This is a genomic window from Algoriphagus sp. AGSA1, assembly GCF_021390545.1.
In the GTDB taxonomy this organism is placed as follows: Bacteria; Bacteroidota; Bacteroidia; order Cytophagales; family Cyclobacteriaceae; genus Algoriphagus.
On record NZ_JAJUWR010000010.1, the window covers coordinates 1 to 57,671 of the forward strand.

General features: G+C 42.1%; 51 protein-coding genes, 1 tRNA gene and 2 rRNA genes (1 of these 54 running past the window's edge). 34 read left to right on the top strand and 20 right to left on the bottom strand.

Annotated elements, in window-relative coordinates:
* From LZF95_RS09140 to LZF95_RS09185, 10 genes are all read left to right on the top strand, one after another.
* Positions 1-210, top strand: a 23S ribosomal RNA gene (locus tag LZF95_RS09140); the annotation flags it as partial.
* Between the two features lie 179 nt (positions 211-389).
* A 5S ribosomal RNA gene (rrf, locus tag LZF95_RS09145) occupies positions 390-501 on the top strand.
* A 638-nt stretch (positions 502-1,139) separates the two neighbouring features.
* Positions 1,140-3,566, top strand: coding sequence for a heavy metal translocating P-type ATPase metal-binding domain-containing protein (locus tag LZF95_RS09150; protein ID WP_262912233.1), 2,427 nt, complete (start codon positions 1,140-1,142; stop codon positions 3,564-3,566).
* A gap of 1 nt (position 3,567) precedes the next feature.
* The gene (gene ccoS / locus LZF95_RS09155) at positions 3,568-3,756 is read left to right on the top strand and encodes a cbb3-type cytochrome oxidase assembly protein CcoS (protein WP_233754685.1); all 189 of its coding nucleotides are present in this window, start codon (positions 3,568-3,570) and stop codon (positions 3,754-3,756) included.
* Complete coding sequence (ccoN, locus tag LZF95_RS09160; RefSeq protein WP_233754686.1) at positions 3,749-5,875, top strand: cytochrome-c oxidase, cbb3-type subunit I; 2,127 nt, start codon at positions 3,749-3,751, stop codon at positions 5,873-5,875. The genes ccoS and ccoN overlap by 8 nt, the downstream gene beginning before the upstream one ends.
* A gap of 9 nt (positions 5,876-5,884) precedes the next feature.
* Positions 5,885-6,070: a cbb3-type cytochrome c oxidase subunit 3 gene (locus tag LZF95_RS09165; RefSeq protein ID WP_233754687.1), complete on the top strand. Its 186-nt coding sequence runs from the start codon at positions 5,885-5,887 to the stop codon at positions 6,068-6,070.
* Positions 6,067-7,008: a cbb3-type cytochrome c oxidase N-terminal domain-containing protein gene (locus LZF95_RS09170; protein ID WP_233754688.1), complete on the top strand. Its 942-nt coding sequence runs from the start codon at positions 6,067-6,069 to the stop codon at positions 7,006-7,008. The genes LZF95_RS09165 and LZF95_RS09170 overlap by 4 nt, the downstream gene beginning before the upstream one ends.
* A gap of 47 nt (positions 7,009-7,055) precedes the next feature.
* The gene (ccoG, locus tag LZF95_RS09175; protein WP_233754689.1) at positions 7,056-8,468 is read left to right on the top strand and encodes a cytochrome c oxidase accessory protein CcoG; all 1,413 of its coding nucleotides are present in this window, start codon (positions 7,056-7,058) and stop codon (positions 8,466-8,468) included.
* 25 nt (positions 8,469-8,493) lie between these two features.
* Complete coding sequence (locus LZF95_RS09180) at positions 8,494-8,919, top strand: FixH family protein (protein ID WP_233754690.1); 426 nt, start codon at positions 8,494-8,496, stop codon at positions 8,917-8,919.
* The gene (locus LZF95_RS09185) at positions 8,920-9,621 is read left to right on the top strand and encodes a sulfite exporter TauE/SafE family protein (RefSeq protein ID WP_233754691.1); all 702 of its coding nucleotides are present in this window, start codon (positions 8,920-8,922) and stop codon (positions 9,619-9,621) included.
* Here the strand turns inward: LZF95_RS09185 and hemN are convergent.
* The 4 genes from hemN to LZF95_RS09205 all read right to left on the bottom strand — a co-directional run bounded on the left by hemN (position 9,618) and on the right by LZF95_RS09205 (position 13,874).
* A complete protein-coding gene (gene hemN / locus LZF95_RS09190; protein WP_233754692.1) occupies positions 9,618-10,976 on the bottom strand; it encodes an oxygen-independent coproporphyrinogen III oxidase in 1,359 nt (452 codons plus the stop codon). The two genes, LZF95_RS09185 and hemN, sit on opposite strands and share 4 nt — an antisense overlap.
* A 106-nt stretch (positions 10,977-11,082) precedes the next feature.
* Entirely contained in the window at positions 11,083-12,126 is a 1,044-nt protein-coding gene (locus tag LZF95_RS09195) for a VWA domain-containing protein (protein ID WP_233754693.1), read from the bottom strand.
* On the bottom strand, positions 12,107-13,003 hold the full coding sequence (locus LZF95_RS09200) for a hypothetical protein (protein ID WP_233754694.1): 897 nt from the start codon (positions 13,001-13,003) through the stop codon (positions 12,107-12,109). Before LZF95_RS09200 ends, LZF95_RS09195 begins: the two co-directional genes overlap by 20 nt.
* Positions 12,996-13,874: a DUF58 domain-containing protein gene (locus tag LZF95_RS09205; protein ID WP_233754695.1), complete on the bottom strand. Its 879-nt coding sequence runs from the start codon at positions 13,872-13,874 to the stop codon at positions 12,996-12,998. The genes LZF95_RS09200 and LZF95_RS09205 overlap by 8 nt, the downstream gene beginning before the upstream one ends.
* A gap of 106 nt (positions 13,875-13,980) precedes the next feature.
* On the opposite strand from LZF95_RS09205, the gene LZF95_RS09210 reads away from it, so the two are divergent.
* Positions 13,981-14,331, top strand: coding sequence for a DUF4296 domain-containing protein (locus tag LZF95_RS09210; RefSeq protein WP_233754696.1), 351 nt, complete (start codon positions 13,981-13,983; stop codon positions 14,329-14,331).
* Complete coding sequence (locus LZF95_RS09215) at positions 14,331-16,718, top strand: endonuclease MutS2 (protein ID WP_233754697.1); 2,388 nt, start codon at positions 14,331-14,333, stop codon at positions 16,716-16,718. The genes LZF95_RS09210 and LZF95_RS09215 overlap by 1 nt, the downstream gene beginning before the upstream one ends.
* A gap of 52 nt (positions 16,719-16,770) precedes the next feature.
* Here the strand turns inward: LZF95_RS09215 and LZF95_RS09220 are convergent, their stop codons facing one another.
* The 6 genes from LZF95_RS09220 to LZF95_RS09245 all read right to left on the bottom strand — a co-directional run bounded on the left by LZF95_RS09220 (position 16,771) and on the right by LZF95_RS09245 (position 22,589).
* Positions 16,771-17,256: a hypothetical protein gene (locus LZF95_RS09220; RefSeq protein ID WP_233754698.1), complete on the bottom strand. Its 486-nt coding sequence runs from the start codon at positions 17,254-17,256 to the stop codon at positions 16,771-16,773.
* A 227-nt stretch (positions 17,257-17,483) separates the two neighbouring features.
* Positions 17,484-18,104: an ATP-binding cassette domain-containing protein gene (locus LZF95_RS09225; RefSeq protein WP_233754699.1), complete on the bottom strand. Its 621-nt coding sequence runs from the start codon at positions 18,102-18,104 to the stop codon at positions 17,484-17,486.
* Positions 18,105-18,106: 2 nt separating this feature from the next.
* Positions 18,107-18,886: an acyl-ACP--UDP-N-acetylglucosamine O-acyltransferase gene (gene lpxA / locus LZF95_RS09230; RefSeq protein WP_233754700.1), complete on the bottom strand. Its 780-nt coding sequence runs from the start codon at positions 18,884-18,886 to the stop codon at positions 18,107-18,109.
* A complete protein-coding gene (locus LZF95_RS09235) occupies positions 18,883-20,277 on the bottom strand; it encodes a bifunctional UDP-3-O-[3-hydroxymyristoyl] N-acetylglucosamine deacetylase/3-hydroxyacyl-ACP dehydratase (protein WP_233754701.1) in 1,395 nt (464 codons plus the stop codon). The genes lpxA and LZF95_RS09235 overlap by 4 nt, the downstream gene beginning before the upstream one ends.
* A 39-nt stretch (positions 20,278-20,316) precedes the next feature.
* A complete protein-coding gene (gene lpxD / locus LZF95_RS09240) occupies positions 20,317-21,339 on the bottom strand; it encodes a UDP-3-O-(3-hydroxymyristoyl)glucosamine N-acyltransferase (RefSeq protein ID WP_233754702.1) in 1,023 nt (340 codons plus the stop codon).
* A gap of 17 nt (positions 21,340-21,356) precedes the next feature.
* The gene (locus LZF95_RS09245) at positions 21,357-22,589 is read right to left on the bottom strand and encodes an HD domain-containing protein (protein WP_233754703.1); all 1,233 of its coding nucleotides are present in this window, start codon (positions 22,587-22,589) and stop codon (positions 21,357-21,359) included.
* 59 nt (positions 22,590-22,648) lie between these two features.
* Here LZF95_RS09245 and LZF95_RS09250 point away from each other — a divergent pair, with 59 nt between their 5' ends.
* From LZF95_RS09250 to LZF95_RS09260, 3 genes are read left to right on the top strand one after another with little or no spacing between them, the layout of a single operon-like run.
* Entirely contained in the window at positions 22,649-24,205 is a 1,557-nt protein-coding gene (locus LZF95_RS09250; protein WP_233754704.1) for a bifunctional response regulator/alkaline phosphatase family protein, read from the top strand.
* Positions 24,206-24,213: 8 nt separating this feature from the next.
* Positions 24,214-24,645: a tRNA (adenosine(37)-N6)-threonylcarbamoyltransferase complex ATPase subunit type 1 TsaE gene (tsaE, locus tag LZF95_RS09255; protein ID WP_233754705.1), complete on the top strand. Its 432-nt coding sequence runs from the start codon at positions 24,214-24,216 to the stop codon at positions 24,643-24,645.
* On the top strand, positions 24,635-25,846 hold the full coding sequence (locus tag LZF95_RS09260) for an alanine dehydrogenase (protein WP_233754706.1): 1,212 nt from the start codon (positions 24,635-24,637) through the stop codon (positions 25,844-25,846). Before tsaE ends, LZF95_RS09260 begins: the two co-directional genes overlap by 11 nt.
* A gap of 4 nt (positions 25,847-25,850) precedes the next feature.
* Here LZF95_RS09260 and LZF95_RS09265 read toward each other — a convergent pair whose 3' ends face one another.
* Positions 25,851-26,324, bottom strand: a complete 474-nt coding sequence (locus LZF95_RS09265; RefSeq protein WP_233754707.1) for a response regulator — start codon at positions 26,322-26,324, stop codon at positions 25,851-25,853.
* Between the two features lie 369 nt (positions 26,325-26,693).
* On the opposite strand from LZF95_RS09265, the gene LZF95_RS09270 reads away from it, so the two are divergent.
* From LZF95_RS09270 to LZF95_RS09290, 5 genes are all read left to right on the top strand, one after another.
* The gene (locus tag LZF95_RS09270) at positions 26,694-27,797 is read left to right on the top strand and encodes a ThiF family adenylyltransferase (RefSeq protein WP_233754708.1); all 1,104 of its coding nucleotides are present in this window, start codon (positions 26,694-26,696) and stop codon (positions 27,795-27,797) included.
* On the top strand, positions 27,787-28,482 hold the full coding sequence (locus LZF95_RS09275) for a hypothetical protein (RefSeq protein WP_233754709.1): 696 nt from the start codon (positions 27,787-27,789) through the stop codon (positions 28,480-28,482). The genes LZF95_RS09270 and LZF95_RS09275 overlap by 11 nt, the downstream gene beginning before the upstream one ends.
* Positions 28,483-28,487: 5 nt before the next feature.
* Positions 28,488-30,626, top strand: coding sequence for a 7TM diverse intracellular signaling domain-containing protein (locus LZF95_RS09280; RefSeq protein ID WP_233754710.1), 2,139 nt, complete (start codon positions 28,488-28,490; stop codon positions 30,624-30,626).
* Complete coding sequence (locus tag LZF95_RS09285) at positions 30,619-31,704, top strand: hybrid sensor histidine kinase/response regulator (RefSeq protein WP_233754711.1); 1,086 nt, start codon at positions 30,619-30,621, stop codon at positions 31,702-31,704. The genes LZF95_RS09280 and LZF95_RS09285 overlap by 8 nt, the downstream gene beginning before the upstream one ends.
* Before the next feature lie 89 nt (positions 31,705-31,793).
* The gene (locus LZF95_RS09290; RefSeq protein ID WP_233754712.1) at positions 31,794-32,333 is read left to right on the top strand and encodes an inorganic diphosphatase; all 540 of its coding nucleotides are present in this window, start codon (positions 31,794-31,796) and stop codon (positions 32,331-32,333) included.
* Positions 32,334-32,599: 266 nt separating this feature from the next.
* Here LZF95_RS09290 and LZF95_RS09295 read toward each other — a convergent pair whose 3' ends face one another.
* Together LZF95_RS09295 and LZF95_RS09300 are read right to left on the bottom strand one after the other, a co-directional pair.
* Positions 32,600-33,055, bottom strand: a complete 456-nt coding sequence (locus tag LZF95_RS09295) for a hypothetical protein (RefSeq protein ID WP_233754713.1) — start codon at positions 33,053-33,055, stop codon at positions 32,600-32,602.
* A complete protein-coding gene (locus LZF95_RS09300) occupies positions 33,042-33,647 on the bottom strand; it encodes an ACP phosphodiesterase (RefSeq protein WP_233754714.1) in 606 nt (201 codons plus the stop codon). The genes LZF95_RS09295 and LZF95_RS09300 overlap by 14 nt, the downstream gene beginning before the upstream one ends.
* Positions 33,648-33,709: 62 nt before the next feature.
* Between LZF95_RS09300 and LZF95_RS09305 the strand changes: the two genes are divergently transcribed.
* The 3 genes from LZF95_RS09305 (at position 33,710) to LZF95_RS09315 (ending at position 37,290) form a co-directional block, all read left to right on the top strand.
* Positions 33,710-35,638, top strand: a complete 1,929-nt coding sequence (locus LZF95_RS09305) for an AAA domain-containing protein (RefSeq protein WP_233754715.1) — start codon at positions 33,710-33,712, stop codon at positions 35,636-35,638.
* A gap of 141 nt (positions 35,639-35,779) precedes the next feature.
* On the top strand, positions 35,780-35,992 hold the full coding sequence (locus LZF95_RS09310; protein WP_233754716.1) for a hypothetical protein: 213 nt from the start codon (positions 35,780-35,782) through the stop codon (positions 35,990-35,992).
* Between the two features lie 98 nt (positions 35,993-36,090).
* Entirely contained in the window at positions 36,091-37,290 is a 1,200-nt protein-coding gene (locus tag LZF95_RS09315) for a 6-bladed beta-propeller (RefSeq protein WP_233754717.1), read from the top strand.
* A gap of 120 nt (positions 37,291-37,410) precedes the next feature.
* On the opposite strand, the gene LZF95_RS09320 is transcribed toward LZF95_RS09315, so the two are convergent.
* Positions 37,411-37,950: a DUF4924 family protein gene (locus LZF95_RS09320; RefSeq protein ID WP_233754718.1), complete on the bottom strand. Its 540-nt coding sequence runs from the start codon at positions 37,948-37,950 to the stop codon at positions 37,411-37,413.
* 215 nt (positions 37,951-38,165) lie between these two features.
* Between LZF95_RS09320 and lepA the strand changes: the two genes are divergently transcribed.
* The 6 genes from lepA (at position 38,166) to LZF95_RS09350 (ending at position 45,032) form a co-directional block, all read left to right on the top strand.
* Positions 38,166-39,959 (top strand): translation elongation factor 4, encoded by a 1,794-nt coding sequence (gene lepA / locus LZF95_RS09325; RefSeq protein WP_233754839.1) that lies wholly within the window; start codon positions 38,166-38,168, stop codon positions 39,957-39,959.
* Positions 39,960-40,237: 278 nt separating this feature from the next.
* Positions 40,238-40,549, top strand: coding sequence for a four helix bundle protein (locus tag LZF95_RS09330; RefSeq protein ID WP_233754719.1), 312 nt, complete (start codon positions 40,238-40,240; stop codon positions 40,547-40,549).
* Positions 40,550-40,659: 110 nt separating this feature from the next.
* Positions 40,660-41,544 carry a bifunctional 5,10-methylenetetrahydrofolate dehydrogenase/5,10-methenyltetrahydrofolate cyclohydrolase gene (locus tag LZF95_RS09335; protein WP_233754720.1) on the top strand — a complete coding sequence of 295 codons (885 nt, stop codon included), beginning with the start codon at positions 40,660-40,662 and terminating at the stop codon, positions 41,542-41,544.
* A 128-nt stretch (positions 41,545-41,672) separates the two neighbouring features.
* Positions 41,673-41,756 (top strand) — tRNA-Leu (locus tag LZF95_RS09340).
* Between the two features lie 177 nt (positions 41,757-41,933).
* Entirely contained in the window at positions 41,934-42,476 is a 543-nt protein-coding gene (locus LZF95_RS09345) for a DsrE family protein (protein WP_233754721.1), read from the top strand.
* 45 nt (positions 42,477-42,521) lie between these two features.
* On the top strand, positions 42,522-45,032 hold the full coding sequence (locus tag LZF95_RS09350; protein WP_233754722.1) for an ATP-binding protein: 2,511 nt from the start codon (positions 42,522-42,524) through the stop codon (positions 45,030-45,032).
* Between the two features lie 2 nt (positions 45,033-45,034).
* Here LZF95_RS09350 and LZF95_RS09355 read toward each other — a convergent pair whose 3' ends face one another.
* The gene (locus LZF95_RS09355; protein WP_233754723.1) at positions 45,035-46,441 is read right to left on the bottom strand and encodes a sigma-54 dependent transcriptional regulator; all 1,407 of its coding nucleotides are present in this window, start codon (positions 46,439-46,441) and stop codon (positions 45,035-45,037) included.
* A gap of 386 nt (positions 46,442-46,827) precedes the next feature.
* Here LZF95_RS09355 and LZF95_RS09360 point away from each other — a divergent pair, with 386 nt between their 5' ends.
* The 5 genes from LZF95_RS09360 (at position 46,828) to LZF95_RS09380 (ending at position 52,754) form a co-directional block, all read left to right on the top strand.
* Positions 46,828-48,711 (top strand): amidophosphoribosyltransferase, encoded by a 1,884-nt coding sequence (locus tag LZF95_RS09360; protein ID WP_233754724.1) that lies wholly within the window; start codon positions 46,828-46,830, stop codon positions 48,709-48,711.
* Positions 48,712-48,842: 131 nt separating this feature from the next.
* Positions 48,843-49,895 carry a M42 family metallopeptidase gene (locus LZF95_RS09365; protein WP_233754725.1) on the top strand — a complete coding sequence of 351 codons (1,053 nt, stop codon included), beginning with the start codon at positions 48,843-48,845 and terminating at the stop codon, positions 49,893-49,895.
* Positions 49,896-49,999: 104 nt separating this feature from the next.
* Positions 50,000-50,962 carry a phosphatase domain-containing protein gene (locus LZF95_RS09370; RefSeq protein ID WP_233754726.1) on the top strand — a complete coding sequence of 321 codons (963 nt, stop codon included), beginning with the start codon at positions 50,000-50,002 and terminating at the stop codon, positions 50,960-50,962.
* Positions 50,963-50,967: 5 nt separating this feature from the next.
* Positions 50,968-51,864: a diacylglycerol kinase family protein gene (locus LZF95_RS09375; protein WP_233754727.1), complete on the top strand. Its 897-nt coding sequence runs from the start codon at positions 50,968-50,970 to the stop codon at positions 51,862-51,864.
* 86 nt (positions 51,865-51,950) lie between these two features.
* Positions 51,951-52,754: a DUF1080 domain-containing protein gene (locus LZF95_RS09380; protein WP_233754728.1), complete on the top strand. Its 804-nt coding sequence runs from the start codon at positions 51,951-51,953 to the stop codon at positions 52,752-52,754.
* A 759-nt stretch (positions 52,755-53,513) separates the two neighbouring features.
* Here the strand turns inward: LZF95_RS09380 and LZF95_RS09385 are convergent.
* The 5 genes from LZF95_RS09385 to LZF95_RS09405 all read right to left on the bottom strand — a co-directional run.
* On the bottom strand, positions 53,514-54,617 hold the full coding sequence (locus LZF95_RS09385; RefSeq protein WP_233754729.1) for a Gfo/Idh/MocA family protein: 1,104 nt from the start codon (positions 54,615-54,617) through the stop codon (positions 53,514-53,516).
* Positions 54,618-54,760: 143 nt separating this feature from the next.
* Entirely contained in the window at positions 54,761-54,982 is a 222-nt protein-coding gene (locus LZF95_RS09390; protein WP_233754730.1) for a DUF433 domain-containing protein, read from the bottom strand.
* Between the two features lie 75 nt (positions 54,983-55,057).
* Positions 55,058-55,828, bottom strand: coding sequence for a 3-ketoacyl-ACP reductase (locus LZF95_RS09395; protein WP_233754731.1), 771 nt, complete (start codon positions 55,826-55,828; stop codon positions 55,058-55,060).
* Positions 55,825-57,270, bottom strand: a complete 1,446-nt coding sequence (locus LZF95_RS09400) for an NADH:flavin oxidoreductase (RefSeq protein WP_233754732.1) — start codon at positions 57,268-57,270, stop codon at positions 55,825-55,827. The genes LZF95_RS09395 and LZF95_RS09400 overlap by 4 nt, the downstream gene beginning before the upstream one ends.
* A protein-coding gene (locus tag LZF95_RS09405; RefSeq protein ID WP_233754733.1) for a glycosyl hydrolase crosses the window boundary here: on the bottom strand, positions 57,267-57,671 show its 3' portion. 975 nt of this gene lie beyond the right edge of the window; the window shows 405 of its 1,380 coding nt (coding positions 976-1,380); the start codon falls outside the window, past its right edge; the stop codon is at positions 57,267-57,269. The genes LZF95_RS09400 and LZF95_RS09405 overlap by 4 nt, the downstream gene beginning before the upstream one ends.

Consider the following 57,671-nt stretch of genomic DNA (forward strand, 5'->3'; position numbering starts at 1 on the left):
CCGACCGCTGGTGTACCGGTTGTGATGCCAATTGCATTGCCGGGTAGCTACGTCGGGAAGAGATAAGCGCTGAAAGCATCTAAGTGCGAAACTCCCCTCAAGATGAGACTTCCAACTAGGGCCGTCAAAGACGATGACGTCGATAGGCTACAGGTGTAAAGGCAGCGATGTCATAGCCGAGTAGTACTAATTGCCCAAAAGCTTACGCTGGGTTTGTTACAGTTTCTGCGAAGACATGTTGTTTTCTTGTGTACAAAGTATCAAGTACCAAGTACCAAGAAGAACTTAAGATATTTACCTACTATGTAGGGTAGAATCAAGGCCACAGAGACGGGAACCAAGAATATTCCTCTTGTATCTGGCATCTGGCAATCTTGGCTCTATAAGATTTAGGCGGCCTAGCGCAGGGGTCCCACCTCTTCCCATCCCGAACAGAGAAGTTAAGCCCTGCAGCGCCGATGGTACTGGGGTTACACCCGGGAGAGTAGGTCGCCGCCTCATTTATTCAAGGCCTTCCGTGAAAACGGAAGGCTTTTTTGCGTTCGGGGCTTTTCATTCTTTTATTTTTAACTTAAAAGGGCAGCAGTGCCCTTCTTTGAAGGGATAACTGACTTTTATAATTAGTAATAGTGGTTTATCCTGTTTTTCCTATTTGCCATTTTCATTTGTGATTTTCCTGCAGTCCGGCTTATATTCGTTTTTTTATATCGGAATTATAAGAATAGAAAAGCCAGAGGCTAGCCAGCTATAAAATCCAGTTCTTTACGAGAAATTTTTCTTTATATAGACTAACAGTTTTCTCTAATGAAATGCGCATAATCATGGCCCGTTCAGTCTAATTTATAGTCCCTTTCCGTATTGGCTACTCCCTCTACCTATAACAAAAGTTGAACTTTACTGCATTATGAAGTATATTAAACATATGTTTTCTCCTTACTAAGCCGCTTAGAGACTGAAAAGGGAAGATTATGACTTTTGTCATGTTTTGTTACGCTTTAACTCAGTTTGTGCTCGGCATGTGGACTGTACTTTCGTGGCATAGTTAGGCTGCAGACCATTTATGGTTTTGACTATATTTAATCAAGGTTACTCACTGGGTTAAATTATTTTGCATCAATGGTTTATCTGATTTATTGAGTATGACGCCAAAATTATCATCTGTAAAAAGTGTCTCATGCTTTCATTGCGGGGAAGAATGCAAGGAATCCAGCCTTTTAATGGATGATAGAAACTTCTGTTGTCAAGGATGTAAATTGGTTTATCAGGTTCTTTCTGATAATGATATGTGTGCGTATTATGATATTGCAGCGTATCCTGGCGAAAGCCAAAAGGGCAGTAAGTCGGTGCCCAACAGGTTTGATTACCTTAAAGACGAGCTGACAGCAAGTAGCTTGCTAGACTTTCAAAATGACCGTGAAGGTCACCTTACTTTTCATGTTCCTTCTATCCATTGTGCATCGTGTATTTGGCTTTTGGAAAATCTGTTTCAGATCCACTCTGGTGTTTTTTTCAGCCGTGTAGATTTCATAAAAAAGAAAGTCCAGATTAAGTACCTTAAGGAGAAGATAGAATTACATGAAGTGGTCAGCTTGCTGGCAGCAATTGGGTATGAACCTCAACTTAATCTTTCAAATCTTTCAGAAAAAAAATCAGTAGGACTTGATAAACGCTTAATCCAAAGGTTGGCAGTTGCAGGGTTCTGCTTCGGTAATATGATGATGTTCAGTATTCCCGAATATTTATCTGAAGCGGAATTAATGGACGTTTCGTTTCGAGGTCTGTTTAGTTATCTGAATGTGATATTGGCCATTCCTGTAGTAGGATATTCAGCCAATGACTATTATAAATCAGCCTGGAATTCTATCAGACAAAGGCGGATTAATATGGACGTTCCTATTGTATTGGGAATAATTGCCTTGTTTTTGTATTCCTTGTGGGAGATTTTTATGTTTCAGCGTTCAGGCTACATGGACAGCCTGGGTGGACTCTTGTTTTTCTTACTTCTGGGAAAGCTCTATCAGACAAAGACTTTTTCTACACTCGAGTTTGACAGGGATTATAAAGCTTATTTTCCCATTGCGGTCACAAGGATTGTAAGTCAGCAAGAAGAGGTTATTCCCCTCTCTAAGCTTCAAATTGAGGATGAGATTTTGGTAAGAGATGAAGAATTGATACCGGCTGATTGCATCCTCGTGAATGGGCAAGCAAACATCGATTATAGTTTTGTGACAGGAGAGGAAATACCAGTAATCAAATATACAGGAGATTTGATCTATGCAGGCGGAAGACAAAAAGGGGAAGGTATATCACTGAAAGTACAGAAATCGCCTTCTCAGGGATATCTTACTGACTTATGGAACAATGAGGCTTTTGAGAAAAGCAAGGAACAATTGATGGAACCACTGGCTACAAAGGTGAGCTCTGTTTTCACATGGGCTGTTTTACTGATTGCTGTATCAGGTTTTGCTTACTGGTCTTTTATCGATTTTTCTACCGCAGTGAAAGTATTTGCCTCTGTGCTCATTGTGGCCTGCCCTTGTGCCTTGGCAATGTCCACACCCTTTACTTTGGGGAATACGCTTAGGATTTTTGGAAAAAGTAAGTTATACCTGAAAAATGCTAATGTGATTGAGAGGCTAGCTCTTGTTGATTGTGTGGTTTTTGACAAAACAGGAACTCTCACGGATATTACAAATGCTAAAATACGCTATGTAGGAGAGCTGCTGTCCGAAGAGAGTAAAAATATACTCAAAGCAATGGTAGCTAGATCCACGCATCCATTAAGTGCCAGAATCAACCAATGGCTTGGCAATAGATCGGGTTTTTCATTAGATTCTTGTGAAGAAGTAAAAGGGGGTGGGCTCCTAGGTATATACAAAGGGCAAGAGTTTAGACTCGGATCAATGGACTTCACTGGATTTACTGAAAAGATAGAAAACCCAAATGGAAATGTAGTCTGTTTATCAGTTGAAGGAGTAGGTTTAGGATATTTTCATATTGAGTCCGGACTTAGGGAGAGCGCTTCAGATGTTGTACAAAAGCTCAGTGCGGATTTTAAACTTCATGTTTTATCTGGAGACTTTGCACATGAAGAGACATTTTTGAAAGAAAAGCTTGGGGATGGAATCGCGTTTAATTTCAAGCAAAGTCCTTCAGATAAGCTTGCTTATTTAAAGAAATTGAATCAATCCTGTAACACACTGATGATAGGGGATGGGCTGAATGATGCAGGAGCTCTTCAGGAAAGTCAAGTCGGAATAGCTATTTCTGATAGGGTAAGCCATTTCTCTCCTGCCAGTGATGCTATCATGGACTCTGAAGTGTTTGGGAGAATACCCGAGTTTTTAAGTTTTGCTAAATCAAGCAGGTATATTATAAAAGCCAGCTTCGTATTAAGTGTGCTTTACAACTTAGTCGGATTAGGTTTGGCAGTTCAAGGCCTTTTGAGCCCTGTAATATGTGCTATCCTAATGCCCTTAAGTAGTATTTCTGTGGTGGTTTTTACTACGTTTGCCACGAATTATTTAGCTTGGAGAAAGGGGTTTTTGACACCAAAACTATTTTAATATGGAGGTGATTTTTGTCTTAATCGGAATCAGTTTGCTTTTAGCAGGCACCTTCCTTTTCCTTTTTTTTAAGGCTATGAAGCAAGGCCAGTTTGATGATAATCATACGCCTTCGATCCGCATCCTTTTCGAAAGTAACCCAAAAAAATATAAAAAAGATCAACCATCAAAACCAAAATCCCATGAATGATTCTATACTGGAGAGGTTCGAATACGACAATAAAATTGTCAAGTATTTCAGCGCCGCGACCATTATTTGGGGCATAATAGGCATGCTAGTCGGTGTACTTGCCGCAACTCAGTTGTTTCTGCCAGAAGCTAATCTAGGCAATCCCTACACCACTTTTGGTAGAATAAGGCCTCTTCACACCAATGCGGTAATCTTTGCGTTTGTGGGCAACGCAATCTTTGCAGGAGTGTATTATTCCATGCCCAGGCTGTTGAAAGCTCCCATGTGGAGAAAATCACTTAGTTGGTTTCACTTTTACGGCTGGCAATTAATTATTCTTTCCGCTGTATTGACCTTGCCTTTAGGCCTTACTTCTTCTAAGGAATATGCGGAGTTGGAATGGCCGATTGATATTGCAATTGCTGTGGTTTGGGTGGCTTTCGGCGTAAATATGATAGGAACAATCCTTACTCGTAGAGAGCGACACATGTATGTGGCGATTTGGTTTTATCTGGCTTCATTTATTACCGTCGCTGTCCTGCACGTAGTAAATTCCTTTGCTTTGCCTGTATCATTCATGAAAAGCTATTCTGCTTATGCCGGTGTTCAGGATGCGTTGGTACAGTGGTGGTATGGACATAATGCGGTGGCATTTTTCCTTACTACTCCATTCTTGGGATTAATGTATTATTTCCTGCCAAAGGCTGCTAATAGACCTGTATATTCCTATAAGCTATCCATAATCCATTTTTGGTCTCTTATTTTCCTCTACATGTGGGCTGGCCCCCACCACTTGCTTTACACATCTCTTCCAGAATGGGCTCAGGTGTTAGGCACAGTGTTTTCGGTTATGCTGCTTGCTCCCTCGTGGGGAGGTATGGTGAATGGGCTGCTGACACTTCGTGGAGCGTGGGACAAGGTGACTACCGATCCGGTTCTGAAGTTTATGGTGGTAGCGATTACCGCATACGGAATGGCCACGTTTGAGGGGCCAATGCTATCTTTCAAAAATGTAAACGCTATTGCCCATTACACCGATTGGATAGTAGCACATGTTCACATAGGCGGCTTAGGCTGGAATGGTTTTTTGACCTTCGGAATGTTGTATTGGATGTGGCCTAGGCTGTTCAAAACCACCCTTTTCTCAACCAAGTTGGCAAATGTACACTTTTGGTTAGGGGTGATGGGGATTATTTTTTATGCTCTTCCTATGTATGTTGCTGCATTGACCCAGTTTTTAATGCTGAGAGAGTTTGACGAAATGGGCAAACTAGCGTACGGTAACTTCTTGCAGACTGTTATCGAATTAGTACCAATGTATATGCTAAGGGCATTTGGTGGACTCCTCTACTTGAGTGGAGCGATACTTATGATGTACAATATGCTCAAGACCGCACAGAAAGGAAGGTTTGTTGAAATAGAAGAAGATTCAGCTCCTGCATTGGCCAGAAACTATAATCCAAAAGGTGAATTCTGGCACAGGGCATGGGAAAGAAAGCCGGTTTTCTTCTCTGTTTTGGCTACAGTAGCTATACTGATCGGAGGAGTAGTGGAGATTATTCCTACCATTCTGGTAAAGTCCAATGTTCCTACGATCAGCTCAGTGAAGCCTTATACAGCACTGGAATTGGAAGGCAGGGATATTTATATTCAAAACGGCTGTGTGGGTTGCCATTCTCAGATGGTCAGGCCGTTTAGATTTGAAACTGAACGTTATGGTGAATATTCCAAGGCAGGGGAGTTTGTCTATGATAGACCGTTTCTCTGGGGATCAAAAAGGACAGGTCCGGATCTACATCGTGTAGGGAAGAAATACCCTGACAGCTGGCATTATTTCCATATGGAGGATCCCCGAAGCATGTCCCCCGGTTCTTTGATGCCTCCTTATCCTTGGCTGATCACTAATGAACTCGATTATTCTGATTTGCCTTCGAAAATCAGAACGATGCAAAAACTAGGAGTGCCTTACCCTGAAGGATATGATGCCCAGGCGGTTGTGGATCTGGAAACACAGGCAACAGAGATTTCGACCAACTTAAAAGACGCGGGTATAGAGGTGATGCCGACGACTGAAATTGTGGCATTGATCGCATATTTACAACGCTTGGGTACTGATATCAAGGTCTCTTCATCTAAGTAATCAGAAATCATGTACAAAGAAGTATTAAGATCAATTGAAAATATAGAGATATTCCCCATTATCTCCCTTGTCATTTTTGTCCTTTTTTTTACTGGAATTGCCATTTGGGCACTGAAGGTACCAAAGGAATACATCGAGCATATGAGCTCACTACCTATGGATGATGAGCATGAATTAACCGACAAGAAGCCATGAAAAAGTATCTGACCGTTTTGACATTATGTAGTTTAATGTTTTCCAATCCATTGCTAGCGCAGGATGAATCTATCTCAAGCGTGGTACAAGGAATGGGAGCCACAGAACTAACAATATTTATTATCATAGGTGTAATACTTGGAGTGATACTTCTGCTCCTTGTTTTGCTGCTGTATATGTTATCCTTTATTTCAGAGGTTTTCCGAAAAGAGAATCCACAGCTGGCTGAACAACCAGGATGGTGGGAATCCTTCAAAAAGCGTTTTGTCACGGGAGATGTGAAGGAAGAGCTATCTCAGGATAAATTGATGGATGATCACTCTTATGACGGTATCCAGGAACTTGACAATTTTATGCCCCCTTGGTTACAATATGTGTTTTCAGGAACCATTGTGCTGGCAATTGTTTATTTTGGCTATTATACGGTATTAGGCTATGGTAAAACAGGTGTTGAGGAATATGAAGAAGAAATCCGTATAGCTGCTATAGAGGCTGAAGCAAGAGGAGCGAGTGCTTTGGCATCCGTGGATGAAACTAACGTAGAAGTGGATTATTCTGATGTGGCATTAAGTTCAGGCAAGACGATATTCGATACAAATTGTGCCGCCTGTCATGCTTCAGATGGAGGTGGCGGGGTAGGCCCAAACTTAGTAGATCAATATTGGATTCATGGAGGGGATGTCAAGGATTTATTCAAAGTCATCAAATATGGTGTGATCGAGAAGGGAATGGTACCGTGGGAGGATCAACTGAATCCTCAGCAAATCCAAGCAGTGTCCAGCTACATTCTCTCTCTGCAGGGCACCACACCTGCAGCCCCTAAAGCGCCTCAAGGTGAACTTTACGAAAGCAAAGAAAATAGTGACTTGCCTGATGAGTCTATATCCCCTGCGGTTGATGAGGGGGTGTCTTCTGATACTACGGTTCTTTCCGATTAAATCCGCTCAGCCGATATTATTGGGCTGTGGCAATGAATAGCATTTGTATGGCAAAGAAGAATCCACATTTAAGTCCTGAGAATTTTAGGGATGCCCTGGCTACCGTTCAAGATGACGGGAAGAGGAACTGGGTTTATCCTAAGAAAGTAAAAGGATATTTCTATGCGTATAGAACTTACCTTTCGTGGGTACTTTTGGGGATTTTATTTGCTGGCCCATTCATTAAAATAGACGGAAGGCCTTGGATTCTATTCAATATTTTTGAACGAAAGTTCATCATATTTGGCGCAGTATTCTGGCCTCAGGATACGTATTTACTGATTTTTTTACTGCTTATCTTCTTCGTCTTTATCATTCTATTTACTGTGGTGTTCGGGAGGGTATGGTGTGGCTGGGCATGTCCACAAACCTTGTTTATGGAGATGGTGTTCCGCAAGATTGAGTACCTAATAGAAGGTGATGCGAATCAACAGCGTGCGTTGAATGATCAGCCATGGAACAAGGAGAAAATTGCTAAAAAGGGATTGAAAATAACAGTTTTTGCAATCATCTCCTTATTAATCGGTCATCTAGTGATGGCATACCTGATTGGAGTAGATGAAGTAATTAACATAGTATCATCTCCGCCTTCTGCACATCTGGCAGGATTTATTGGTCTTTTGGCTTTTTCAGGGATTTTCATGTTCGTATTTACATGGTTCCGTGAGCAAGCTTGTTTAGTGGTATGCCCTTATGGGCGGCTTCAGGGAGTGATGCTGGATAATAATTCCATCAATGTGATGTATGATTACATCCGTGGAGAACCTAGAGCTCCCATACGTAAGAGTACGGAAAAAGCTTCCCCAAGCGGTGATTGTGTAGATTGTAACCTTTGCGTACAGGTATGTCCTACAGGAATAGATATCCGCAATGGCATACAGATGGAGTGTGTTAATTGTACCGCTTGTATAGATGCCTGCGATGAGGTGATGGTGAAAGTTGACCGGCCTAAGGGGCTCATCCGATACGCTTCAGAGAATAGTATCAAACAAGGTTTCCAAAAGTTATTGACCGGTAAAGTGAAAATTTACATCGGAATTCTCTTCCTTTTGCTCATTGCTTTTGTGACTTTGCTGACAACCCGAAAAGACATCACCGCTACTGTGACAAGGTTTCCTGGCATGACTTATCAGGAAAGGGAAGATGGAACGGTTACCAATCTCTATCAGATTACGCTGATAAACAAAACGTATGAAACCCAGGAGCTTTCACTTAGGTCTTTGACTAATGGGGTAGCGGTAGAGATAGTAGGTGATCAGCATTTGGTGTTGGAGCCCCAATCTAAGTTGGAGAGGCGTTTCTTTCTGGTGAAGAGCCAACAGGACGTCAAAGTAAATCAAGAACAAATAGAGTTGTCAGTACTTCATCTAGGGGAGGAGATAGGTTATGTTAAAACTAATTTCACTGCGCCTATCAAGTAAAAGACGGAACGAAAAATTGTGAATTATGAATTGGGGAAAAGGGATCTTTCTAACAATACTTGCCTTCGTGGCGTTGATTATGGCTATGGTGATTTTCTCCGTGCGTATGGAGGGAATAGAACTGGTGACTGAAAATTACTATGAGGAAGAGATCAACTATCAGGATCGTATTGATAACTCTACTTCAGCAAACGCCCTGGATAGGACGGTGATTTCGTATGATTCCCAGTTAAATGTTTTAATTCTAGATCTTCCCATAGGCACAAGAGGTGAGCTGCAGTTTTTCAGACCCTCTGATTCCTCATTGGATCAAGAAATCAAGCTGGAAGTCAATCAATCCGGTATGACAAAAGTATCCTTAAAAGATCTGAAACCAGGATACTGGAAGATTCAGCTGAAATGGGAAGAGAATGGGGTAGATTATTATCAAGAGAAGAAAATCAACTTATAGATGTTGTGGACAGCTTTTTTGTTGGGTTTTTTAGGAGCATTTCATTGTGTGGGAATGTGTGGGCCTATAGCCTTGGCAGTAAGCAGTTCTAAGCGGAATGTTTATTTTTACCATAAAATCCTCTATAATCTTGGAAGAAGTACCACCTATGCGGCATTGGGTCTATTGGTAGGAAGTATAGGATTTACCCTGTCCCTGGCAGGAGTCCAGCAGATATTCTCTATAGCTATGGGCGTGTTGATCTTGATCGTGGCACTTTTTTACAATAAAGCAGACCTGTTTTTATCCGTTCCTGCATTGTCAGGGATAATTCTCTGGGTGAAAAAACAACTGGGTAGGTTCATAAAAGCAGGGGGATCTTTTGCTTTTTTTGCCACCGGTCTTGCAAATGGCTTATTGCCATGTGGGATGGTGTATATGGCATTGATTGCAGCTTTAGCTTTTCAAAGCCCAATTTTAGGAGCTGCTTACATGTTTGTTTTTGGCCTTGGTACTATTCCTTTGCTTCTAGTGATGATGTATTCTGGAAGGGTGTTTTCAGTCCAGGTCAGACAGAAATTCCAGAAAGCCATCCCTTATCTAGGAGTAGTCATAGGTATCCTCTTTATCTTTCGCGGATTAGGGTTTGGAATGTTTTACAGTCCGGATTTAGTGGTTTTTGACTATGGGGCTCAGCAGTTTGAAGTTACCCTTTGCCGTTAAACTACCTTACTGAATAGCTCTTTTTTTGATCTGTCAGCTGCAAGTCTTAGATCTATTTGGGTACAAATATTTCGTACAAAATGCATTCCTTCCTCTCTTACCGTCAGCAGAGTAGAAGCAATGCTTATGAGCTGATCGCATTCCATTTCTCTTAAACTATTAAACTGTCTTTCGGTAAGTGAATTCCAGATTTCCTGGGGGATTTCCGCTTGGTTTTTACAGATTAGATCGAGAATGATATTCCTTACCTGTATGTCTTTGTCAGTAAGTATATGTCCTTTCTGTAAAGCCCAGCTTCCACTTATAGCCTCGGATTGATAGCTTTCTATTCCTTTTGTATTCTGTGCATACGCAAAGTAAACATCACTAATGCTGCTTGATCCTAGACCGATCAGTACTTTGGAAGGCAATGTCGTGTAGCCCATGAAATTCCTATGAAGCTGACCTGTGGATTTTGCAGAGACTAATGGGTCGCCTGGTAACGCAAAATGATCCATGCCGATTTCTTCATACCCGGTATTTTTAAGAAGTGCCCTCCCTGTTTCATACAATTCTTTCTTTTGTGTTTCAGAAGGCAGAAATTGTTCGAAACTTTTCTGTGCAGGGAAAGCACTTGGCAAATGTGCATAGGAATAAAAAGCAATCCGATCAGGTTTCAGAGATTGGACTTTTGCGATGGTGTCAGTCATGCTCTCCAGCGTCTGATGCGGTAGTCCATAGATCAGGTCAAAATTGATAGAGGTATAGCCCAAAATTTTGGCAGAATCGGTTACGTTCTTAACTTTTTCAAAGGGTTGAATTCTATGGATGGCAGTTTGCACCTGCTCATCAAAATCCTGGATACCGAAACTCACACGGTCAAACCCAAGCTCTTTCAGTGTCATTAAATGTGCGAAACTTGTGTTGTTTGGATGTCCTTCAAAGCTAAATTCGGCATTTGACATCCGTTCAGAACTCCCCAAAATTTGGGATATCAGCTCGTGTAAACACTCCGGATCAAAGAACGTAGGTGTACCTCCTCCCAAATGGATGCCGGCAATTTTAGGTTTTTCATTGAAAAGGTCAGTGTATTTTCTCCACTCAGCTAATAGAGCCTGAATATAGGGGGCTTTTACAGCTTTATTCTTGGTAATCCGCTTGTTACAGCCGCAGTAGGTGCATAGGCTTTCGCAGAAGGGAAGGTGTATATATAAAGAGATCCCTTCCTTTTTTCCAAATTGTAGAAAAGCCTTTTTTACCAGTTCTTCCCATACTTCAGATTTGAGACTGTTTTCCCAAAGGGGAAGCGTAGGATAGGAAGTGTACCTTGGGCTAGGTTGATTATATTTTTTTACCAGTTCGGATGATGGCGTCATGAGTTATCGTTTGGCACGAATTACGGTAACTCATGAATTACATTTATTGATTTTCACCGGTACAAATAACTGATTTTGATCAGTTATTACTTTTAACAAAAGAAGGTCAATCGAGTAGGAAGTTGTTGAGAAATGAACTTTTAAGTCCTAACCAAGTGAAAAAGAATAACAATCCCCAAAAAAGATAGATGCGATAGTAATCAGCGGTTTCTTTATATCTGTTCTCGGTGATTTCAGTTTTTTCCAATGTATCGATTCTTTCAAAAATGGCAGCTAATGTGCCGCCGTCCGCAGCTCTAAAAAACTCACCATCCCCCACTTTTGCTATTTCCCGAAGGGTGGTTTCGTCTAGGTAGCTTTCTACCATTTGAGGCCGCCCGAAGAAGTCAGTTCCATAAGGAACCAGCCCATCTTTACCCATGGCTATGGTATAAAGCTTGATATTTAACGCAGCTGCGAGATTCGCCGCAAAAAGCGGATCAACATTTCCGGCATTGCTCTCCCCATCACTCAATAGAATCATTACTTTGGACGCGGATTCTGATTCTTTCATACGATTGGTTCCTGCGGCCAATGCAGAACCGATGGCAGTTCCCTTGGCCTCCATCATGTTGAAGGAGATCTCTTTTATCAGATCAGTGAGCAACTTATAATCATTAGTCAAAGGAGCTAGCGAATAGGCCTCTCCGGCAAATACGACCACGCCAATCCTGTCACCGACTCTACCATTTATGAAATCTATGGCGGTGGCTTTGGCTGCCTCCAGACGGTTCGGGGTGAAATCCTGAAGATCCATGGATTCAGAAATATCCAAAACTATCATAATGTCAATTCCTTCAGTGAATTGCTCGACCCGTTCATTGCTTCGCTGAGGTCTGGCTAAGGCAATAACCAACATGATTAAGAATAAATAGAAGAAGCCCGCTGGAATCAGTCTTAAATACGTCCAAGGGTTGTTATTTGCTATTCGTTTAGGCAATGAAAGTTCTAGGACAGGGTTTTTCAGGAATTTCACGAATGTCCTGAAAAGTATAAAGACCGGAATAATCCAGATCAGATTAAGTAAAAGAGGGTTTTCCCACTCGTAGGTTTTCAAAGTCTCAGTCTGAAACCAAGACCAGCTAAAGAATTCAGACAGCTGCTCCCTCATGCTTGATTTTGGTTTGTTTTTCCTGAAATTTTTCTCTTGCTACCTGTAGCAAATAGGAGGTGGCTTCCTCACTTTTTGATGAGTCCCCAGCGTAAATTATTAAATCGATCGTCCTAAGTGCTTTGAATATCTCCTTGTTGCCCATTCTTTTCCCTATCTCACTTGATGTCCACTCTTTCACGGGAAGTTTAGTGATACTTTCCATATAGCCTTTCCACAAGCCTATTACCTCATCTGCGGATTCAATGGACGGATTTTCAGAAAGTAAAGTGGTCTGGGCTTTCCATCTTTTTTCAAATCGTGCCCAGCGCATTTTCTCCCTTTTTTCCTTCCAATATTCCCGGATTCGCTTTGCAAAAAGCAAATAGAAAACACCTAAAAGGATTAAAACCCCACCTGCAATAGCCCCAAAGATGATCCAGTTGAAGGATTTATCCAGAGGCTGGTAAATGTTGTTTTGCTGAAAGACCAATTGCTCAGGAATACTGTCCAGAGTAAGTTTTAGTTTAAGTTCTGCTTCCATGGGATAGTGGACAATACTGTCATACCTGGCCAATTCATATACTGGAAGCGTGAGGTAGGAGCTTGGGTCCAAGGAGAAATTGGACAGATAGTACACGGTACTGTCTTGGGTGATTCCGTCTAGGGTACTGGAGATAAATGTCTTTTTTTCCAATAAAACCAAAGGAGTGAAATCGAAAGTGGAATCAGGAAAAATTAACTGGGCTGATTCTGGATAGGTTGCTTTTAACACATATCCCACCCGCTCACCAAGTTTGGCAGAATCCTGCATAAAGTAACCCTCTATGTTGATCTGCTGTGCACCGCCCAGAAATGGTATAAATAGAAAGAATATGATTTTGAGCGCTTTAACCACGTTTCATGCTTTTATTTCGGTACTTGAACAGCTCAATAAGTGGGCCTACTATATCTTGGGTTGTATCTATAGCAAGGTAATTGATTTGGTTCTTTTTGCAGATATCTTTGAGATGCTCCCGTTCGGAAGTAAAGGTATCAGCTATTTTTTTAGAAAAACTTCCAAAGGCGGTATTCACCCACGTTGTTTTTCCTTTTTCTTTATCATAAACGGGAATTATACCTAAAGCGGGCAAGGCAGACTCCCGTGGATCGGTGAGCTGAACAGCTACCACATCATGTCGCTCAGCAAGTGCCCTGAAAGACCGCTCGTATCCTTCATCTATGAAATCTGATATAATCACGATCACCGCTCTTTTTTTGATCAGGTTCAGTGCAAAGGTAAACATGGAATTAAGATCTGTTTTCAGGGATATGTTTTCATGGTCAAAAATCCCACGGATCATTTTTACACCTTGTTTACTCCCTTTAGATGGAAGGATGAGCTTTTCCTTTTGATCGGAATAACTGATCAGCCCTATCTGGCTTCCTTCGAATATCGCTGCCAAAGTAAGTACTCCGGCTATGGTTTTACCTTGGTCGATTTTCTTATTGCCGGCCTGCCCGATATCTTGACTTCCGCTAATATCCAACAGAAAAAAAACAGATTGTTCTTTGTCTTCACGAAACGTTTTCACAAATGTGCCGTGTCCTTTGGCGGATACTTTCCATTCAATAGTACGAATGTCATCCCCATATTGGTAGGGACGGAGGTCATCAAACTCTAACCCTGATCCTTTGAAGAGGGATTGGTACTCTCCTTGTAGGTGATTGTTGGCCACCTTTCGGATCATGATTTCGTATTTTCTGAGCTTATTGAATAATTCGTTCATGAATGGTGATTTGAACGGCCTAAGTTATGCTTCTAAGCTGAATTATAAAATTTCACTTACATGAAGGGTGGGGAGTTTTATCGTTAAAAAAACCTAATTTTGACCTGTGAAAAGTTTTCTAATACTAAGTTTTTGCATTCTAACGCTAGCTGCCTGCAATTCAGGCAACAGACCCAAAGGGTTGCTCTCTCAAGATGAAATGGTGGAGATTCTGATAGATATCCATGTTACTGAGGGGCTTGCGAGTGCGATGCCTGTTTCATATGACTCCTCAAGGGTCTTGTACAAGCTACTGGAAAAGGATGTTTTCATCGAACATGAGGTAAGTGATTCTCTCTTTACCCAAAGTATGATTTATTACCTCCGCGATCCTGCTGAAATGGAACGAATCTATTCGCGTGTAGTGGATTCGCTCATGGTAAGGGATTCTGTGGAAGGAGATTTAGATAAGTTGTAATGCTATACCCTCGCAATCTAGAACAAAAAGTAAATTTTCTAAAAGTCAAAGAACTGATAAAAGCGGAATGCACATCTCCGCTAGGAATGCAGTATGTAGATCGCTTGGCTTTTACATCAGACTATAATCTGGTTTCCAAATTACTTGATCAGACGGAAGAATTCCGTCTGATTTTGATTTCAGGAGAGTTGTTTCCTTCCTCTAATTTCACAAACCTCAATCCTTACCTGGAAAAGGCAAAACTTGAAAATTCCTTTCTGGACGTAGAGGACTTTTATGAGATTAAGCTCTCCTTGGATACACTTAGAGGTTGTATTTCATTTTTCAAGAAGAGAGAAGAGGATTATCCAGTTTTGAGTCAACTCTTGGGGCTACTAATAGATCTGGATATGAGCTTACTCAAAGCAATCGAGCTGATCATCGATGAGAAAGGTAAGATGCGCAGTAATGCCAGTAAAGATCTGCAGCTCATAAGAAGTCAGATTATCTATGAGGAATCCCGCCTCCGCAAAGTTATGGATCGGGTATTCAAAGAAGCACGGGCAAAAGGATTGACCCCGGAGGATTCTGCGATCACGGTTAGGTCTGGCAGATTGGTGATCCCTGTGGCCACGGAAAATAAGCGGAAGCTGAGGGGTTTTATCCATGATGAATCCGCGACTGGTCAGACAGTCTATATGGAACCAGAGGAGGCTCTGGATATCAATAATGAGATCCGGGATCTGGAGTATATGGAGCGGAGGGAGATTATCAAGATTCTCACTCAGCTTACTGATAAAATCCGTCCGGCAATTCCAGCTTTGAGGAAGGCTACAAATTTTCTTGGCCTGATGGATTTCATTCGTGCCAAAGCAAAATTTGCGCAGAAAACAGACAGCTGCAGGCCTGAGATTACCAAAGAAAGGCAATTGGCCTGGACAAGGGCGAGGCATCCGATCCTGGAAATGGCACTGAAGACCCAGGGCAAAAACATCGTGCCGCTTGACATCACTCTGAGCGGTCATGAGCGCTTACTGGTGATTTCCGGTCCCAATGCAGGAGGAAAGTCAGTTACATTGAAAACAGTGGCACTCCTTCAGTACATGTTGCAGTGTGGGGTGTTGATACCCGTTCATCCAGACTCAAAAAGTTCTCTTTTTGACAACTTCTTCATAGATATAGGTGATGAGCAAAATCTGGAAAATGATCTGAGTACCTACAGTTCGCACCTGATGAGTATGAAGCACTTCTCGCTTTTTGCCAATAAGAAAACCATACTCTTCATAGATGAATTTGGCACCGGCACAGAGCCTCAGTTTGGTGGAGCAATAGCGGAGTCCATCCTTCTAGCCCTCAACAAACTGGGAGCTTATGGGGTGATTACGACCCACTATGGTAACCTAAAGCAGATCGCTAACAAAAACCAAGGAATGGTGAATGGGGCTATGCGTTATGATGTGGATAAGTTGGAGCCTCTGTACCAGCTTGAAATTGGTAAGCCGGGATCGTCCTTTGCCCTGGAAATCGCTTCTAAAATCGGGATTCCTAAGGAGATACTGAAATACGCCAAAGACCAGATAGGAGAGGAGAGAGTTCGGTATGATAGGCTGCTCACCCAGGTGGAAAATGAGAAGAATCAGTATACAACCTTGCTGGCAGATGTAAAAGCGAAGGAAAGACTACTTAAAACCCGGCTTCAGGAATACAATGAGCTGAAGGAAACCATGGAGGGTACTAAGAAACGCTACCTTCAGGAAGCAAAACAAGAAGCAAAACAGTTACTTGACCAAGCAAATAAGAAGATTGAAGCTACCATTAGGGAAATCAAGGAAGGAAAGGCTGAAAAAGAGGCTACCAAGCAGATCCGTAAGGATTTGGAAGAATTCAAAGAAAAGGTAAAGCCTGAGAAGAATGTTGTCAAAAGCCCTGAAATCAAAGTGATCGGGGGTGAAATTATCACTGGAGATTGGGTGAGGGTAAAAGATAACGGTGCTATTGCGGAAGTACTTCAGGTCAAAGGCAATGAAGTAGAAGTCTCAATAGGTGAATTGAAATCAAAAGTAAAGCTTTCCAGACTGGAGAAGATTTCCCAAGGGGTGGTCAAAAAAGAAAAGAAAGCGGCCGTTTCGCGAAGCGGCTACAATACGAATGAGAAAATGATGGATTATTCTCCTAATCTGGATATACGGGGCAGGCGGGGTGAAGAAGTTCTTTCGTTAATTCAAACCTTTGTGGATGAAGGTCACATGCTGGGATTGAAAGATCTTAGAATCGTACATGGTAAAGGAAATGGAATCCTTCGGGATTTGACCAGAAATTTTCTGAGAGACATGACTCAGGTCAAACACATAGAGGATGAGCATGCCGATCGTGGGGGAGCTGGTGTTACCTTGGTGACATTGAAATAAAACGACAAAGGAGAGCAACGAGCTCTCCTTCGTTATAATAGACTTTTATACTTTATTGTTTCAGTAAGTTGAACGTGTAGCTTCCGGCTACAGCCATCACCCCGTTGATCCTGGCACCAGGTGCCGAAATGGTAAAGGTAAGTTTTAAGGTATTGTTGGTTTGAGTAAAAGAAATCTCTCTATCCGAAGCCGGTTTGGATCCAGACAATACGAATTTGTCAAAATTTGCTCCTGCAAATGACCATGTGCCGGAATTGTCGAAAAGGTCATTATTGTTTGTGGAAGAATAGGTCTTCGAGTTGGCGGATGCTAGCATAAGTTCAAAATCTGAGTAAAGATCTGTAACCGTAGTACCGTCGCGTTCTACAGAACCTCCTCCAGCAATCCCCCATGTCTGCGAACCTGTTCCTGTCAAAGCCTCTGTTGCGATTTGCTCTGGAGTTTTCACCGGATCTGGTTTAGGGTCATCTCCACCACAACTTTGAAGTACAAGTAGTACAAATGCCGATAGGAGTAGTTTGAGAATTGATGGTTTCATGTGTTTATTTTTGATTTTTATAGGTCACATGGAATCTCGCATAGTAGATAATCATCTCTCTGTGTGTCGCCTGCGACATGCTCGATTTCATATAATTATTTTCTATAGGCTGTTCTAACCACAGCTGGCATGCGCACGATAATCCACTATTTATCCGTTGCCTGCCACATTCTTCCTGCTTTACGTCTGTAAAACTAAAGGTATTAATTAAAGTTCAAAATTGAGTTTTACTTGTAGTCTTCCAGCGTGATTTTTTGCTCACAGAATTCATATTCCCGTGGTTCGTTGGAGCAGATCACTAAAATCCTATCATTCGCATAGTTTGCCATCATTTCTTGGTACCAAGCTATACCTTTGCGATCAAGATTGGATGTGGGCTCGTCCAAAAAAATAACAGGAACCTGAGAAAAAAGAGCCAAGCCAAGTTTCAGCCTTTGCTTCATGCCAGAGGAAAATTGCCCCACAGGTTTAGAGCCATGTGGAGTCAGGTACAGTAGGTCGATTATTTCTTTTGGAGAGATTCCATTGAGCGGTTTTTTAAATTTAAAATGAAAGGTCAGTAATTCCTTCAGGCTGAATTCCTCCGGGAGTTCCATGTAAGGGGCTGAAATGCTAAGATGCGAAAACCAATCGGTTTCGGGGATTAGTTTTCCATCCTGGGCATATACTATTTTCCCAGAGCTGACTGGGATGGAACCGCTCAGGCATTTTAAAAGTGTGGATTTACCCGAGCCGTTACTTCCTGTTATGGCTAGAGAATTGCCCTGGGTTAATCGGAGACTTAGATTTTTAAAAATCCATTCGTATTGGAAGCGTTTTGAAGCTTCTTCAAGTTGGATTTTCAGCATAGTTAATTGATATAGCCTTTCATCACACCACGCTCGGAAGAGCGGATGAAATTCAGGATTTCATCTCTTTCCTTGGTGGCAGGAAGGTTTACTTCGATTTCTTCAAGCGCACGGCTGTTATTCATACTATTGAGAAAAAGATAACGATAAACCTCCTGGATATGGGAAATGGATTCGCTAGAAAAGCCTCTTCTCCTTAGTCCTAGTGAGTTGACACCCGCATAAGACAAAGGCTCCCGGGCAGCTTTAGTAAATGGGGGGACATCTTTTCTGACCAATGAACCTCCTGAGACCATAGCATGCATGCCTATTTTCACAAATTGATGGACAGCGCTCGACCCTCCCACTATAGCCCAATCATCAATGGATACATGACCCGCAATCTGTACGGAATTGGCAATGATGACATGGCTTCCAATGACGCAATCATGTGCTACGTGTACATAAGCCATCAACAGGCAGTGGCTTCCTATCACCGTGGTTTGCTTTTCAATAGTGCCCCTGCTGATAGTCACGCATTCACGTATGGTGGTATTGTCACCTATTAAGACCGTGGATTCTTCTCCTTGAAACTTTAAGTCCTGGGGTATTCCCGCAATCACTGCACCGGGAAAGATTTTACAGTTTTTGCCAATGGTGGCTCCTGAAAAAATCGTGACGTTAGGGCCGATCCAGGTATTGTCTCCGATGTTCACATTTTTGCCAATTGTAGTGAATGGTTCAATATGGACATTTTCACCGATTGTCGCCTGTGGGTCAATATATGCTAAAGGGCTGATCATGATTCTTTTCGGGTTATGCTTGCGGTCATTACGGCCTCACATACTAGCGTATTTCCGACATAAGCTTCACCACGCATTTTTGCTATTCCTCGTCTTATCGGGGCCAAAAGCTCACATTTAAAAATTAGAGTATCACCAGGGAGTACCATTTTCCTAAACTTACAGTTTTCTATTCCCAGAAAATAAGTCCAATAATTTTCCGGGTCATCTACCGTGCTCAATACTAATATTCCGCCTGTCTGGGCCATCGCCTCTACCTGCAATACCCCTGGCATTACAGGATTGGCTGGGAAGTGTCCCATGAAAAACGGCTCGTTGATAGTGACATTCTTTACTCCCGCTACGACCGTGTTATCAAGATAGATGATCTTATCCAGTAGTTGAAATGGATATCTGTGCGGCAAAATATTGCTTATCTGATTGATGTCCATAACTGGAGGCAGCTTAGGGTCATAATAGGGTATATGGGAAGCGCTTGACTTCTCCATCGCACGTTTTATTTTCTTTGCAAATGCTACGTTGGCGGCATGTCCTGGCCTAGCGGCCATTATTTGTGCTTTAAGTGGCCTTCCTACGAGCGCAAGATCACCTACTACATCCAGCAACTTATGGCGAGCTGGTTCATTTCGGTAGCGAAGATCGACATTGTTTAAAATGCCTTCCTTCTTCACCTCAACTTTAGGTTTGTTGAACATCTTGGCGAGGTGAACCAGTTCTTTTTCTTCTACAATCCGATCTACCACGACTATGGCGTTGTTCAGGTCGCCGCCTTTGATGAGATTTGAATTGTACAGCATTTCCAGTTCATGCAGAAAACAAAAAGTGCGGCATGAGGCAATTTCCGTTTTAAACTGGCTTATATCAGTAATCGATGCATGTTGGCTGCCTAGGACAGGGGAATTGTAATCTACCATCACTGTCACACGGTAGTTGTCAGTAGGCAATGCTACCATTTCAACTTCACGGGCTGAATCTTTGTATTGTATGCTTTCTTGTACTTCAAAGAACCTTCTTAGGGCATTTTGCTCTTCAAGTCCTGCGTTTTCCAGGATTTCAATGAATTGTATAGATGATCCATCCATAATGGGAGGCTCGGGACCATCAAGTTGTATGAGCACATTGTCAATCTCCAGGCCCACCAGAGCAGCCAAGACATGCTCCACCGTATATACGCGAGCACCGTTTTGTTCCAAAGTAGTACCTCTGGATACATCCACTACCAGGTCGCAATCTGCATCTATCGTAGGACGGCCTTCTAGATCTATCCGTTGGAACTTATATCCATGATTCGGAGGGGCAGGTAGAAAAGTCATATTCGAAATGACACCAGTGTGAAGTCCTACCCCGGATAATTCCACCTGTTTTTTTATCGTGTGTTGTTTTACTTTCATCTGATTATTGAACCGTTCAGCAAGCTAAAGGCTGCAAATTTACTGCTTTTTTTCTAGTTCTTTTAAGCGATGCAGGATCCCTTCCAGGTTTTTGAAGATAGAATAGGATTTGAGGAAGTTTTTCATGTCCATCCCTATGTATCCGAAAAGCGTTGTTCCTGATTTGGTAACGCTCTTAGTGATGCCAGTATTAGCACCTACGGTGGTGTTGTCCGCGATTTTAAGATGTCCTATAATTCCGGCCTTTCCGGCGATTATGCAGTTTTTGCCTATCTCCGTAGAACCCGAGATACCGGACTGCGATGCAATCACAGTGTTTTCCCCTATGATCACATTATGGGCTATCTGTACCAGATTGTCGATTTTAGCACCTTTTTTTATTATTGTAGAACCCATTGTAGCACAATCTATGGTGCTATTTGACCCTACGCTCACGTTGTCTTCAATGATTACATTGCCTATTTGAGGAATAGCTTTATAGCTTCCATCTGATTGGGGGGCAAACCCAAACCCATCAGAGCCGATGACTGCCCCGGGATGGATCTCGCAATTGCTGCCTATGACAGTATCTGCACAGATTTTTGCTCCCGCATGAATGATCGTATTGTCTCCTATACGCACCCGGTCCCCTATATGCACGTGACTATGGATTTTCACCGAATCTCCTATGGCGCAGTTTTTTCCAATATAGGAAAAAGCACCCCTGTATGCTTGGCCACCCATTTTGGAACTGGCGTCCATGTAGGAGGGATCCTCTATCCCCACCACACTGTTTTTCATCAGCATAGCATAAGCCTCCAGTAACTGGGTAAAGCCGTTATAAGCATCTTCTACCCTGATCAGGTTGGTTTTTAAAGGTTTAGTGGGGGTAAAGTTTTTAGAGACAATTACTGCAGTGGCATCTGTTTCATAGATAAATTGGGTGTATTTATCATTTGCCAAAAAACTGATACCACCTTTCTTGCCCTCTTGGATTTTGTCCAGCCGGGATACTTTTTGGGTTTCATCGCCTTCTACGTTTCCCCGCAGGATTGAAGCAACTTGTCCGAGGGTCAATTCCATATACTTGATTGAGGGAGTTAATAGGTTAAATTTAGGCTTTTGGCCTTACATACATAATGTTTCTCCACGATTTTACTCATGATCTTTATATTTGGTAGATCCGCAGCTTGGGCTACATCAATTACCTTTCCTTTTTTCGTAAGAATATTGATTCTGTCCTTTGCCAGATATCCGTAGTTGCTAACAGCACCACTGGAGAAGAAATAATCCAGATCTTCCCGGGGTATCTGCAGTTTGAATATGGTCTTTTCTTTTAATTCATTGATTTCCGCAAGAGAAAAGGGGTCATTGGACAGGTTGATTTTGAAAAGATTTCTTGTCAAAAACATTTGGGAAATATTTCTAAGCACATAATCCGGGTGGTTTTTCCACAGCTTCACTGCTCCCCAAATGTCCAGATCATCCATTTCGAGAAACAATCGCAAAAGATCCGGATTAGTTCGGAAATCTGACAAGGTTGACCCATTGTTCAAAAAGTAGTCAAATTCCTGGGTAATGGTGAAACTAAGCCCCGATTGCCGAAGAAATTTAGCACGCTCGATCAGCTTGATCATCATTTTCTCCGCACTCACAGTTGTTTTGTGAAGATAAACCTGCCAGTACATTAACCGGCGCGCGCTCAGGAAATTCTCAATAGAATAGATTCCTTTCTCTTCGATGACCACCTGGTCATTTTTCACATCCATCATTTTTATGATGCGGTCTGCGCCGATAGTCCCCTCAGAGACTCCCGTGAAGAAGCAGTCTCGCTGCAGATAGTCCAATCGGTCTATGTCCAACTGGCTGGAAACCAGTTGATGAAAGAATTTTCGCTCATATTGGTTCTTAAATATTCTTAAAGTAAGGGCTAGTTTGCCACCAAATTCCTGATTTAAGAGTTCTATTATAAGAAGAGAGAGCTGCTCATGGGGAACGTCCTTGAGTAAGCTGTACTCTAGGGCATGTGAAAAAGGCCCATGTCCAATATCATGTAAAAGAATGGCAATTAGCGCGGCTTCATATTCTTCATCTGTAATTTCAGTGCCTTTTATTCGTAGATTGTCTAGCGTAATGCTCATGAGGTGCATAGCCCCAATCGCATGATGAAAACGGGTATGAAGCGCGCCGGGATAGACGAAGTCGGTCAGGCCCAGTTGTTTTATTCTCCGCAATCGTTGGAAATAAGGATGGTCTATAATCGTAAAAATCAACTCGCTAGGGATCGTGATGAATCCGTAAACCGGGTCGTTTAATATCTTCTGGCTTTTCAAGGAGGCCTTTTTTGTTTGCCTCAAAAGTAATTATAATTTTAAAAGAAACGGAATCTGAAATGTCTCAAAAATTCAATATACTCTGGGCGGACGATGAAATCGACTTGCTTAAGCCGCATATCCTTTTTCTCGAACAAAAAGGATATGCCATCACCACCGTCAACTCTGGCGTGGACGCTATCGAGGAGGTGGAGCAAAAAAACTTTGATGTAATATTTCTGGACGAAATGATGCCTGGAATGACAGGGCTGGAAACCTTGCAGCAAATCAAGCAGATCAAACCTCAGGTGCCAGTGGTAATGATCACCAAAAGTGAGGAGGAGCATATCATGGACGATGCGATCGGGGGTAAAATCGCTGACTATCTCATCAAGCCTATTAATCCCAATCAGATTTTGCTTTCTGTCAAGAAATTGCTCCAAAACAAGCAGTTGATCGATGAACGCACCACACAGAGTTATCAGCAGGATTTCATGAACATCAGCATGGCCTTTGGCGATGCAGAGGATCATCAGGATTGGGCTGATATCTATCGAAAACTGACTTACTGGGAAATGCAGATCGATGATACTGAAAACAAAAACATGCTTCCAGTATTGGAATCCCAGAAAATTGAAGCTAATTCTAACTTTGCGAAATTCATTAAAGAAAATTATCTGGGCTGGATGGAAGAGAAAAACCCAGTAAAGCCCCTGCTCTCACATCAGGTGATGAAAAAGAAGGTTTTTCCGCAGCTTAAACAGAAAAATCCCTTATTCTTCATAGTGATTGATAATTTTAGATTAGATCAGTGGGAGGATATTGAATCTATTATTGCTCCCTATTTCAATATAAAAGACAAAGACACCTATTATAGCATTTTGCCTACCACAACGGCATTTGCTCGAAATGCCCTGTTCAGCGGCATGATGCCAATGGATATGGCGAGATTTTATCCGCAGTTTTGGGAGGATGAAGATTCTGATGAGGGCAAGAATAATTTTGAAGAAGAGTGGTTGAAAATCAATCTTGACAAGAACAGGCTGCCAATCAAAACAACTTATAACAAAATCATCCAGGCTCATCAGGGAAGAACGGTACTCGAACAATTTCACTCTTTCTTACAAAATGACCTAAATGTCCTGGTTTATAATTTCGTAGATATGGTGTCGCATGCCCGGACTGATATGAAAATGATCCGTGAACTGGCCCCAAATGAGTCTGCTTATCGGTCTCTCACGACCAGTTGGTTTGAGCATTCGTCCCTTTTTGAGTTGCTGAAGAAAATACATGACGCTGGTGCTGAGGTTATCATAACTACTGATCATGGTACGAAACGAGTGAACAAACCTTATCGGATCATCGGCGATAAAAACGTGACTACAAACCTGCGTTATAAGCAGGGTAAAAACCTGAATTTCGAGCAGGGGAAAGTGTTTGAGATCAAAAAACCCGAAGATGCCAAATTGCCTAGATTGAATGTTTCTTCCACTTATGTTTTTGCTGTGGAGGATTATTTCTTTGCATACCCGAATAATTACAATTATTATGTGAACTTCTATAAGGACACCTTTCAGCACGGAGGTGTATCTTTGGAGGAAATGATCATTCCGATCGTTCATCTTTCACCAAAATAATTGAACATTTGACACGCTTTACGTACGAGCTGGATGAGATAGACAAGGCTGCAAGGAATGTAATAGAAGCCGCTGACGGGGAGAAAATATGGGTGTTTCAAGGAGAAATGGGGGCCGGCAAGACCACGCTGATCAAGACACTTGCCGATTCCTTGGGAATAACAGACTCCGTGAGCAGTCCTACATTTGGGATAGTCAATCATTATGACAATCGAAGTGGTGAGGTTATTTATCACTTCGATTTTTATAGATTGGAAGATCCGACAGAAGCTTTGGATATCGGAATAGAAGAGTATTTTTATAGTGGAAACTATTGCTGGCTAGAATGGGCTGAGAAAATTGTTGCATTTTTGCCTGAGAGATTTTTCCTGATCCAGATCACTACGGATTCCGAAACCCAACGAACGCTGAACTTACAACATATCCAAAATGCCATCTGAAATTGATCAATTGACAGCTGTGGGACTTATTCCGAAGGAATCACCGGCCAAGGTGAGGAAGTGGGACCACTCTTTGGTGATAGGGCTGCCGAAGGAAGCCTCCTCCCAAGAAAAACGTATAGTGATCACGCCTGAGTCTGTGGGGTTGCTGACCAACAACGGTATAAGTGTAGTCGTAGAGGCAGGAGCTGGTCTTCACTCCAAATTCTCTGATCAGGATTTTTCGGACGCGGGTGCGAAGGTAACAAATTCTAAAAAGGAGGTGTTTGAATCACAGGTGGTGTTAAAAATAGACCCACCCACGGAAGAAGAGTTGGGTTATATGGGTACGGGGAGCTGTTTGATATCTGCCCTACAACTGGAAAGGCAGAGCCAGGATTTCATCCAAACTTTAAATCAAAAGAAAATAACGGCTGTTGCATTTGAATACCTGGAAGATAAGGTAGGGGGAATGCCTGTCGTGAGAGCCATGTCGGAGATCGCCGGAAGTACCGTAATGCTGATAGCCGCGGAATACCTTTCCAGCGAAAACAACGGCAAGGGATTGATCATGGGTGGAGTCACTGGGGTGCCGCCCACGCAGGTTGTCATTATAGGAGCAGGGACGGTGGCTGAGTATGCCGCGCGTACAGCTTTGGGTTTAGGTGCCAATATTAAAGTTTTTGACAATCATATTTACAAGCTCCGCCGTCTGAAACAATTACTGGGGCAGCAGATTTACACTTCCACGATAGATAATTTTAGTTTGACGCAAGCGCTTTCAGAAGCAGATGTTGTGATTGGGGCTTTACGGGCTGAAAAAGGCAGGAATAAAATAGTGGTTTCAGAAGAGATGGTAGCCAATATGATACACGGCAGCATTATTATAGATGTGGCGATCGATCAGGGGGGGTGCATAGAGACAGGGCGGGTGACCACGCATGATGATCCTGTTTTTCGGACACATGACATTATTCATTATTGTGTGCCCAACATAGCTTCTCGGGTCGCCAGGACTGCCTCCTATTCTTTGAGCAATATTTTTACCCCAATCATCCTGCAAATGGCTGATTTGGGTGGTGCCGAGGAAATGATTTTCAACTATAAATGGTTCTTGAGAGGCGTCTATACTTATAGAGGGAGTTTGACAAATGCATATTTGGGCAGGAAGTTTGGCATAAGCCATAAGGAACTGCAACTTCTATTAGCAGCCCGGTATTAGAGGATTAAGAAAGCAAATTTTGTCTTAACAGAAATTCCAGCTGTTCATTGGACTTGATCAATGCTTGAGTGAGTTTTTCGTTTTCGCGGCGAAGCTGATAAATCTCAAAAGCGTTTCTGATTACTGTACGTAGATAATCTTCTTCCCAAGGCTTGGTCAGGTAGTGGTAAACCTGTCCTTTGTTGATCGCATCAATTACAGCCTGGATGTCAGTATATCCAGTCAGAAGTATCCTTATGGGCCCAGGATAGGTAGGAATAATGGATTCCAGGAATTCCACGCCGGTTTCTTCTGGCATCCTCTGGTCAGTGATGATGATGTCTATCTCTTCTTGATCCAGAATGGCTCTGCCATCCTGGGCATTAATTGCTAGAAAAATCTTATATTCTCTTCTGAAAGTCGCTTTAAATGCCTGAAGATTGTTGTCCTCATCATCCACATATAAGATTTTTATTTTTTCTTGAGGCTTCTCTTCCATGATGCAAAAATCTAAAAAAAAACTGCAATTCTATGTGTTTTTGGTTTCAATTTCAAATTAGTTAAATTTTCTTGGTTGAACCAGTGTAAACCCAAATTATATTCTGGTAAGTTTGGGGGCTGGATGATGGATAGTTGATTTTCCCGGTTTTCCATTTTTGTATTGAAATTTTCTCCTGTTTAGGCTTAGTTTTGCGGCGGGTCTTTATGCTACATGGTGTTTCTTTCATTTGAGATGCAAAATAATGTAAGTTGTAGGTAGAAGATCAATGGAAAAATAAAAGCGAAATTATTATATAAGATTAACTGAATTATTGCATTTTAGTGAATTATTACTCACCCCATAATTAAACCTTTCAGGTTAATTTCCATGTCTATACAAGTGGATTCTTCCAGTAAGGAAGTATATGAGCCGTTGATATTTAGTGGCATAGATAGTGCTTCAGACAGTGATTTCCAGGAACTTCAGAGCGATCCTACTCTATTGGTCTATGATGAAATCGCTTCTCAGGTAAGAGATTTGATCAAGCTACGAAATCCTCAAAAAAAGTTTAGTACTGAGGATTTGGACCTTGCCGTCCATGATTATTTTGAAGGGGTTTCCCCTTCACTTTTCGGAAACTGGGTATATTATCCCTGGCGTCACTGCCTAGTCCATTTGCTTCCTGAGGAAGATTATGTAACTGTGCGTACGATAAGGAACAGATATGTGATCACAGAGGAGGAGCAAAGGGTATTGGCAAAGAAGAAAATCGGTATAATAGGTCTCTCAGTTGGGCAAAGCGTCGCACTGACTTTGGCTTTGGAAAGAGGCTGTGGAGAGCTTAGACTTGCGGACTTCGATACATTGGAATTGAGTAATTTGAACAGGATCAGAACAGGTGTCCAAAATTTGGGTGTGAAAAAGTCCGTAATTGCGGCCAGGGAAATAGCAGAAATTGATCCCTATCTCAAAGTAGTGTTATTCAGTGAAGGTGTTCATGATGAAAATATTGATCAATTCTTCTGCCAGGATGGCCAACTTGATCTTTTGATCGAAGAATGTGATAGTTTGGAGGTTAAGCTAAAGAGCAGAATCAAAGCCAAGGAATTAGGGGTCCCTGTTTTGATGGATACTAGTGATAGAGGTATGATAGATGTTGAGCGGTTTGATTTGGAACCGGATAGGCCAATATTGCATGGGCTTTTGGAGAAGTTTGGCGCGGAAGCAGAAATTTTGCGGAATCTTCCCCAACAAAGAACGGAGATTCTTATGTCACTGTTGAATTTTGAAAACCTGTCCTCCCGTGCCCAGATAAGCATTGGGGAAATCGGGAAAAGTATATCATCTTGGCCCCAGTTGGCATCTTCGGTGATATTAGGCGGCGGAGCATGTGGCTATTTTTCTAGAATGGTTCTTCTTGGGAGTCCATTGAATTCAGGCAGGTTTTATGTTGACCTAGAGCAGATAGCAAAGGAAAATCATGGAAGTTAGGGTTAGGGTAATCAGGGTAGTGGAAGATGCTGAGGCTACGGAAAAATATATTGCAGGCCATCTTAAGGTTCTTGAATCCTATGGAGTAACCAAAGTGACCTCTGCCGATAGGTCATGGGTAAACAATCCACATACCTATCTGATTCTTTTTGAATCCATGGATGACTTCAGAGTCCTGGGTGGAGGAAGAGTACAGCTGAAAAGCAAGGGGTATCCGTTACCTTTAGAAGAAGCCATTTCAGAAGTGGATCCCGGTATTATGTCATACATGAGCCAGTTTGGAGAATTGGAAGTTGCTGAGTATTGTGGGTTATGGAACAGTAAAGAGGTGGCAGGCTATGGTATAGGTAGTATATATCTGGTTAAAGTAGGCGTAGCTATCGCTGCCCAATTTGGTCTAAAAAAACTAATGGCCTTATGTTCTCCCGCTACAGTTCGAATTTCAAAGAAAGTGGGCTATGAGGTAATTGACAGTTTAGGCGATAATGGGACTTTTTTGTATCCTAAGGAAGGATTGATTGCAACTGTCTTGGCTATTGATGATATTGAAAACTTACCGTTTGCGGATAGCAATGAACGTGAGTTTATATTTCAACTAAGAGACAATGTGGTTCATCAGAAATTGGAGACAGGGCCGAAGGGGGAAATGCTGGTTTTGTTTGATTTGATTGTTAATAAGAATTAAATACTATGAAGACCCGAACTGGCATATTCAATGCCTTAATTCTAATTATGATTGTTTTTATCATAATTCTACCTTTATATAAATATTTAAGGGTTTTGGATAGTGAAGGGGTAAATCAAATCGATCGATATTTTCTCTTTGATAAAGGATCGTTTAAGCAAGATGAGGTGCTGAGTCTTGAGGGTCATTATTTGTATAATAGTGTTGATGTAGGTGTCCAATCTGATTCGATATATGTTGGGTTGGATTTAAGCTCAAGTTTGATAAATAATGTCCAGGAATATTATTTGGAAATAAATAATCCCTCATTCCGAAGTGTTGAGTTGTTCCATGTTACTAAAGACAGTTCTTTAGTATATGCTGGAAAAGATGGGATTGATTATTTTGATTCTAATGATTTTGGAAACCCAAATCCCACTTTTAAAATTAATAGTACAGACAATCTTTTGCCTTTTGTGCTGCTGAAAATCAAATCAACTGAGCCAATCAGATTCCTTGGGTTGCTATCTAGTGAAAAAGGTTTTTTCTCTAGTTTTAACAAAAGGACAGTGTTTATCAATATTTATATTGGGATTATGCTGGCTTTATTTTTCTATAATCTTTTTTTATATTTCTCTGTGTTGGATACTTTGTACTTGTTTTATAGTTTGTATGTGTTGTTTATAGCATTGGCGCAGCTTTCTATTTCTGGACATTCTTATTGGTACTTTCTTTATCAAAACCCAGTTCTTTACGAGTTTAGTATTATTGGGTTTACTACATTGGCAAGTGTTTTTGCTATACCTTTTGTTCGTAATTTTTTAAGTACTAAGCAAAAACTCCCTTTTTTTGATTATTTGTTGATGTTTTTATGGGGGTTGTATCTATTAGCTTTTATACTAAGGTTGTTTGGATTAATAGATTTAAGTTATAAGATTACTGATATAAATGGATTTTTAGTCGTAATAGTTTTCTTTTCAATAGCCATCTTATTAGTTAGGAAAAAGATGCGATCTGCATCATATTTTCTTATTGCGTGGAGTTTTTTTCTGGTAGGTATCATTTTTTATATTTTACAGACACAAGGAGTTTTTAACCTTGGCTTTTATGCGAATTTGCCCATGCTGATAGGCACTGCCTTGGAGGCTATCTTGCTGTCTTTAGCTTTGGCAGATAAAATCAATATACTTAAAAAGGAAAAAGAAAAAGAACACATGGAGCGGCTTCAGGCTCTTGCTGCGAACGAGAAACTGGTGATTGAGCAGAATAGTATGCTGGAGGAGAAAGTGAGGCTTAGGACTGATGAATTGGAGCAGGCACTAAAAAACCTACAGAACACCCAAAGTCAATTGGTGAACCAAGAGAAAATGGCCTCACTCGGTCAGCTGACGGCAGGGATAGCACATGAGATCAATAATCCTATAAACTTCGTCAGTTCTAATATCACACCCCTCAAGCGCGACATCAAGGACATAATGGAGATCATTCAGTTCTATCGAAGTACTGCGTTGAACGAGTTCACCCCCGCTTCTCAAAAAGAAGCTAAAGAACTGGAAGAAGAGCTGGAATTGGACTATGTACTTGAGGAAGTTGACCAGCTGCTAAAAGGAATGGATGATGGGGCGAGACGGACTGTAGAGATAGTAAAAGGCCTGAGGATTTTTTCTCGTGTAGATGAGCAGGATGTAAAAAAAGTGAATTTGCATGATGGTATCAACAGTACCCTGATCTTGTTGAATAGTTCCATGCCTAGTAAAATCAGAGTTGTTAGAGACTTTGGTGAGCTTCCTCTGGTAGAATGTCTGGCGGGTAAGCTCAATCAGGTATTTATGAATATCATCACAAACTCGATCCACGCGCTGAGTGACCATCTAGAAACCCTAATCGATCCTAAGATAGAGATCCGAACCAGAAGTCTGGGAAATGAAGTTTCTATTGAGATAGGTGATAATGGTCCGGGAATCCCTGAGCATGTCAAGCAAAAAATATTTGAACCGTTCTTTACTACTAAGGCCGTTGGAAAGGGGACGGGTTTGGGTCTTTCAATAGTTTATTCTATTATTGAAAACCACAAAGGAACACTGGAAGTGATTACGGAAGAAGGCCAGGGGACTATTTTTAAAATAACCCTTCCTATACATCAAAGCACTCAAAGCTATGAATGATAAAATTCATGTTCTCTACATTGATGACGAAGATAATAACCTTAAATCATTTAGAGCCACTTTAAGGAAGGACTTCAGAATACTTACGGCAATAGATGCTGAGGAAGGATTGAGAATCGCCAGAGAAGAGGAGATTCATGTTGTGATCGCTGACCAACGAATGCCGGGCATGACCGGTACAGAATTTTTTGAGGAATTGGTAAAATTCAATCCGGATCCGATCCGGATTCTGCTGACAGGATATTCCGATATAGCCTCGGTGATCGATGCGATCAACAAAGGTGAGGTTTATAGGTTTATCGATAAACCCTGGAACATAGAGCAGATCAAAAATTCCATTAAAAATGCTGCCGATATTTATTTCATGAGGCGTGAGCTGAAGGATAAAAATCAAAAACTCCAAAAGCTACATTCAGAAATGAATCAGTTTGTCTATAGTTTGTCGCATGAATTGCGCGGGCCACTGATGAGTATATCAGGAGTCTCCAAACTGGCCAAAATGGAGCTTAAGGATCCGGATGCATTGGAGTATTTTGAAATGATAGATACCGCTACGGATAAGCTGGATGATTTCATCTATAAAATGCTGGACTTCTATAGGTCCACCAAAATTGAGAATAAGCTTACCGATATTAAGTTTTCGGAAATTGTCGATCAACAATTGACTGAATATAGAAAGAAATCCAACATTGAGCATATTCAAGTTGAAATAGTGGTCAATCAACCTTGTACTTTTATTTCAGATGACGCAAAGATCCGAGTCATTTTCAACAACCTTTTTAGCAATGCCGTACAATTTCAAAAATCCGGTAAAGGGGATAAAAAGATTAATTTGGCAGTGGATGTAAATGAGACAGAAGCTGTAATCCTGCTGTCTGACAATGGGATAGGTATTGAAGACAAGCATCATCCTGATGTGTTTAATCTCTTTTCCCGCGCTACACAGAAAAATGTGGGAACAGGGCTAGGCCTGTATATGGTGAAGGAAGCGGTAGAGCAGATGGGAGGCAAGATAGAATTGGACTCAGTTTTTGGAGAAAGTACCACCTTCAAAGTCAGCTTGCCAAATATGAAATAGCCAAAGGTTCTGGGCATTTTCGAGCTAAACCGTATCTTTGCACGGGCTTTGCGAAAAGCTTCACTTTTTATTAACTAATTTAAGAAAATATGATTAATCCCTGGCATGACGTCAACATCGGGAAAAATGCCCCTGAATTGGTAACAGGTGTAATTGAAATACCTAAGGGTAGTAAAGGGAAATATGAATTGGACAAGAAAACGGGTATGCTGATGCTGGACCGGGTGTTGTTCTCTGCGGTGCATTACCCTGCAAATTATGGATTTATTCCACAGACTTTCTGCGAAGATCATGACCCATTGGACATCCTGATTATTTCCCAGATTGATATTCCTTCCATGTGCCTGGTAGAGGCCAAAGTGATCGGTGTGATGCGGATGATTGATGGTGGTGAAGCTGATGATAAGATCATCGCAGTAGCTGCAGGTGACCAGTCTGTGAATTACATCAATGATATTGATGACCTTCCACCACACTTGATGAAAGAGGTCCACAGGTTCTTTGAGGACTACAAGAAATTGGAAAATAAGGAAGTGAAAGTAGAGGATTTCCTTGGTAAGGAAGATGCCATGCGGATCATCAGGGAAAGTATTGATCTTTATGATCAGAATTTCCGGACTAGAAAATAAAATTAATGCCAGGGGTGTGAAGCCCCTGGCATTTTTGTGGTTAGCTGTGATGGTCACAGATTGTTATTGTGGAAGAGGCTCTGGGTTTAAACCTCAATAAGACATCGATGTTTCCATGATGTCTTGATTTTCCATATGAAAGAATCGATGCCTTTAGTTGTCCAGGCTTTATGGTTGAATTCTGGATAATGGGTCGGCTTATGCCGATGCTGATCGTACATGTGTATTATTCGTCATTGTGACAGAGTACTGAATACTGTGATTGATTACTGTTTCCCTTTTACCCTTTGCCTCCCGGCTTTTTTCACCAAATAGGCGACTAGATCTTTATAGGCATCATGCTCGTGATTGGATACGGAAATGGATTGCTTGTCCGTGAAAGCTATAGTGACCTGGCGGAATTCTTTCTTGTTCGCGATCACGATTTCCTCCTCCCAAGCAAGAATCTGCGAAATTGGATAGCTTTTGGAATATCCTCTCAGAGGTAATTTGACGATAATCTGATCCCTTGCTGCTGTAATAAACCGAAAGCCTGCCAGCATCTTGACCAGAAGCATCAAGACCACCAGGGTGATCAGCGTACAGGCAGTCAGATAAAACCAGATCCCGAAACTTCCCTTGTATGCAAAATCCCTAAGAATATATACCAAGCCCGAAATAAGGATAAGTAATATTAGGCTTAATGAAACGTAAGTGGATACTTTCGGTTTAATGACCGGCATGGGATTTTTGGATTTCTAGTAGTTTCTCTCGTGCAAAAGTCTCTAAATCCTCGAAAAAAGCGAAGAAAATCACTTGGAATTCTTTTTCCTTTTCCAAAAGGGAAAGATGTGCAACCTCCATTTTTGATTCAAAACGGGTGCGGCGTGACATACCGGAGAAGGTTTGCCTGATCCCTTCAATTTCCCGGTATTTCAGCAGCCAATTGTCCTGCACCATCAAATGAAACATGTTGGCAAATCGTTCCGGAAATAGACTCTTGTACATCCTCAAAGTAGAATAGGTGTGCTGTATAAACTCTTCTAAGTGAATTCTGGAGAATTTTGACCAGTTTCTGGCCAGGAAATAATCAAAATATATATCGGTGATGACAGTGGAATAATGTCCAAACTTCATTCTCAAATAGCTCTGTCCTGCCCTCACCAGCGGGTGGGTATCAGTGAAGGTGTCTATTTCCCGATGGAGTTTGATTCCGTCCTGCACTCCAATTGGGAAGGAGGTCATCATTCTCCCTTTTACAAAATCCCCAATAAAATTCCCCACAAGCACTTCATCTTGATCAAATGAAAGATAGGCGTGGGCTAAGTAGTTCATAGCGATAGTTGGATGCGGAAAACCCGGGGGGATTTCATTAGTTTCGCCTAAAATACGCATTGATGGATAAAATCACCGAGGAATTAAAGAAAGGACTGAAACTTTTGAAACTGGAATGGCAGGAAGATCTCGCCCAATACAAGCAGAAATTCCTGAATTCCTCTCTTGCTGATAAGAAAAAAGCAGGAATAACCTGGTATCCTGTCCATCTGAAAAAAAACAAAATCGGAATGGGCGAACGGCTTTTGGTGGAGGTGGAGCGTACTGATTCTAATCATCCCTCAGCTTTTGGCTCTGGTAAGTCTGTATCTTTTTTTACGACCCAGGAAAGTTGTCAAAGTTCCGAAAACAGGACCAATGGTGTAATCAATTTTGTCAGGAACAATACCATGACGGTGACACTACAGGCAGATGAGATTCCGGATTGGATGGAAGGCAGCCGGCTGGGGGTGGATTTGCTTTTTGATGAGGCCAGCTACCGGGAAATGGAGTTTGCGCTGAAAAGGGTAATAGCCTCAGAGAACAAAAGAGTGGAAGAATTCAAAGAGATTCTTTTGGGAGAAAAGGCACCTAGGTTTGCTGAAAATCGAATTTCTCCCAAATCCAACCTTAATTTTTCCCAAAACCAAGCCTGCGAATTGATCGGTAACGCCAAAGATGTGGCAGTGGTGCATGGGCCTCCTGGTACAGGAAAAACCACAACATTGATTGAGGCAGTCCAGGATGCTGTAATTAACCAGGATTCTGTTTTGGTATGTGCTCCAAGCAATGCTGCGGTGGATCTGTTGGTGGAGAAACTGATCGATCGGGGTATAGAAACGCTGAGGCTGGGACACCCTGCCCGTGTGGAAGAAAAGATTTTGAATCAGACCTTGGATGCCAAAACTGCTTTTCATGGGAGCTACCGTGATCTGAAAAAACTCCGGAAGGAGACTGACCAATACCTGAAACTTGCCAAGCAATACAAGCGAAACTTCGGCCCAGAGGAAAGAGCACAGCGTAAACTGATGTATGCAGAAGTGAGCAGACTCAGAGAGGCGTCCAAGTCTCTCGAAGAATACATCCAATACGATATTTTTCAGCGTACAAAGGTCTTCGCAAGCACATTGGTGGGTGCATCGTCTTACAATCTAAAGGGAATGGAATTCGATGTGGTTTTTATAGATGAAGCGGCACAGGGCCTGGAAGCTGCTAGTTGGATCCCTATCTTAAAGGCAAAAAAAGTCGTGTTTGCAGGAGACCATTGGCAGCTTCCTCCTACGATCAAGTCTTATCAGGCTGCTAAGGATGGCTTGTCAGAAACCCTTTTTGAGAAGGTGATTTCCAGAAAACCTGCTGCTGCTCAAATGTTGCAGGTCCAATACCGGATGCCTGAAGTGATAATGGGATTCTCCAATGAACAGTTTTATAATGGGAAACTGATCGCTGATGAAAGCACAAAATCGCATGTGATTCCGACTGAAGGGGGGATCATAGAATGGATAGATACTGCCGGGGCTGGATATTCTGATCAACAGGAAGCAGAGAGTTTAAGCACTTTTAATCAGGAGGAGGCGATATTTGCCGCAAAGCATTTAAATGAACTGGTGGAGAGAATAGGTACGAATGTATTTCTTGAGGAGAATTGGACTATTGGGCTGATTGCGCCATATGGTGCCCAGGTACGTAGGTTGAGAGGCTTGATTTTTGATTCGGAGGATTATCCAAGTCTGCTGGCAGTAAAAGAGCAGCTCACCATAGATACTGTAGATGGTTTCCAAGGGCAGGAGCGGGATCTGATGATGATTTCCCTGACAAGATCCAATGAGAAAGGGGAGATAGGTTTTCTCTCAGATGAGCGTAGGATGAATGTGGCACTGACCCGTGCGAAGAGAATGCTGGTGTTGATCGGCGATAGCAGTACGTTGGCACAGCACGAATTTTTCAATCAGCTGCTTCTTTATGTCGAGAAGAATGGGGGATATAGAAGTGTGTGGGAGTTTTTTGGGTGATTGAAAGTTTTTAAATTTTTAGCATTGAAAATCAGATGATTATGGATAATCGTAAAAGAAAGATTAAGGTTTTTTTTTTTGACTTATCTTGCTAGTTTACCATTGTAATAATTAATCAATTCACTTTAAACATTAACTTTTATGAAAAAACTAGTTTTTACAGCAATGCTAGCAGTTGGTTTCATCCTGAGTATAAGTGTTACTGAACCATCTTTGGCTTCGACTCCATATTATGATACTTCTGTTTTCATGCCAGTTGCGACAATATGTCCAAGTGGTATGTCTTATTATACTGCATGTGAGCAATGGGGGATGGGGTGCAATCCAGATGAGTGTCATGACACGGTAGAATGATTTCATGTATATGTAAAGTTAGGGTCACTAACTTTACATATACTATATTAGTGATTTTTTTAAAATAGATTGATTCATTCAAAACCTTAAAATCAATAGTGATTAGAGATATAAAATTTTTTCCTGCCCTTTGTTGCAGTATTTTAGTTGGCTGCTCTTTGATTTTGTCTTACTGTTCAGCTAAAAAAAATGACAATGATAGTGGCTTAGAAAAGGAATCACTTAGGATTATTTCAATTGATGATACTAATACATTCAGTGAACGTGGTTTTTTTGAGATTTTTCAATTACTTGAAGTGGAAGAACTAGAAAACAATTCTGATTTCTTTCTGGCGGAGGTAAACAAGTTAATAGTGGCATCGGGTGACTTTATTACTCTTGATAATAATTTGGATGCTCTGCTTAGATTTAATTCCCGCGGGGAAATTCTTAATCGGATTTGTAAGATAGGGGACGGACCAACAGAAATGCCTGGGATTAGCGACTTTGCTTATGATTCCGATAAAGACGAGGTGTACGTGATCGGACCAGGTATAATGCAGGTAAAAATATTTAAACCTGATGGGACATTCGTCAGGAATTTTAAAATGGAAAGCCAAGCGGATCATTTGACCTTACTTGGAGATAAGCCTGTTCTGACTCTCACGTATTTTAATCCTTATTACAGATATTTAAGTGTTTTGGATCAGAGTGGAGATACATTAAAGACTGCTTTTCCTTTCCCAAAAGAGACCTTTCCTATAGGTCTCCAAAATATTTCCGGTAATCTTACAAGAGCAAATACTGGTGGGGTCTTGGTAAATGAGCCTGCTTCATCTACGGTTTATAACTTGGATAATGAGATGAATTTGAAACCGAAGTATAAGTTTGTAGCATCAGACGACTTTTGGCCAGAAGAAGATCGACATGAACTGAATGCTTACTTCGAAAAGCTAGCTACTGGCAATCTTACTTTTCTTTCCAAGTATTATGAGGAAAGTGAGTCCTATTTTTTCTTTAATCTAAATGCCAAAAAGACAGGAGCTAGGAGGTATGTGATTGATCCTAGAATTGGCTATTACAATATCGAGAAAGGAAAAAGCTATTTGAGCGAGAGTGAGAAGTTTTTACTGGATTTGAAGGGACCGTTAGCTGTGGATGGAAATTCCTTTTATACATATATTTCTAAGATGAAACTGACAGAACTAATGGGAATTGACGAAAAGTGGAAAGAAATCATGACAGACTTTCCTGAAATTGAAATTTTAGAAAAGGCTGATTATGATACTCCTGTGCTGTTGAAATTCGGAGTGAAATAATCTAGAGTCCGTTCCGAAAAGGTGTTTTCATAGGAAGAAGTGCCCACTAAAGCGATTAAAGGGGGATAATTTCTTCTAAAATCAGTTATCGGAGTGGACTCAATCTTCTATTTTTGCAATCTAGTTCTTCGAAATAGCATTCTTCACTTTATAATGATAGCTCAGCATGCTTAAAATATCGCCGTAAGCATCCGCTGACTTCAACTGCTCATCGGATACTTTCTTCCCAAGCAGTCGGCAAAGCAATAAGCCGTACACTCCATTTAGGCAGATTTGAATTTCATTTCCAAGATCTTGCCCTTCGGCTTGGATCACCGCGTCGAGAATAAACGGTTTGGCTTTCCCATAGGCTTCAAAATAGGCAGGATCAGTTTTCAGGAGCTTCCAGTGGATCTGGGCGAGTTCATACGCCAAATTGTTCAATTCCTCAAGGTGTCCTTTTTCTAGGATATTTTGGATTTTCATTTTTTCCAAAAGCTCCATGTACCAAGCCGTAATTTTACTTTTCTCTTCCTCCGACACGGGATATTTTTCTACTACGAAGGATTTGATTTCTTCTGGATTTCCTTGGTAGGACCGGATAAGATCCTCCATTTGATACATGTAGATGATGTATTCGGCTATGTTGTTGGACTTCTTGTTTTCGGCTACAGACTGCATGCTACTTGAGTTTGAAAGCACAAAGTTGGGAAAATTTTCAGTTACCAATTGTCATTTTTCAATTAAGCGACGAAGTCAAAATAGACTTTGATGATTAAAGCTTGGTTTCTTTCAAAAGTGCGTTGAGATGAAACTTGAATTTCGGCCATCTAAAATTGACACTTGGGTTTGAAAATTCTCTTATCTCCCACTTATTTACTACTTTTGCGGGCAGAATGGATATGCAAAAAATAAGGAATTTCTGTATCATCGCCCATATTGATCATGGGAAGAGTACACTGGCGGATAGGTTGCTGCAAGAAACCCAGACGGTCGCTGACCGGGATATGCAGGAGCAGTTGTTGGACAACATGGATCTGGAACGTGAGCGTGGTATCACGATCAAATCCCATGCGATCCAGATGAAATATACGCATGAAGGTGAAGCCTATACGCTCAATCTGATTGATACCCCGGGCCACGTGGATTTTTCCTACGAGGTTTCTAGGTCTATTGCCGCCTGTGAGGGAGCTTTGCTGATAGTGGATGCATCTCAGGGGATAGAGGCCCAGACAATTTCGAATTTATACCTAGCCCTAGGCCATGATCTGGAAATTATCCCTGTTTTGAATAAAATTGACCTTCCTGGCGCTGATCCGGAGGCCGTGGCAGATGAAGTGATCGACCTGATAGGCTGTGACAGAGAGGATATTATATTGGCTTCAGGCAAGACTGGGATAGGCATAGACGATATCCTGAAAGCAGTGGTGACCAGAATCCCGGCTCCCACCGGCGACCCTGAAGCACCGCTTCAGGCGATGATTTTCGACTCGGTGTATAATCCGTTTCGAGGTGTGGAGGTGATCTTCAGGATTTTCAACGGTACTTTTAGCAAAGGCGATAAAATCAAGTTTGTGAATACCGGACGCGAATATGAGGCTGACGAGATTGGAATCCTGGGATTGAATCAGATTCCCCAGCAGACCATGTCTGCCGGTAACGTGGGGTACCTGATCTCAGGGGTGAAAGTAGCCAAAGAGATCAAAGTAGGGGATACCATTACGCACATCAAGCGCCCATGTGAAAAAGCTATCCAAGGCTTTGAAAATGTGAAACCCATGGTGTTTGCGGGGATTTATCCCGTGGAGACCACCGATTATGAAGAATTAAGAGCTTCTATGGAGAAGCTTCAGCTGAACGACGCTTCACTTGTTTGGGAGCCTGAGACATCCATGGCATTGGGATTTGGATTCCGTTGCGGGTTCTTAGGAATGTTACACATGGAGATTATACAGGAGCGTCTGGAGCGTGAATTTGACATGACTGTGATCACGACTGTGCCATCGGTACAGTTCAAGGCACTGATGACCAATGATACGTATCAGACGATCAATGCGCCTTCGGATATGCCTGATCCCACTAGGATGAAGCATATTGAAGAACCCTATGTAAAGGCTTCAATTATAACGGCTGCGGAATATGTAGGAGCGGTAATCACCCTCTGTATGGATAAGCGCGGACAGATCAAAAATCAGGTATATCTGACTGCTGAACGGGTTGAACTTACGTTTGACATGCCCTTGGCTGAGATCGTGTTTGATTTCTTCGATAAACTGAAAACTATTTCCAGAGGATATGCTTCCTTGGATTATGAATTAATAGGTTATCAGGTCTCGCATATGGTAAGGCTTGATGTGATGCTAAATGGTGAGCCAGTGGATGCGCTTTCTGCAGTGGTCCATAGGGACAAAGCCTACGAATGGGGAAGAAGACTGTGTGAAAAACTGAAAGAACTTGTGCCGAGACAGATGTTTGAAATCGCCATCCAGGCAGCAATAGGGCAGAAAATCATCGCACGGGAAACCGTAAAAGCATTGCGTAAAAACGTGTTGGCCAAATGCTATGGGGGGGATATTTCCCGTAAGCGTAAACTCCTCGAAAAACAGAAAAAAGGCAAGAAGCGGATGAGGCAAGTGGGGAATGTAGAGGTTCCTCAGGAGGCGTTTATGGCAGTGTTGAAGTTGGATTAATACTACTCAGCAATATTTCGTAATTCATCATTCGGCATTCATCATTCGATATTAATGAACTTAATAAAAGAATGAAGAATGATTCGGGAGTAGTATAGCTTGTAGGAGATTGAAGAACTTCGAGATTTTACGTTCATCATTCGATGTTCATTATTTATGCATTATAATATCGAATGTAGAATGATGAATCTCGAATAATGAAGTAAGTTTTATCACGGACACTAAATTTATAATAAGGAACTAGTTGTCTACGGGCGACCTGCTAAAAATGTTTACTTATGGAAAGGAAATATGATTTAGAGAATCGATTAATCGAATTTGCTGCTGCTATTATTTCTTTTACAGATTCAATGGTAAATTCTAAAGCTGGAAATCATATGGCAAATCAGCTTCTCAGAAGCGGAACCTCACCGGCTTTGAATTATGGCGAAGCACAGTCTGGAGAATCCCGAAAGGATTTTATCCATAAGATGAAAATAGTCTTAAAAGAATTGCGGGAAAGTGGTGTAGCCATCAAAATTATTGAAAAGGCTAAGCTTCATCTGGATAAGGAGGCGATAGTGGTTTACAAAATGAATGCAACCAATTGATTTCAATTTTTGTCAAAAGTGTTGGAACTGCTGAACGAAATAGTAATTGAATAATGAATGACGAACTTCGAATGATGAATTTCGAAGTTTGATACCGTAAATAATAAAACATGGCCACATTAATCGACGGAAAACTCACCTCATCTCAAATCAAATCGGAAATCGCTGCCCGTGTAGCGGAAATCAAAGCTGATGGAGGGAAAACTCCCCATCTTGCGGCTATTTTGGTGGGAAATGACGGTGCGAGTCACACCTATGTGAATGCAAAAGTGAAGGCCTGCAGTGAATGTGGTTTTGAGTCAACCTTGGTAAGACTGGAAGACAATGTCTCCGAAGAAGAACTTTTGAAGGTAGTGGCTGATATTAACGAAAACCCGGAAATAGATGGGTTGATCGTACAGCTTCCGCTGCCTAAGCACATCTCTGTAGAGAAAGTAACCGATAAGATCAAGCCAGAAAAAGATGTGGATGGATTTACTCCAGCAAACGTAGGGCGTATGGCACTTAACTGGCCAGCCTATGTGGCAGCAACTCCTTATGGGATTATCGAGCTACTGAAAAGATACAACATAGAGACTGCTGGCAAGCACTGCGTGGTAATCGGTAGAAGCCATATAGTAGGTAGCCCGATGAGTATTTTGATGGCCAGAAATGGCTATCCTGGCAATGCTACAGTGACACTGACCCACAGCCGAACCGCCAATCTTTCTGAGATTGCCAAGTCCGCTGATATTTTGATTGTGGCTTTAGGCAAGCCACATTTTGTCACAGCAGATATGGTGAAGCCTGGGGCAGTGGTGATCGATGTGGGCATTCACAGAATAGAAGATTCCAGCAAGAAGTCAGGGTTTAGGCTTGTAGGTGATGTTAAGTTTGATGAAGTCGCCGAAATTGCCTCTGCCATCACGCCGGTACCTGGTGGGGTAGGGCCGATGACCATTGCGTCTTTGCTTTATAACACACTTTTGTCCGCTGAAAAGAAAGTTTACGGGTAATTGCAGTTTTGTAAATTGGGGCGGATGCAGGCAGGGTTTTCTTCGTGTTTTCTGTAAAATTTATGCAAAAGATCTATTTCCTGTTTGCTTCTAACGGGCAAGTCTGGTACTTTTGCACACTATTAACCGCGCACGTGGTGAAACTGGTAGACACGCCATCTTGAGGGGGTGGTGCATTAAGTTGTGTGGAAGTTCGAATCTTCTCGTGCGCACAAAAAAGGCCTTGATCGTTTATCCGGTCAAGGCTTTTTTGTTTTACGATTTTAGAAGTACGATTTCGTTGAGAGGCATCATAATAATCCTTAGACCCTAAAGAAGTTTCTTTTTTCCATCGGACATCTCTTTCCTCCTTGATATTTTCCTTACATTTTAACCTTAATTCCAATCTTATGAAACGATTGTTTTCTTCAGTTTGCTTTTGCGTGACTATCTTAGCCACACAGCTTTCATTGGCTCAAGAAGCACGGTACCCTTTGGTGAAAGGTTATGGAGGGATTTATGAAGTGCCTGAAGCCACCGAAAGCCCCAGTCCGAACTCTGATTACTATATTCTTGTGGATTTGTCCACAGGAGCCGCAGATAATGCCGAAATTAGCCGATGGGTGGATAATGTGGCGCGCCTGATGAATCTTCATGGCCTTGCTGGTGTTTCAAAGGAGCGTATGCATGTGAAGGTAGTAGTTCATGGTGGGGCGATCTTCACTGTGTTGAACAACGAGGAGTCCAATAGGCGATTCAATACAGATAACCCCAATATTCCCGTATATGAAGCTTTGGAAGAAGCAGGAGTAGAGGTTTTGGTGTGTGGGCAATCCCTTCATGCCAGAGGGATCAAAACAAGTGATCTGTATCCTGGTGCCAATGTCGCTCTTTCTGCCCTTACCACCCTCACTACCTATGTGCCCAAAGGATATACACTCTTGAAGTTTTAGTATTTACTTGGAATAATTATTGGTTTCAATGCTAATGTGTTTTTGATGAACAGAAAGACCCCGAGCTCCACTACTGCAGGTAAAGTCGTTACTGGCTTTTTCATTGCGGCTATTTTTCTGATCGGAATGGCCGGGTTGACTTATTATACCCAAAATAGACTCCTCGAAACCATGAAAGAGCTTGCTGAACCCAACCAGAAGCTCAATCTACTGAACAAGTTGCAGTCGGAGATTATACAGATCACCCAATTTGACCATTCGGGCATAGATGAAGACTTTAGAGTCCAGGATTCAAGCGTGGTTTCCCTGAAGGAGAAGCTATGGGAATTGGCCTCTTTGGCCGAAGATTCCCTTGAGTATAGCTATATCCAAAGTGTGCAGACAAACCTGGACACTTTGATCATAGGTTATATCAACCTATATGAGGTTAAGACAAACTTAGCTAATAGGAATTTTACCCAGGAGGCATTGAAAAAAGTGGAACTGGGAATAAGAAGGCGGGCAACCAGCCATGAGTTACAGCCCATTGGTAAAATCAACCCAAAGGATTACCTTTTTAAGGAACTAGAGCAGGAAATGTCCTTGAGACAGGAAGCCATGGCCAATAAGAATATCCTTTTAAAGGATGATGATAAATCTCTTGCCTATCTACGGGATCTACAGAAGCAAAACCTCAGAGATCCTAATTTGCCAGCAGGCCAGCCCCTGGATAGTGTACTTTATAACATCCGTGGAGTAATCAATAGAGTTAATAGAGAAGAGGCCTTTCAGAGACAGAAATTAGCCCAGATGGAGTCGGAAATTTCCGTCAGCCAAAGTAAGATTATCAATACTATCCAAAATCTGGTCAGCACCTTACAACAGCGTGCGCTGGAGAAATCTGATACACAAAATGATTCCGCATATAAACTGACTTACGACATGACTTATTTTTTGATCATGATAGTGGTCTTGGCGGTGATTGGTGCGGCGGTGATGGTGTATTCGATTCTCAAAGAAATCAAAGTAACTAAAAAGTATCAGGAGAACCTGGAAATTTCCAGACAGAAGTCAGAACAGCTAGCAAGATCTAAGCAGGAGTTCTTGGCGAATATGAGCCATGAAATTCGGAATCCGCTTCATGTGATCCAAGGATACAGATCAGTTTTGGAAAAATCCGAATTGGATTCCAGTCAGCAATCCCATTTAAGAATGATCGGATTTGCTTCTGACACACTTATGGAGATCGTGGATGAGGTGCTGGATTTCTCCAAATTGGAGGCAGGTAAATTAAAGCTGGAGGCGCATCCATTTGACCCCGAAACACTGTTTTCTTCTCTACAGAACTTTTTCGAATTGCAGGCTTCTGAAAAGAAAATCGATTTTGAATGGTCTCTGGAGCTTCCTGAAGATAAATGGCTGCTTGGTGACCAGCTTCGGCTAAAGCAGATACTGAATAACTTGCTGAGCAATGCTTTTAAGTTTACTTCGGAAGGGGCTATATGTGTGGATGTGAAGTGGGGAGAGGGTGTGCTAACTGTGGAGATAAGCGACACGGGCATCGGGATGTCCAAGGAGGTTCTGGAAAAAGTGTTCCGCGAATTTGACCAGGCAGATACTTCTATTTCCAGGAAATATGGCGGTACCGGGCTCGGATTGGCAATAGTACAGCGGCTCGTCTCTTTGATGGGTGGGCAGATTACCGCTAGCAGTGAGCAGGGCAAGGGAACCAAGATGTTGGTGCGGTTGCCTATGAACACTACAGATTCAGAGCGGGGTGTGTTCAATCCTGATGAAATTGTTTCGCTTGACCTGACAGGTTTGAAAATTCTATTGGTAGATGACGACAAGGTGGGGATACGATATTTGGAAACTATCCTTAGTTACTTTGGGGCTTCTATCATTGCATATACAGGTGGGGTCAATTTTCGGGATGAGTTTGTCGCTATAGATTTTGATCTGGCAATACTGGATATACAGATGCCTGAATTTTCCGGCTTTGATGTAGTGAGAAATTTACGTTCTTATGAGAAGTATCAGGGAATCCCTATCCTGGCAATGACTGCGAATGTTTTTGTGGAAGAGCGGGACAGGATGCTTGAAAGTGGATTTTCTGAAATCATTTTCAAGCCGTTCCAAGAACGTGTATTAGTCGAGTGTCTAGGCAAATTCTTCCCCGATCATGTGCTGAGAGATTCCCCGGTAAATCAAAAAATCTCTGAGTCAGAAAGCACCTTGTTTCAGCTGAAAGATTTAGCGAGGTTTTGTATGGGGGATGAATTGTTGCTTCAGGATATTGTGCGCGAACTGGTGACAGAAACCAAAAAGGATTTGGAAATGATGCAAAAAGCCAGAAGAATAAATGATTATGAACAAATTCTGGAGATATGTCATCAACTCGGAAGTAGGCTGGGACAGATTAAAAGTTCTGCGGGACAGACAGCCAGAAAAGTGGAGAACAGTTTGAAAATCGGAAATAAAAATGGCCTCGGAGACTTGCTCAACCAGCTAGATGAGGAAGTCCGCATCCTATTGGCAGCTCTCACCGAGACCATTGATAAAACTGTAAACGTTTAGGGTCAGTCCAGTCCGTATTTTTCCATTTTGCTGTAGAGTGTTTTACGATCCATGTTCAGTATTCTCGCAGTCTTAGACTTGTTGAACTTAGTGTCCATCAGCACTTTTTGAATGAGCTCCTTTTCCTGTTCTACCCATTGGGATTTATAATCTTTAGGAGAAGGTAATTCATTCGGGCGGGAAAAAGCCCCGTGGGTACTTTGAGGAGAACCTATTGAAGCAGAAGGTTCATATAGGTCTGCAGGCAAGGATTCTTTTTCCACATGGGATCCGGAAGAAAGTAGTACCGCGCGTTTGATGATGTTTCTTAATTCCCTCAGATTACCCGGCCAATCATAGGCTAAGAAAATTTCCCATACTTCAGGAGAGAATCCTTTTATGTTTTTACCCAATCGCATATTGCTCTCCTCGAGGAATTGTCCCGCGAAATCTTCCAGGTCTTCTTTTCTGTTCCGCAGTGGTATAGCGCTTAATGTGAATTCATTTAATCTATGGTATAAGTCTTCCCGGAAATGTCCGTCCCCGGCCTGCAACAATAAGTTGTCATTAGTAGCGGCAATAATCCGTACATCGATTTGGATTTCTTTATTGCCTCCTATTTTTCGTATCGTCCTTTCCTGGATCGCTCTTAGGAGTTGTATTTGAACTTCATATCCCAGATTGCCGATTTCATCCAGGAAAATAGTCCCGCCATTGGCCATTTCAAAGTGCCCGGTTTTATTGTCCAGCGCACCGGTAAACGCCCCCTTGACGTGTCCGAACAATTCACTGCCCGCGAGTTCCCGGGGGAGAGCTCCGCAGTCAATTGCAATAAATGGCCCGTCTTTTCGGGTAGAGAAATCATGGATTCTTCTGGAGATGAATTCTTTTCCTGTTCCTGTGTCCCCAAGCACCAGTACACTTAGGTCTGTAGGGGCTACAAGTTGTATGTGTTTTTCGAGTTTTTCGGCTTCCGCTGAGCTCCCTACCACGTAACCACTATTGAAGGGTTTCTTCGGGGTTGAAGTAGGAATGCTGTTGCTTGCGGCAGCGGTAGCGGGTTCTGTGGCTTTGGCAGAAAGCGATTCATTTACAGTGGCCAGCAGCTCATCCGGATTAATCGGTTTGGTGATGTATTCAAAGGCTCCCAACTTCATCGCTTTGATGGCTATCCGAATATCAGAGTAGTGGGTGATCAGGATCACCTGAGTTTGCGGGAAGTTGCTTTTGGCCCATTGCAGCAGCTCCATACCAGTCCCGTCAGGCAATCGAAAGTCGGCAATGATCAGATCAAATTTTGAATTGCCAAAAAGTTGCTGCGCTTCTTTTACTTTGACCGCAGTCTGAACTTTAAAGCCATTTTTCTCTAGAAATGTCTTTACAATCCTGGAATAAGTCAGATCATCTTCTACTAATAAAATATGTTTCATGAATCAATTTCTTTTGAAAAGACCAAAATAGCAAAAAAAGCACCAGACATCTGTCTGGTACTTTTCACTTAGGGGATAAGCAACTGTTTTTTGTGATTTGGCCTCCTCTTTGAGTATTGTGCAATGGGTTTTCGGGGCTAGGATTGTGTCAAGTCCTATTAGCGGGAGATAGGACCGATTTGGATATAGGTAGGAAGCTTTGGATGTGGAGCATTTGGCCAGAATGTAGCCAAGTGAAGATGCCAGACTTCTGGAAAAGGATTTGAGCTAGATCAAAAGAGTGAGAATAAACCAAATTATTAGGAAGCAAAGAGAACTTATTTTGCGGAAAATATCTTCAGAAAACAATTACCTTTGATTCTTCAAAATAACATTTGCCAGACTCTATGAGTGACGCTATCAAACACGAATGCGGCATAGCAATGATTAGATTGCGAAAACCTGCCCAGTATTACATTGATAAATATGGTACAGCAGCTTTTGCCTCTAACAGACTCTATGTCTTGATGCAAAAACAGATCAATAGAGGGCAGGATGGCGCAGGTGTCGCCAATGTCAAGATTGACACAAAGCCTGGGACCCGTTATATCAGCAGGTACAGATCAGTTGAACCCGCCGCCGTCAATTACATCTTTGACAAAATCAACCGTAAGCTGAAGAAAGCAAAGAAAATCGGAGGGCATGATGCACTTTCCGACGGGAATTGGTTGAAAGAAAATATTGCTTTCACAGGGGAAGTTTGGCTTGGGCATCTCCGGTATGGTACCCACGGAGAGAACTCAATAGAGACTTGTCACCCATTTTTGAAACAGAATAACTGGAGAAGCCGAAACCTGGTCATGGCGGGAAACTTCAATATGACCAATGTGGAGGAGCTTTTTGACAAGCTGGTACAGCTGGGACAGCATCCAAAAGAAAAGACCGATACCGTCACCGTAATGGAGAAAATCGGTCACTTTCTCGACGAGGAGAATCAAAGGATCTTTGACAAATACAAGCACCAATACACCAACGAGCAGATCACTCAGGTGATCGAAGATGAATTGGATATGGCCAGAATCCTGAGAAGGTCTTGTAGAGACTTTGACGGCGGTTATGCCATGGCGGGTATAGTGGGGAATGGTTCGTCTTTTGTTGTCAGAGACCCTTCTGGTATTCGCCCTGCCTATTATTACGCCGATGATGAGGTGATCGTGGTTGCTTCCGAGAAGCCTGCTATCAAGTCTGCGTTTAATATTGACTTTAACTCCATCAAGGAAATCCAGCCGGGCCATGCTCTGGTTATCAATAAGGACGGTTCTTTTGCGGAATCTGAAATAATGCCGGCACGGGAGAAAAAATCATGCTCTTTTGAGCGGATTTATTTTTCCAGAGGGACTGATCCTGATATCTACCAAGAACGGAAGAACCTTGGGAGGGCTTTGATCCCCCAGATCCTGAAGGCAATTGATTTTGACCTGAAAAACACTGTGTTTTCCTATATTCCCAATACAGCCGAAACGGCATTTCTCGGAATGATAGAAGGCTTGGAGGATTATTTGGCAGCAAAGCGAAGGGAAGTTTTTGTGGATGGTAAGCCTCACATGGGTGATCTTGATGAACTGCTCAATTTCCGTCCTAGGGTGGAGAAACTGGTGAGTAAGGATGTGAAGCTGAGGACTTTTATCACCAATGACGATGACCGGGATTCTATAGTGGCCAACGTGTATGATACTACCTACGAAGTGATCAAGTCTGGCATTGATACCCTAGTGGTCATAGATGATAGTATAGTGAGGGGCACCACCCTGGAGAAAAGTATCTTGACTACGTTGGACAAGTTAAAGCCAAAACGCATCATCATAGTTTCTTCGGCTCCGCAGATCAGATTCCCGGATTGCTATGGCATAGATATGTCCAAAATGAAGGAATTTATTGCTTTCAGAGCTGCTTTGGCATTGATCAAGGAACGGAAGATAGAGAATGTTGTAGATCAGGTTTATGAGTCATGTGTTGCCTCACCTTATTCTTCAGAGAATTTTGTAAAGGGGATCTATAGCTCCTTCACCGATGATGAGATATCTGAAAAGATATCCGAGATTGTCACCAATGAGGATATCAAAGCCGAAGTAAAAGTGATTTACCAGACAGTGGAAAATCTTCACAAATGCTGTCCGAAACATTTGGGTGATTGGTATTTTACCGGAGATTACCCTACCACAGGTGGAATGAGAGTCGTCAACAAGTCTTTTGTCAATTACATTGAAGGCAAGACTGTCAGAGCTTACTGATCATTTCAAGAAAAGGCTTTAACTCGCCTTATGGGATCAAATAAAATATACTAAAAGGCACAAAGGTTCACGTCTCTGTGCCTTTTTTCTTTTAATAGTTTTAATTTCAACTTTCTGGAAAAAATCATAAAATGGATATAAACGTTAGCCTTCTAAAAGATATATGTGAAATCGCCGGGGCACCTGGTTTTGAAAAAAGGGTTCGTGATTTAGTCATAGACTTAGTTACCCCGCTGGTGGATGAGGTAAAAGTAGACAACATAGGAAATGTCATTGCGGTAAAAAGAGGGAGAAGGAATCCCGATGGAAAGCGCGTAATGGTGGCTGCCCATATGGATGAAATCGGATTTATCGTCACGCATATTGATGATTATGGGTTTTTAAGATTCCATACGCTAGGTGGGTTTGATCCGAAAACACTTACTGCCCAGCGGGTAATCATACATGGCAAAAAGGATCTGGTGGGCGTGATGGGAAGTAAGCCGATACATGTGATGTCCCCTGAGGAAAAGACGAAGCTTCCAAAGACAACTGATTTCTTTATCGACTTGGGTATGCCTAAAGAAGAAGTGGAGAAATACGTCAGCATAGGGGATCCAGTGACCAGAAACCGGGAATTAATCGAGATGGGTGACTGTGTGAACTGCAAGTCAATAGACAACAGAGTGGCTGTCTTTATATTAATAGAGACGTTAAAGCAGCTTGACGATCCTGCTTATGATGTCTATGCTACATTTACGGTGCAGGAGGAAGTAGGTCTTCGGGGAGCGAATGTGGCGGCGCACGGTACCAACCCTGATTTTGGGATTGCGCTGGATACTACCATAGCATTTGATGTGCCCGGCGCACAGCCACATGAAAAAGTAACTGAACTGGGTAAGGGAACGGCTATTAAAATAATGGATGCCATGACTATATGCGACTATAGAATGGTGGAGTTTATGAAACAGACTGCGGATAGGGAGAAAATATCCTGGCAGCCTGAGATTTTGGTTGCCGGAGGCACTGACACCGCAGGAGTACAGCGAATGGGGAAACAAGGGGCAATTGCCGGGGCCATTTCTATTCCCACACGACATTTGCACCAGGTAATAGAGATGGCACATAAAAAGGATATTGCGGATTCGATTGCCTTACTGAAAGCATGTCTTGAGCAGATAGACCAATACGATTGGAATCACTGATTAATTAAGCCCTTTGGGGATCTAAATCCAAAGGGCTGATTACTTATGGCCATTCCTGCTTGGTTTTTGTAACAGATACCACAACCAACTATTACAAATACTTAATGGCTATAGTGAAACAAGACAAAATTACCGTTGAGCCTTTTCTTGCATTAGGAAATGAAGAAGTCGTTTTCTTAAAAGGCAGGGTAATCAGAGCATACAGGGAAAAAAGACCTTCCTCGCGGAACAATTGGCTTAAAAACATCTTAGCAGCGATCAGGAGATATTCTGGGTCATCTGTTCCCAACGCTAAAGTAGAGATCTCATTCCAGGATAAAGCCCATGTGGTTTCCACTGATGAAGATGGGGTTTTTGAGCTTCATATTGTGGAATGTCCACCCAAAGATAACGTGAGTGATTCAGTCACTTTTCAGGTTCTTGAGCCTAGCACCAGAAAGTCTCGTATAGCACATATGGAAGTGATTCGCTATAGTGGGGACACCGGGGTGATTTCTGATATTGATGATACGATCATTATCTCCCATTCTACAGAAATAGGGAAAAAATTCTGGTTGTCCATTTCAAAAAATGCGTTTACCAGAAGACCCTTACCGGGCGTTTCAGAATTCTACAGAAAGCTAACTGATAATTGGACCCTGCCTGTTTTTTATGTTTCCAGCAGTGACTGGTCTTTGTTTGATCTGATCAAAGATTTTCTACGCTATCGCCATATTCCCGATGGACCGCTTTTTCTCAAAGACAAACACATCAATCTCAGAAATGTGTGGAAATCAGGAGGGGGAGATCACCGGCATAAGTTTGAGAAAATTGAGTTGATCTTCAACATGTATCCCCAGATGTCTTTTTATCTCATAGGAGATAGCGGCCAAGAAGATCCTGAAATCTATGCTGAAGTAATGGGGAACCATCCAAACAGGATCAAAGGAGTCTTTATCAGATTAGTAGGTGAATTGGATCCTGAGCGCCGTGAGAAGCTGTCTTCTATTATAAATATGGATCGTTTTCATTTTGTGGAGACTTCCGATGAAGCAACGGCTATTGCAATTAAGGAAATGATAATTTAAGGCTTATGCTGACCTGCTTATTTGTGTATAATCCTATATCTGGAGATAATGGGTTGGGCAGAGATGAATTAGACGAAATAATCGAGGAGGAGCTAGTTGATTATTCGGTTTACCTATATGAAACTACCGGGAAGGATGATTATAAGAGCATCCAACAGGAAATCCATAATCTCAAGCCTGCTTTAGTTATAGCCGCGGGCGGTGATGGTACGGTAAAAATGGTGGCTAAGAGTCTGGGGGGGCTATCAATCCCTATAGCGATTATTCCTTTTGGTTCTGCAAATGGCCTGGCCAAATGTATGGGAATCGACACCTTAGAAGAGTCTTGGGAAGTGATCCGAAGGTTTAAAGTTCAGCACATAGATGCTATTATTATCAATGATGAGATTTGCCTTCATTTAGCTGATTTTGGGATAAATGCCAACCTGATCCAGAAGTTTGAACAAGATGGATCCAGAGGGATGCTAGGGTATGTAAAGCACTCCATAGGGGAAATCTTCGGTACTGATTCCATGAAATTTGAGTTGAAAATAGAGGATGAAATTATTGCCTTGACAGCTAAGATGGTAGTAATCGCCAATGGTCCAAGGTATGGGACAGGTGCAATAGTGAATTGCAAAGGTGTCATGGATGATGGCAAGTTTGAAGTGATATCGATCAACCCAGAGACTGCAGAACACTATTTGAAAATGACTATGGGATTTGTCAATGGTGACCTAGACGATATGGAGGGGATAGAGTCCTGGAGCGTGTCGAGCTGTGAAATCAGCAACCTGGAGGGAGCAGTATTTCAGATTGACGGAGAGGTCATGGATAGTACCCACAAAGTCACCGTCAGAATTGAGAAACATGCATTCAGGTTTCTCGTAGGGGAATCATTTTCTTCTTGCCAGTCATCCTGATAATTTGCAGGAGGTATTTACTGCAGATGAATAAGAGAGAAGAATTCCTTACCTTACTCTTCGTCTTTTTATTTTAGTTTTTACCCATGTATAGAAAAATATTACTAGCAGCTCTTCTGGGAGGTTCACTGATTTCCTGTAGTTCTGAGAAAAAGGAAGCCCAGCTAACAGAAGTGTCCGAATCCGAGTGGATCGATATGTTCAACGGAGAGAATCTGGATGGATGGATTCCTAAAATTCACCATCATGAAACTGGAGATAATTATCAAAATACCTTCCGTGTAGAAGATGGTGTTATAGTGGTGAATTACGACGATTACAATGAGGGGTTTAATGATCGCTATGGCCATTTGTTTTATGAAAAGCCATTTTCAGCTTTCCATATGACCTGGGAGTATAGATTTACGGATCAGTGGCTGGAAGATGCGGCAAGTTATACTTACCGAAACAGTGGGGTGATGTTCCACTCACAAGCACCAGAGACGATCCTAAAAGAGCAGGATTGGCCTATATCTGTGGAATGGCAAATGCTGGCTGAGGAAGAAGAGGGAGTGCCTAGGCCTACCGGGAATATGTGCTCTCCGGGAACTGACGTGTTTTTCGAAGGGAAAAAAGATCCTAGGCATTGCATCAATTCCACTTCTCCGACTTTCAAATGGGATGAATGGGTGAAAGCTGATCTGATCGTTTACGGTGATTCATTAGTCATTCATATGGTGAATGGAGATACTGTTTTGCAGTACAGCAAACCTCAGGTTGGGGGAGGAGTAGCCGCTAATTTTGACCCGCAATACAAAGTGGATGGAACCCCACTCACTCAGGGATATATTGGATTGCAGAGCGAAGGACAGGGAGTGGTTTTTAAGAATTTGAAGATTAAGGAATTGTAGGGAGTTGCAAGTATCTAGACATAAGTGTCAAGATTTCAGATAAAAGAGCCAAGATACTGGAGCCAAGATGCTGAAGCCAAGACTATAGAGTAAAGAATTTAGAACAGAGATTATATGAGTTAGGCTCTTCTAACTTCCATTGCCGTTTAATTTTCCATTGCCGCCGTTCGTGCCCTCGCGAACGGCTCTTGATATGTGCCGTATAGTGAATAAGGGGGGCATCATGAAGTGGAATCTAACAGCCTTCAGGCAAGTTCTGAAGGAAGTTGGCGGCAAAACTCTGTTCCAAGATCCTTTCCAGTTCAGAGGGAGGGGATTTCATTAAATTTTTTAATGTTAATCCTAGGCGGATGTCTTAACATTAAGGTCGAATTTTGCATCTAACGTTAAAATATGAAAATTTTAATGTTAGATTTTGCGTTGGTCAATGAGTTTTTAATCTTCCTAACCCCATTTCATCATCTGTATTTTCAAAAACCAAAGTTTTACCTCTTATTCAAAATAGAACCTTGGAGCTGATTTATGTGAAGTTAGGGCCATTTCTGGTATAGTAGAGAGGACTGGGTTTATGAGCGCTTGAGAAATATTGCTGACCAAATGGGGGAGATCCTTTTGGAAGATAGTTGTGTTGCCGCCGTCCCTGTCTTGTGAACAGCTTTTTTAGGTATGATTTATTGGTGCCTTTGGAGAGGTTATGTGTGAAATACGAGTTAATGCTTAGCACAACACCACTTCAATCATCGAGCTTCCCTCTTCTACTTACTTCAAGTGAACCGTCTTTCCGGTCTTGGCACTTTCCACTGCTGCGGATAAGATTTCCACTACGATCATATTATTCTCAAGTGAAGGAAGGGCGTAGTCATCGAGAACGAGATTACCATTGATAACAGCCAAAAAAAGCGTGAATGGATCTTCGAATGGAGAATTTGTATATTCTAACTTATATTCACTTTCATCAAAACCGGAATACCCTTCTGCATGGAGAACACGCACGTCTGTGGGATTGTCTGCATATATAGCTCCCGTCAAGCCATAGATTTCCATGTCTTTCCTTCCAATGGGCCAGTTCCAAGAAGCCTGGATGATTGCTTGCGAATCCTCATAATTTAGGATTATCGTGGCTTCATCATCCACTTTTGGATTGTTTTCAGGCTGAAGTTGCTGTGTGACCGCGGTTACTGACCTGGGTCGTTTTCCGGATTGTAGCCAGGTAACCAAGTTCGCTCCATAGCAGCCAAAATCAATAATTGCCCCGCCTCCATTTAACGTAGGATCTGTCAGCCATTGCAAAAACTCTTCACTTACTCCTATTTTTTTTGGGCCGCGATGCCCGTCTCTCACCACTACTTTTCGCAGGTCACCCACTTCACCGTTTTGGAGTATTTCACTGGCTTTGAACGTACTGGGATACCAAGTGGTCTCATAGTTAGTGATCAAGTGTATTTTATGCTGTTCTGCCAATTCCTTCATTTTAGTGGCATGTTCCAGGCTTACTGCCAGTGGTTTTTCCACCATCACATGAATGCCTCTAGGTGCACAAACTTCGACTACAGCTAAGTGGTCGTAGATGTTTCCAAAAGCCGTGACGGCTTCAGGCTTGGCTTTCTCCAGCATCTCTTCCATGCTGTCAAAAACCAAATCCATAGAAATTCCATGCTGTGCTGTAAGCCTTTTTGCCAGTTCTTTATTTGGTTCGGCAATTCCCACGATTTCCAGATCTGCTCGGTCTTTAGCATTCAGTATCCAGCCTACATGTCCATGAGTAAGACCCGCAACTCCGATTTTGGTGCGCTTTTGCTGCGCAAAAGTAAGGGAGCTTAGAAGGATCAAAATAAAGAAGATTAAAAGAAAGTGCTTTTTCATAGGTTGGACTTTTTAATCTAAAAAGGCGAGAATTTCGATGTGCTTAGTAATCATTAGCACTCACTTTTATTGTTTAGCAATTAACTCTAGACAGGATAGAGAGCTGTCAATATTAAAAAGATTGATATCTATCAAATGATGTATCATGAGGCAATTCCGAGTTGCTTTTCTCTAGTTGCCGCAAAAAATAGACATGCATTAATGCTTTCTAAGGATAATTTAGGGAAATCATAAACGATTTCTTCTTTAGACATCCCACTTGCCAACCAATTTAAAACATCTGCTACCGAAATTCTAATGCCGATGATTGATGGTTGACCCAATCTTTTGGAGGGATTGATTTCGATGTACTTGATGAATTCCATAGCTAAATGTCGTAAACTCAGATAAGAAAATCTACGAAATAAAATTGATGATGTTCATTTTAATATAAATCACATCTACATCCTAGCAATAGTCATCCCGCCATCCACGGTAAGCACCTGGCCGGTAGAGTAGGGTAAGTCTCCTCTGACCAAGGCTGCCACCACTTTGCCGATGTCTTCAGGCATGCCCATGCGCGGTTCAAGCGTCATTCCGTTTTTTACCCCTTGATGGTAGGTTTCCCTTACTTTTTCTATCATATCTGTCTCTATCACACCTGGCTGGATTTCATAGACAGGAATGCCAAATTCCGCCATTTTCACCGCTAAGACCTTAGAAAACATAGATAAGGAAGCTTTAGACATGCAGTAGGAAGCACGAATCTTGGAAGCTACAGTGGCAGAAATTGAGGTGATATTAACTATAGAAAGCTCGGCTTCAGGTTTCTCCGTTTTTAGATCCGCCATCCATTTAGCTATGATCTGAGTGAGGAAGAAAGTGCCTTTCTGATTGATGTCCATCAAGTGATCGTAATCTTCTTCTGAGATGTCGAAGAGATCATTTCTCGTTCTGGGAGCGACTCCAGCGTTGTTTACCAGAATATCGATTTTGCCAAACTTGGATTTCAGTCCATCAAGAATTGACTCCCGGTCTTCCTTTACTGCAATATTGCCCTGCAAATAGGCTACCCGAACGCCTAAGCTTCTCAACTCATCCAGAGCTGTGCTTGCACTATCCTCATCCCGAACACCATTTATCGCAAGGGCTATACCTTCTTCAGCCAGTTTACGGGCAATTCCAAGACCAATCCCGCGTGAGCCTCCTGTTACTAATGCTACTCTACTCATGATGCTTTGATGGTTTTAAGTGTTTCGTGTATTTCCATTTTTTTATAAAAAGGATCTAGGGGAAAGCAGCCTGAAATCATGCCGTTTCGGGGAGCTGTAGTACAATCTGAGAAAGTGCGGCAGATTTTACCCCGCTTCATAGGTTCCCCTGCCAGCACGTCTGCAGGCAATTCCGGATAGCTAAGAACCATCCTTCCTAAGCCTATAGAATCAGCTTTTCCTGATTCTAACACGTTGTGAGCCACATTTGGAAGCCATTCCTGCAGATAAGAATACGCTGATCCCACTGTGTAGAAGTTGGGAAAAGCTTTTTTAACTTCTGCCACAGACTCAATCTGCCTGGCCACACCATGAAGAGGGTCTTCTGGAGGCATATATCCATCGGAGGGAGGGAATAGTGCAGGACGCTGGATGTGTGGATTGTAGTAAGGGCTGCCGGCAGTAGTGCAGAGTAGCTCTATATCGAGTTTCTCCAGTTCTTTGAGGAATTCAAAGGATTCATTGAGGTTCTCTCCAATGCCTGATTCATTTCCGCCGAAAGCAAAAGGATAAGGGCTTTCTGCCGCGGGGATACCTTTGCCATCCGCCCCTTGCTTGAAAGGAGCCCAGTCAAAAATACTCATTCGCACACCAATTTCAAGTCCAGGTGCTTCAGCTCTGATTCCTGCTACGATCTCCCGGATAAAGCGTGTGCGGTTCTCGATTGATTTGCCGTATTTACCTTCACGGTCGTAAGCACTGAGAAACTCATGGCCCAAATATCCGTGGCAGTGTTTGATATCTACAAACCTATACCCTGTTTTTTGCGCACGAACCGCAGCTGCTACGTAAGAATCGATCAATTCGGATATTTCTCCATCTGTCATTAGCGGATAATCTTCTGCCAAGCCGAATTTTTTGTTCAATACCGGGTGTGAATATAGAATCTTCGGGGCCATTTTGGTTTTGCTTTCAGGCTTGCAAAATCTGCCTGAATGCGTGAGTTGCAGTCCTGTGAGCAAATCCTCAGAATTTCCAAAGGCAGTTCTATGCTCACGCTCCACCATTTGATACAATTCCTCGAAATCGCTTAGATTTTCATCATTGATCATAAGCTGGTTTGGGTTGGCTCTTCCGTCCGGCTGCACGGCTACGGCTTCGCATCCCCACAGTAATTTGGCTCCAGAGATCGCAAAGTTCTTCCAGCGTCTTTTGGTGAGCTCGGTAGGTTTGCCGTCGGTGGCGCCATCCCAACCTTCCATTGGAAGAATGCAAAACGCATTGCCTATTTTATTTCCTGCCCTGGTGGTATGAGCCTTGGCAAAAGGTGAATCACCGCCCGTTTTTAGTTCTTCATCAAAGTCCAGTGTTATGTTTTCTGTTATCAGATGATCACGAAGATTTTCAGCGGTTTTCAGCTGGGCTACTCTTGGATATTGGGGTTTGTATTTTCCTGCGCTCATGAGCGTACACAATTAAAATAGCTGTAATAGGTTTCTCCGTCCAGCATTCGCTGAAGTAATAAGGCCAGTTCTCGTGCATGATAATCCCCCCACATGCAGGACTCTCCATAGGGAGCTTTATCCGGATCGGGACGGTGATCCCAGCCGTTTGGCTGGTGGTAGATTGAGTGCAAAATCAATCCTTGATGTGAAGAGTCGGCGGATAAATAGGGTTCTGAAAACAGGTTGTTCGCTATCTGAATCCCTGCTTGGATGTATTTTTCAGAAAGTTCAGGGTTTTCCTCTTTCATCCAATGCCCAATTCTGATCAAACCCTGTGCTGTGATGCATGCAGCAGAAGAATCTATCGGCTCATAGGCATTAAATGGATCTGACTTTTCATTGAGATAATCTCCCATTTT

Coding starts and splice junctions, on each gene's coding strand:
- LZF95_RS09150 (WP_262912233.1), top strand. CDS start 1,140: ATGACGCCAAAATTATCATCTGTAAAAAGTGTCTCATGCTTTCATTGC.
- ccoS (WP_233754685.1), top strand. CDS start 3,568: ATGGAGGTGATTTTTGTCTTAATCGGAATCAGTTTGCTTTTAGCAGGC.
- ccoN (WP_233754686.1), top strand. CDS start 3,749: ATGAATGATTCTATACTGGAGAGGTTCGAATACGACAATAAAATTGTC.
- LZF95_RS09165 (WP_233754687.1), top strand. CDS start 5,885: ATGTACAAAGAAGTATTAAGATCAATTGAAAATATAGAGATATTCCCC.
- LZF95_RS09170 (WP_233754688.1), top strand. CDS start 6,067: ATGAAAAAGTATCTGACCGTTTTGACATTATGTAGTTTAATGTTTTCC.
- ccoG (WP_233754689.1), top strand. CDS start 7,056: ATGGCAAAGAAGAATCCACATTTAAGTCCTGAGAATTTTAGGGATGCC.
- LZF95_RS09180 (WP_233754690.1), top strand. CDS start 8,494: ATGAATTGGGGAAAAGGGATCTTTCTAACAATACTTGCCTTCGTGGCG.
- LZF95_RS09185 (WP_233754691.1), top strand. CDS start 8,920: ATGTTGTGGACAGCTTTTTTGTTGGGTTTTTTAGGAGCATTTCATTGT.
- hemN (WP_233754692.1), bottom strand. CDS start 10,976: ATGACGCCATCATCCGAACTGGTAAAAAAATATAATCAACCTAGCCCA.
- LZF95_RS09195 (WP_233754693.1), bottom strand. CDS start 12,126: ATGAGGGAGCAGCTGTCTGAATTCTTTAGCTGGTCTTGGTTTCAGACT.
- LZF95_RS09205 (WP_233754695.1), bottom strand. CDS start 13,874: ATGAACGAATTATTCAATAAGCTCAGAAAATACGAAATCATGATCCGA.
- LZF95_RS09215 (WP_233754697.1), top strand. CDS start 14,331: ATGCTATACCCTCGCAATCTAGAACAAAAAGTAAATTTTCTAAAAGTC.
- LZF95_RS09220 (WP_233754698.1), bottom strand. CDS start 17,256: ATGAAACCATCAATTCTCAAACTACTCCTATCGGCATTTGTACTACTT.
- LZF95_RS09225 (WP_233754699.1), bottom strand. CDS start 18,104: ATGCTGAAAATCCAACTTGAAGAAGCTTCAAAACGCTTCCAATACGAA.
- lpxA (WP_233754700.1), bottom strand. CDS start 18,886: ATGATCAGCCCTTTAGCATATATTGACCCACAGGCGACAATCGGTGAA.
- LZF95_RS09235 (WP_233754701.1), bottom strand. CDS start 20,277: ATGAAAGTAAAACAACACACGATAAAAAAACAGGTGGAATTATCCGGG.
- lpxD (WP_233754702.1), bottom strand. CDS start 21,339: ATGGAATTGACCCTCGGACAAGTTGCTTCAATCCTGCGGGGAAACGTA.
- LZF95_RS09250 (WP_233754704.1), top strand. CDS start 22,649: ATGTCTCAAAAATTCAATATACTCTGGGCGGACGATGAAATCGACTTG.
- LZF95_RS09260 (WP_233754706.1), top strand. CDS start 24,635: ATGCCATCTGAAATTGATCAATTGACAGCTGTGGGACTTATTCCGAAG.
- LZF95_RS09265 (WP_233754707.1), bottom strand. CDS start 26,324: ATGGAAGAGAAGCCTCAAGAAAAAATAAAAATCTTATATGTGGATGAT.
- LZF95_RS09270 (WP_233754708.1), top strand. CDS start 26,694: ATGTCTATACAAGTGGATTCTTCCAGTAAGGAAGTATATGAGCCGTTG.
- LZF95_RS09275 (WP_233754709.1), top strand. CDS start 27,787: ATGGAAGTTAGGGTTAGGGTAATCAGGGTAGTGGAAGATGCTGAGGCT.
- LZF95_RS09280 (WP_233754710.1), top strand. CDS start 28,488: ATGAAGACCCGAACTGGCATATTCAATGCCTTAATTCTAATTATGATT.
- LZF95_RS09285 (WP_233754711.1), top strand. CDS start 30,619: ATGAATGATAAAATTCATGTTCTCTACATTGATGACGAAGATAATAAC.
- LZF95_RS09290 (WP_233754712.1), top strand. CDS start 31,794: ATGATTAATCCCTGGCATGACGTCAACATCGGGAAAAATGCCCCTGAA.
- LZF95_RS09295 (WP_233754713.1), bottom strand. CDS start 33,055: ATGCCGGTCATTAAACCGAAAGTATCCACTTACGTTTCATTAAGCCTA.
- LZF95_RS09300 (WP_233754714.1), bottom strand. CDS start 33,647: ATGAACTACTTAGCCCACGCCTATCTTTCATTTGATCAAGATGAAGTG.
- LZF95_RS09305 (WP_233754715.1), top strand. CDS start 33,710: ATGGATAAAATCACCGAGGAATTAAAGAAAGGACTGAAACTTTTGAAA.
- LZF95_RS09310 (WP_233754716.1), top strand. CDS start 35,780: ATGAAAAAACTAGTTTTTACAGCAATGCTAGCAGTTGGTTTCATCCTG.
- LZF95_RS09320 (WP_233754718.1), bottom strand. CDS start 37,950: ATGCAGTCTGTAGCCGAAAACAAGAAGTCCAACAACATAGCCGAATAC.
- lepA (WP_233754839.1), top strand. CDS start 38,166: ATGGATATGCAAAAAATAAGGAATTTCTGTATCATCGCCCATATTGAT.
- LZF95_RS09330 (WP_233754719.1), top strand. CDS start 40,238: ATGGAAAGGAAATATGATTTAGAGAATCGATTAATCGAATTTGCTGCT.
- LZF95_RS09335 (WP_233754720.1), top strand. CDS start 40,660: ATGGCCACATTAATCGACGGAAAACTCACCTCATCTCAAATCAAATCG.
- LZF95_RS09345 (WP_233754721.1), top strand. CDS start 41,934: ATGAAACGATTGTTTTCTTCAGTTTGCTTTTGCGTGACTATCTTAGCC.
- LZF95_RS09350 (WP_233754722.1), top strand. CDS start 42,522: ATGAACAGAAAGACCCCGAGCTCCACTACTGCAGGTAAAGTCGTTACT.
- LZF95_RS09355 (WP_233754723.1), bottom strand. CDS start 46,441: ATGAAACATATTTTATTAGTAGAAGATGATCTGACTTATTCCAGGATT.
- LZF95_RS09360 (WP_233754724.1), top strand. CDS start 46,828: ATGAGTGACGCTATCAAACACGAATGCGGCATAGCAATGATTAGATTG.
- LZF95_RS09365 (WP_233754725.1), top strand. CDS start 48,843: ATGGATATAAACGTTAGCCTTCTAAAAGATATATGTGAAATCGCCGGG.
- LZF95_RS09370 (WP_233754726.1), top strand. CDS start 50,000: ATGGCTATAGTGAAACAAGACAAAATTACCGTTGAGCCTTTTCTTGCA.
- LZF95_RS09375 (WP_233754727.1), top strand. CDS start 50,968: ATGCTGACCTGCTTATTTGTGTATAATCCTATATCTGGAGATAATGGG.
- LZF95_RS09380 (WP_233754728.1), top strand. CDS start 51,951: ATGTATAGAAAAATATTACTAGCAGCTCTTCTGGGAGGTTCACTGATT.
- LZF95_RS09385 (WP_233754729.1), bottom strand. CDS start 54,617: ATGAAAAAGCACTTTCTTTTAATCTTCTTTATTTTGATCCTTCTAAGC.
- LZF95_RS09390 (WP_233754730.1), bottom strand. CDS start 54,982: ATGGAATTCATCAAGTACATCGAAATCAATCCCTCCAAAAGATTGGGT.
- LZF95_RS09395 (WP_233754731.1), bottom strand. CDS start 55,828: ATGAGTAGAGTAGCATTAGTAACAGGAGGCTCACGCGGGATTGGTCTT.
- LZF95_RS09400 (WP_233754732.1), bottom strand. CDS start 57,270: ATGAGCGCAGGAAAATACAAACCCCAATATCCAAGAGTAGCCCAGCTG.